The organism is Gluconacetobacter asukensis (assembly GCF_014174375.1).
Lineage (GTDB): Bacteria > Pseudomonadota > Alphaproteobacteria > Acetobacterales > Acetobacteraceae > Gluconacetobacter > Gluconacetobacter asukensis.
Map to the genome: position 1 here is coordinate 115344 of NZ_JABEQE010000008.1, position 57671 is coordinate 173014.

The window sequence follows — 57671 nt, forward strand, 5'->3', positions numbered from 1 at the left end:
GACAGCGTGCCGCGCGCCCGCCCGATCGCAATCGTCAGGCACGCCAGCACCGAAAGCTGCGCGGTGAAGGCCTTGGTGCTGGCCACCGAGATTTCAGGCCCGGCGACAGTGCCCAGCACAACGTCGCTCTCGCGCGCCATCGTGCTCTGTTCCACATTCAGGACCGACACGATGTGCTGCCCGCGCGCCCGCATGCCGCGCAGCGCGGCCAGCGTATCCGCCGTCTCGCCCGACTGCGAGATCAGCAGGCCAAGCCCGCCCGGCGTCAGCGGCGGATCGCGATAGCGCAGCTCACTGGCCACATCGATATCGACGGGCAGCCCTGCCACCGCTTCCAGCCAGTAGCGGCCGATCAGCCCGGCATAGAAGGCCGAGCCGCAGGCCGTCACGACCGCGCGGGGCAGCGACGCCAGGTCGAACGGCAGGTCCGGCAGCACAACCTGCCGTGTCGCCGGGTCGATCAGCCGCTGCAGGGTCTGCCCGATCACCACCGGGTGCTCGTGCAGTTCCTTGTCCATATAGTGGCGATAGCCATCCTTGCCGACCGAACCGGCGATCAGCGCGGTGGTGCGCACCGCGCGTTCCACCCGCTCGCCCGAGGCGTCGAAGAATTCCGCGCCCTCCGGCGTCACCATCACCCAGTCGCCATCGTCCAGATAGGCGATGCGGCGCGTCAGCGGGGCAAGGGCCAGGCTGTCGGAGCCGAGGAACATCTCGTTCTCGCCATAGCCCACCACCAGCGGCGCCCCATGCCGCGCGCCGATCAGCAGGTCGTCATGCCCGGCGAAGATCATCGCCAGCGCATAGGCCCCTTCCAGCCGGCGCAGCGTGGCGAACGCCGCCTCGCGCGGCGAGAGGCCGCGCGACAGATGGAAATCGACCAGTTGCGCTACGGTCTCGCTGTCGGTCTCGGTCACGAAGACGTGGCCCGCCTGCTCCAGCTCCCGCCGCAACGCCTCGAAATTCTCGATGATGCCGTTATGCACCACCGACACGCGCGGCGTGCCGTGCGGATGGGCATTGTTCTCGGTCGGCGCGCCGTGGGTGGCCCAGCGCGTATGGCCAATGCCCGTCACCCCGGCCAGCGGCGCGCGCGCCAGCACGGACGCCAGATTGTCCAGCTTGCCGGCCGCCCGGCGCCGTTCGATCCGCCCATCCACCAGCGTCGCGATGCCGGCGGAATCATATCCGCGATATTCCAGCCGCCGCAAGGCGTCGAAGATGATCGGTGTAGCGTCCCTGCCGCCGACAACGCCGACTATGCCACACATCACCCCTGCTCCTTCTTCTTGCGCAGGGCGTCGCGCAGCGCCGCCCCCCGTCCGTCCTTGTTTTCCTGCCGCACGCGCCCGAATGCCAGCGCGCCGGCCTCCACATTCTCGGTAATAACGCTGCCCGCCGCGATCAGTGCCCCATCGCCGATTGCCACCGGCGCAACCAGGATCGCATCCGAGCCGATAAAGCAATCCGCGCCGATCTCGGTACGATGCTTGAACACGCCGTCATAATTGCAGGTGATCGTTCCGGCCCCGACATTGGTTCCGGCGCCGATCGCCGCATCCCCCAGATAGGTCAGATGGTTAGCCTTCGCCCCGGCACCAAGGGTCGTGCCCTTCAGTTCGACGAAATTGCCCACATGGGCCGCCGCCCCGACATCGCTGCCCGGCCGCAGCCGCGCATAGGGCCCGATCAGCGCCCCCGGCCCGACCACGCAGCCTTCCAGATGGCTGAAGGCACGGATTTCCGCCCCACGATGCACGCGCACCCCCGGCCCGAACACCACATGAGGCTGAACCAGCACATCGGGCTCGAAAACCGTATCGGCCGAGAGAAAGACCGTCTCCGGCGCCACCAGCGTCACGCCGGCATCCATCGCCGCCGCACGCAGCCGCTTCTGGACGCAGGCCTCGGCCTCGGCCAGTTCGGCACGGGAATTGATGCCGCGCAGCTCGTCCTCAGGGGCCTCCACCGCGCGGACCTGCTGCCCTTCGGCTACCGCCAGGGCCACCACATCGCCCAGATAATATTCGCCCTGCGCATTGTCGTTGCGCACCATGGACAGCCAGCGCCGGAAGCTGGCGGCCTCGGCGCACAGCACGCCGGCATTGCATAGGCCGATCGCCCGTTCCTGCTCGCTCGCGTCCGCCCATTCCACGATCCGCCGCACCAGCCCGTCCTCGCTGACGATCCGGCCGTAACGGCCCGGGTCACGAGGTCGCATCGCCATCAGCGCCAGCCCGACGCCGGGGGTTGCCCGGCAGGCCACCAGATTGCGCATGCTCTCGGGCGTGATCAGCGGATTGTCGCCATACAGCACCGCAACATCGCCGTCGCCGAACAGATCGGCCGCCTGGGCGGCGGCATGGGCCGTGCCCAGCCGGTCGGCCTGCACGACAACCTGATGCGGCGCGGCAAGAGCCGCGACCTGCTCCATGCCCGGCCCGACGACGACCACGATCCGGTCGAACACCATGGCCGCGTGATCCAGCAGGTAGCGCAGCATCGGCCGGCCGGCGAGCGGATGCATCACCTTCGGCTGCTCGGATTTCATGCGCGTTCCCATTCCCGCCGCCAGGATGACGGCCGTGGCGGGACGACGGGCGGCAGGGTCCGCTGGCGTCGCGGACAGAGGCTGGGCATTCATGCCATGCGGGTAGCGGGCGGGCATCGGCCCTGTCAAATAAAGGGGTGATCGCAGGCCATCACTTAGGTTTACGAATTACTGCATCCAGGCCGACAGGACCGCTTCCAGGAGAAGCCCATGCCATCAGACACCCTCCCCCGCCTCGCCGTTTTCGACATGGACGGCACGCTGCTGGACAGCCTGCCGGACCTCGCCGCCAGCGCCGACCGGCTGCTGAAGGGCTACGGCCTGCCCGGCATCGCGCCGGAGCAGGTGCGCGCCATGGTGGGCGACGGCGTGGCCGCGCTGGTGCGCCGCCTGCTGGCCCACGCCGGCCCCGAGGCGTCCGCGATCGACACGCAGCAGGCCGTGAAGCGCTACATGGCCGATTACACGCCCCGTTCCACCGAGCAGTCCCGCCTCTTCCCCGGCACGGATTACGCGCTGAACACGCTGCGGGCGCAGGGCTGGCGGCTGGCGATCTGCACCAACAAGCCGGTCTCCGCCGCCACACGCATCATCGACGCGCTGGGGCTGGCGGGCATCTTCGATACGATCGGCGGCGGCGACAGTTTCCCCGCCCGCAAGCCCAACCCCATCCACCTGCTCGGCACCATCCAGCAGGCGCATGGAACGCCCATGCGCGCCGTCATGGTCGGCGATCATCACAATGATATCGCGGCCGCCGAAGGAGCCGGCGTCCGCGCGATCTTCGCCCGCTGGGGCTATGGCCGCCCGGACATGGAAGCCGGCGCGACGGCGGGAGGCGATTCGATCGCCGAAATCCCGCATCTCGCCGACCAGTTAATCCCCGCCTGAGAACCTGTCCGTAAATGCGCGCTGGCGGCGAGCCGACGCGCGTTTCCAGTCAGGTTCCGAAGCGCAGGTAACGCCTTACGCGGCATCCGGCAGCAGCAGCACCGTCAGGTGCCCGAGCTTCGGATGGTCGAAGGCGATGCGTACGATCGTCAGCCCGTCGCCCGGCACGTCCTGAAACCAGACCGAGCCGTTGACCGGCTTGCGTGCCGCCGAATCCGGCCCATCGGTCTTGCGGAACCCGGCAACCTGCACGTCGCTGAAATCACAGCGCAAGGCCGCCCCCTGATAGGGCTGATGGGAATCGCTCGCCATGTCCTGCGTGCCGACCGTGTGGGCGTCCATCCGCAGCAGGCGCGCCCCGTCGAACACGGTGGCCGATCCGTCACATTGATGATGGCTCCGCACCGTCTGCTGCAGCCGCATCAGCGCGCTGAGCGAATCCATCGCCGGCGCCAGATCGGTGGCGGGAATCGGGTCACGACTGGGCTCCGGTGGAGTCTGGAGGGCGATGTGCGTTTGCCCGCCACTGTAATCCAGCACGACATGCCGGTCCGCCCCGCGCGAATAACCCGCGCTGTCATAGGTCAGCGGCCGCACCCCATCGGGCACGAACCGCCCCGTCGCCTGGGACGTGATGTTCATGCGCACCAGCAGCCCCAGCAGGCCCCCGCTGCGGATCGTCGACCGCACGGCATAACCGTCCGGCGTCACCGCGTAGCGCGCGGCAATCGTCAGCGCGCGGAACCCGTGATTATAGACGCCATAGACATGCACGATCTGCGCGGGATCGTTCGCCGCCCGCGCCATGGGCGCCCACATGCCAAGCATGGCCGCCAGCACCAGCGCGGGAAATCCCAATACCGGGAATCGACGTGACAGACGCATCACTGCTCTCCACGAAACGGGGAAAAGGGGAAGCCAGCCGATGGCGCGGAGCCTGACTGGAAATGCGGGCTGGCGAGCGAACGCGCCGCCGCCAGCCCACATTCCGGCCAGGTTCTCAGACGTCCAGATTCGCAACCTTGAGCGCATTGCCGACGATGAAATCACGGCGCGGCTCGACGACATCGCCCATCAGGGTCGAGAACACCTGTTCGGCATTCTCGACATCCCCGACCTTCACCTGCAGCAGCGTGCGCATGGCCGGGTCCAGCGTCGTCTCCCAGAGCTGGGCATCGTTCATCTCGCCCAGCCCCTTGAAGCGGTTGATCGACAGGCCGCGACGGCCCTGGGCCAGAATCCGCTCGTACAACGAGGCCGGCCCGGCGGCGGGACGCATCGTCCCATCCAGGGTCAGCTCGACCGGAGCGGCAAAATCGACCCCCAGCCGTTCCGCACGCTCAGCCAGCCACCGGACCTCAGCGCTGCGCAGCGCCGCCGGATCCAGGCGATAGACCTCGCCCACGCCCCGGACGCTGCGCGCCATCTCCAGCCCGGAATCGGCCGTAGCGGCAACCTTCCAGCCTCGCTCGTTCGGCAGCGACACCGTGTCCAGGCGCGCCTGCAACTCGGCAACACGCCCCTGCACCACCTGCGTATCGGCACTCAGCGCGCCGGTCACCGCCGCCTGTTCCAGAATCCAGATCGGCGCACGAACCGACAGGCGCTGAATCGCCCGCGTCACATCGCGGATGAACATCACCTCGGCCGCCAGTTCCTCGCCCTGGAGCACGCGCCCGTCGGCATAGCGCATCGATGCGTTGGCCAGCGCCTTGTCCAGCAGATACTGCTCCAGCGCCGCATCGTCTTTCAGGTAGCGTTCGTCATTGCCCCGCTTGGCGCGATAGAGCGGCGGCTGGGCGATATACAGGTGCCCGCGCTCGATCAGTTCGGGCATCTGGCGGAAGAAGAAGGTCAGCAGCAGCGTGCGGATATGCGAGCCGTCGACATCGGCGTCGGTCATGATGACGACGCGGTGATAGCGCAGCTTGTTGATCGAGAACCCACCCTGATCGACTTCGCCGCGACCGATGCCGGTGCCCAGCGCGGTGATCAGCGTGCCGACTTCGGCCGAGCCCAGCATGCGGTCGAAGCGCGCACGCTCCACGTTCAGGATCTTGCCCTTCAGCGGCAGGATCGCCTGAAAGCGCCGGTCACGTCCCTGCTTGGCGGTGCCACCCGCCGAGTCACCCTCGACGATGAACAGTTCCGACTTTGCCGGATCGCGCTCCTGGCAATCCGCCAGCTTGCCCGGCAGGGACGACACATCCAGCACGCCCTTGCGCCGCGTCAGTTCGCGCGCCCGCCGCGCCGCCTCGCGCGCCGCCGCCGCGTCCATCACCTTCGCGACGATGCCACGGGCTTCTTTCGGATGGGTCTCGAACCAGTGGGCGATCATGTCGGCCGCCGCCGCATGCACCACCGGCTGCACTTCGGAGGAAACCAGCTTGTCCTTGGTTTGCGACGAGAATTTCGGGTCCGGCACCTTGACCGACAGCACGGCCGTCATGCCTTCGCGCATGTCCTCGCCCACAAGCGACTGGCTGTCCTTCTTGCTGGCGTTGCTCTCGGCATATTTGCCCACCACGCGGGTCAGCGCCTGCCGGAAACCGGCGAGATGCGAGCCACCATCGCGCTGCGGGATATTGTTGGTGAAGCACAGCATGGTCTCGTGGAAACTGTCGTTCCACGACAGGGCGAATTCGACCTTGATACCGTTCTCTTCGTTCTGCAGGCTGCCCGTGATCGGCGGATCGACGATCGAGCTCTTGCCCCGATCCAGCCACGACACGAAGGCGGCCAGACCGCCCTCATAATGGAAATTCTCCTCGCGCGTCGGCGTATGCCGCTCGTCGCGCAGGATGATCTCAAGGCCGGAATTGAGGAAGGCGAGTTCGCGCATCCGCCGTTCCAGGATGGCGAAATCGAACTCGGTGATCTTGAAGGTCCCGACGCTGGGCTTGAACGTGACCTGGGTGCCGCGCGGCTCGGCACTCGGCCCGATGATGGCAAGCGGGGCATCGCGCTCGCCATGCTGGAAGCGGATCATGTGCTCCTGCCCGTTGCGCCAGATCCGCACTTCCATCCACTCGGACAGGGCGTTCACCACCGCGGCGCCCACGCCGTGCAGGCCGCCCGACACCTTGTAGGAATTCTGGTTGAACTTGCCGCCGGCATGCAGCTTGGTCAGCACCACTTCGGCCGCGCTGACCCCCTCCTCGGCATGCATGTCGGTCGGGATGCCGCGTCCGTTGTCGCGCACGGTCACGCTGCCATCGCCATTCAGCGTCACGATGCAGCTGGTGGCGAATCCGGCCTGCGCCTCATCGACCGCATTGTCGATGATCTCGAAGGCCATGTGATGCAGCCCGGACCCGTCATCGGTATCGCCGATATACATGCCAGGCCGCTTGCGGACGGCATCCAGTCCCTTCAGGACGGAAATGGAAGCGGCGTCATAGTCCGAATCGTCGGGCAAGGTCCCGCTCATGTCCGCATCGGGTTTCTGAACGGGATTGGATTGATCGGACATACCGGGCAGATGCTCCAGACAGGGATCGTGGTCGAACGCCGCGATCATACAGGCTTCGGGTCCATCGAACCAGCATCGGCCGGGGGAATTCCCCCACTGGGCCGAAGCACTCCGTCCGACAGCGTGCAGAACGCCGCGCGATCGCGCAGCGGGTGAAACAGGTCGGCATCGGTCCCGGTCATCAGCACCGTGCCGTCAAATCCCTCAAGACTGCGAAACAGCGCCTCCCGCCGCCGCTCGTCCAGATGCACCAGCGGCTCGTCCAGCAGGATCACCGGCGCCTCGCCCCGATGCCGCGTCATCAGCGCCGCATGGGCCAGCACCACCCCCAGCAGCAGCGCCTTCTGCTGGCCGGTGCTGGCCTGCGCCGCCGGCCGGCCGCTGGCCCGGTCCGACAGCGCCATGTCGGCCCGATGCGCCCCCATGCCCGCACCGCCGCGCGCCGCATCCGCCGCCCGCCCTGCCGCCAGCCGGTCGCGCAGCCAATCCTCCACCGCCAGCGCCGGGCGGGTGCGCAACTGCTCCGCGATCGGGCACAAGAGTTCGAGCCGCGCGGAGGGAAATCCTTCCGGTGCCCCCAACGCCTCCTCGTCATTCAGCCGGTCCGTCAGCACCAGCCGCGCCGCCGTGGCCGCGACTGCATGCCGCGCCATCGAATCCTCAAGCGCCGCCAACCACCCCGCATCGGCACGCCCGCCAGCCAGCAGCCGGTTGCGCTGGGTCACCGACTGGTCATGGGCCGCCAGTTCCCGCGCATGTCCAGGCTCCAGCGCCAGCACCAGCCGATCCAGAAACCGCCTGCGGCCGGGCAGCCCATCCTGGAACAGCCGGTCCATCTGCGGCGTCAGCCAGACAGCGGAGAGGGAATCGGCCAACGCCCCCCGGCCGCGCACGGCCTCGCCATCGCGCCGGAAGGCCCGGCGCTCGGGCCGCGTCGGGTCACTGCCGGTGGACAGGTCGGACGGCACGCCATCCGGGGCGATGAAGCGCGCAGCCACACCCCATAATTGCGTCCCGTACCGCGCCATCTCGGCGCCACGCGCACCGCGCAGCCCCCGCCCCGGCACCAGAAGGGACAGCGCTTCCAGCAGGTTGGTCTTGCCGGTACCGTTCTCGCCGGTGATGACGTTGACCGGCGCGTCCGGCCGCCAGACCAGACGCGCATAGTTCCTGAAATCCGTCAGCGCCAGCCGCTCAAGGCGCGCCATGATGCGGCCAGCGCCTCCGCGATCAGACCCGCATCGGCATCAGCACGTAAAGCGCCGACGGACTGGCGACATCACGCACGATGGTCGGGGCGGAACTGTCGGAAAAGGCGAATTCCACGTCGCGCTCGATCTGATCGGTGATGTCGTTCAGATAGCGGGCCTGGAAGCCGATCTCCATCGGTTCGGCGTCATAGGTCACATGGTTTTCGTCCAGTTCCTCCTTCGCCGTTCCCTGGTCGGGGCTGACGGCCGAAAGCGTCAGGAGGTTGCGGCCGATCGACAGCTTGACGGGGCGCGAACGCTCCTGGCTGATCGCGGCGACACGCGCCACGGCATCGGAGAAATCCTTCTTGCCCACACGCAGGATCCGGTCGTTGCCACGCGGGATCACGCGGTCATATTCCGGGAACGTGCCGTCGATCAGCTTCGAGGTCAGCGTAACCGGCCCGACCGAGAACTGGATGCGGGTATCGGACAGGCCGACCACCACGTCTTCCGCCCCCTCGTCGAGCAGCTTGCGCAACTCGGCGATGGTCTTGCGCGGCACGATCACGCCCGGCATCTCCTCGGCCCCCGAGGGAACCTCCGTCTCGACCCGCGCCAGGCGGTGGCCGTCGGTCGCCACCGCGCGCAGCATCGGTCCGGTGTCCCCCGCCGCGACATGCAGGTAGATGCCGTTGAGATAGTACCGCGTCTCCTCGGTCGAGATCGCGAAACGCGTGCGGTCGATCAGCCCGCGCAGCACCGCCGCCGGCACCGTGAAATGGTTGGGCAGCGTGCCCGCCGTCATCGACGGGAAATCGTCCACATCCAGCACATTCAGGCTGGTGGTGTAACGCCCCGCCCGCAGGGCCAGCGGCGCATCGCCACCCGCGTGATCCAGCTCGACCGCCACCCCATCGGGCAGCTTGCGGACGATCTCGTGCAGCACGGCGGCGGGCGCGGTCACCGCACCATTGCGGGCGGTCTCGGCGCCGATTTCCTCGACCACCGCGATTTCCATGTCGGTCGCCGTCAGCGTCAGCCGACCATCCGCGACATTGATCAGGACGTTGGCGAGAATCGGAATGGTATTCCGCTTCTCGGCGACGCTCTGGATATGCGCCAGAGCCTTCAGCAACGTCGCGCGGTCAGCCTTCAGCTTCATAGGTACAGACTCTCCTTGCCCGGCGTTCGCCACCGGGATCATGGCCGCCCCGGCCATACGCCCGGACCGCCAGATATGACCTTCGGTCCTGTGATTCTAGCAGCCCGCGCAGGGGGCGCAAAGGCCCAGTGGGCTGCAACGCCATACAGGCCGGTTGGAACCCGCCCCTCAGCTTTCCAGCATGCGGCGCAGCAGTTCAACGTCTTCGGCAAACGCGCTGTCCCGCTCCATCAGTTCGGTCACCCGCGCCACGGCATGCATGACGGTCGTATGATCGCGGTTTCCGAACTTGCGCCCGATCTCCGGCAGGGACCGGCTGGTCAGCTGCTTGGCCAGATACATGGCAACCTGCCGGGGGCGCGCCACCGCGCGGGCGCGCCGAGCCGAGGACATGTCGGTCAGCCGGATATTCCAGTGCTCGGCCACCTTGCGCTGGATTTCCTCGATCGTCACCCGCCGGTCATGAGCCTTGAGGATATCGTGCAGAACATCCTGCGTCGCTTCCAGCGTCACCGGCCGGCCGAACAGGTTGGCATGGGCAATCAGGCGGTTCAGCGCTCCTTCCAGCTCACGCACGTTCGACGTGATCTTGTGCGCCAGGAATTCCAGCACCTTGGCCGGCACCGGCACACCCGACGCCGCTGCCTTCGATTCCAGGATCGAGATCCGCAATTCGAAGGTCGTGGCGTGGATATCGGCCACCATGCCGCAGCCCAGACGCGTGCGCAGCCGGTCTTCCAGACCCGACAGGTCGGACGGCGACTTGTCGGCCGACACGACGATCTGCCGCCCGGCATCGACCAGTGCGTTGAACGTATGGAAGAATTCTTCCTGCGTGTTGTCCTTGCCGATCAGGAACTGCAGATCGTCGATCATCAGCACGTCGACCGACCGCAACTGCTCCTTGAACTCCATCGTCGATTGCGAGCGGATCGCGGCGATGAAGCGGTACATGAACTTCTCGGCCGACATATAAGCGACCGAGACCTTGCCGCCCCGCGTCAGTTCCGAGCCGATGGCATGCATCAGATGCGTCTTGCCCAACCCCACGCCACCATACAGGAACAGTGGATTGAAGCCGGGGCTGGAGGGCCGCTCCGCCACCCGGCGGGCGCAGGCATAGGCAAATTCGTTCGGCTTGCCGACCACGAACGTATCGAAGGTGAAGCGCGGGTCCAGCGGCGCGGCCAGGTCGTGACGGCTCAGTTCGCTCCGCGCCTCGGCCACCCGCTCGTCCACCGTGCCGGCGACAGGCGCAACGTCGGCCGAACCAGCCTCGTCACCCGATGCACCCTCGGGCTCGACAACCGGATCGGGCCGGCCCACCTGCAATTCCACGCGGCGGATCGACGGCAGCTCGGCATTCCACAGCGCGCTCAGCCGGTCGCCATACTGCGTGCGCACCCAGTCGCGCAGGAAGCGTGTGGGCAGATTGAGCGTGATCTCGTCGCCATCGACCGGGCCGATGCTGATCTGTTTCAGCCAGGTGCGATACTCGACCTCGCCCACCTCGGCCTGAAGGCGTGAACAGATCCGCGACCAGTGGATGTCCAGGACGTTCCGGACCGAGCGGGCTTCCGCGACGGCATCATATCCACTCAGTTCGCCCGTCATGCTCAATCCCGGCCCCCCTGGAGACGGTAACCTCCCCGCGATGCGGAAAGATCCATCCCTACGTTTTCCGTCCCCCTCATGCCGAACGCCCGCGCAATCCACCCGCCACCAGTCGTCACGCAAGGAGAACACGCCTCCCCTTGCCCGACACCGAAAAAGGCGCGGCCACTGTGTCCTGCTCAGTCGTCACGAAATGAAGAAGCCGAAGATAGGTCACCGACCCGACCGAGGCAACGGAAAACTGGGGCGGCGGGGCGGGAAAATCCCGCGCCACGCGCAACACGACCAGTCACCACAACCTGAAGCAGTCAGGTGGAACCTGCACAATAAAAGCAAAGGCCGCCCCTCTCCTTGAACGAGAGAAACGACCTTCTGCCTAGTTCTGTACGTCTATTTGCCGGATTTTAAGCAATACCGGCCGGCGCGGCCGATCAGGCGGCGACGAGGGCCTTGATACGGGCCGACAGACGCGAAATCTTGCGGGAAACGGTGTTGGCGTGGATCACACCCTTGCCCGAGGCGCGCTGCATTTCCGGCTGGGCCGCGCGCAGGGCGCTGGTCGCCTCTTCCTTGTTGCCCGAGGCAATCGCCGCCTCGACCTTCTTCACGAAGGTGCGCATGCGCGAGACGCGCGCCGTGTTGCGCGCGTTGCGGCGCTCGTTCTGACGGATGCGCTTACGCGCGGAAGCAGTGTTCGCCATGGTTCTCAGTTCAAAAAATATGGTTACGAGGTCCGTCGCCAGCAGGCCTCGGACATCCAGATCAGGGTGGCGATCTAGTCCAAGCCTTCCACCCCCGTCAAGACAACTCTTCCGCACGGCTGGAAATACCGCCATGCCGATCATCCGGCCACCGTCGGCGCACCGGCCGGAAGGACCTGGCGCAGAGGGCAGAAGAAGGTCGAGCGCCCCGCCTGCTCGATCCGCACCACGCCGCCGCAGGCCTTGCCACCGGGGCAATCCGGGCACCCCTGCCCCGCACGGCCATAGACACGCCAGGCATGCTGGAAATAGCCCAATTCCCCATCCGGCTGGGCATAGTCGCGCAGGCTTGATCCACCGGCCGCGATCGCTTCCTCCAGCACCGCGCGGATCGCCTCGACCAGGCGCGCCTCCTCGGGCCCATCCAGCCCGCAGGCCATCCGGGCCGGATGGATCGCGGCACGGAACAGGGCCTCGGACGCGTAGATGTTACCAATCCCCGCCACCACCGACTGGTCCATCAGCGCCGCCTTGATCGAGGTCCGCCGCCGCGCCAGGGCATGATGCAGCCAGTCCTGCGAAAATCCGTTCCCCAGCGGCTCGGGCCCGAGTCGGGCCAGCAGACGGTGTTTTTCCTCGTCCACCGTGGGCATCAGGTCCACGGTACCGAAGCGCCTGGGGTCGATCAGGCCGAAATGCGTGCCGTCCGTGGTTTCGAACGACAGATGCTCGTGCCGGTCGGGCTTCGGCGCCTGGCCGGGCCGCGACAGCAGCACCCGCCCGGACATGCCCAGATGCAGCAGCATGGTCTCACCCCGGTTCAGCCGCATCAGGATATATTTCCCACGGCGGGCAAAACCGCTGATCCGCGCGCCTTCCAGCCGGCTGGCCAGGTCGGCCGGAAAGGGCGTGCGCATGCCGTCCCGACGCACCGCCACCCGGGCGATCGTCTTCCCGTCGAGATGCAACCGCATCCCACGCATCACTGTTTCGACTTCAGGGAGTTCCGGCATGAGTGGATCTGAGGTTATATCCCTGAACCATGACCGACAATACCACGCCCTCCGCCATCGACGCCGCCGCCGTCGCCCCCCCCTCCGGCGCGGAGACGACCGATTTCGGCTTCCGCGACGTGCCCCTGGCCGAGAAGAAGCCCATGGTGCGCGCCGTGTTCGACAGTGTCGCCACCCGCTACGACATCATGAACGACGTGATGTCGCTGGGCATCCACCGGGCCTGGAAGAAAATCTTCGTGACCGAGCTGGGCGCCCATCCGGACCTCACGCTGCTGGACCTGGCGGGCGGCACGGGCGACATCTCGTTCGGCTGGCTGCGCGCCGGCGGCGGCCGGGCCATCCTGTCCGACATCAATGCCAGCATGCTGTCCGTCGGGCGCGGGCGGGCGCTGGAGCGCGGGCTGATTTCCAGCCTGAATTTCGCGGTGATGGATGCCGAGGCCATTCCCCTCCCCGACCGCTCGGTCGACCGGGTCACGATCGCCTTCGGCCTGCGCAACTGCACCGACAAGGACGCCGTCCTGCGCGAGGCACGGCGCGTGCTGCGCCCGGGCGGGCGCTTCCTGTGCCTCGAATTCTCCCGCGTGCAGATCGCGGCCCTGTCGCCGATCTATGACGCCTGGTCGTTCCATGTGCTGCCCCGCATGGGCGCGGCCATCGCCGGCGACCGCGAGAGCTACCAGTATCTGGCCGAGAGCATCCGCATGTTCCCCGACCAGGAGACCCTGGCCACCATGATGCGCAACGCGGGGCTGGAGCATGTGACGGTCCGCAACCTCTCGGGCGGCATCGCGGCCATCCATTCCGGCTGGCGGATCTGACGATGCAAGCCGCCCCTGCCCCGGTCGGCGGCCGCACGGTCCTGCTGATCGTCTGCGGGGGAATCGCCGCCTACAAGACGCTCGAACTCATCCGCCTGCTCACGGGCGCAGGCCTGCGTGTCCGCACGGTGCTGACGGCGGCAGGCAAACAGTTCGTCACCCCGCTCAGCCTCCAGGCCCTGACCGGCGAGAAAGTGTATGAGGACCTGTTCTCGCTGACCGACGAGAACGAGATGGGCCATATCGCGCTCTCGCGGTCCGGCGACCTGCTGGTGGTCTGCCCGGCCACGGCCGACATCATGGCCCGCATGGCCGCCGGACTGGCCGACGACCTGGCCAGCACGCTGCTGCTGGCCACCGACAAGCCGGTCCTGATCGCCCCCGCGATGAATGTACGCATGTGGGACCACCCCGCCACCCAGGCCAATCTGGCCACCCTGCGCGCGCGCGGCGTCATGGTGGTCGGCCCCGAAATCGGGCTGATGGCCTGCAACGAGACCGGCCCCGGCCGCCTGGCCGAACCGCCCGTGATCGCCGAGGCGATTTTCCACCACCTCCCCGGCCCGGCCCCCGTCGTCCCCGCCACCGGCCCGCTCGCCGGCCGCCACGCGCTGGTCACCGCCGGCCCGACCCACGAGCCGATCGACCCGGTGCGCTACCTCGCCAACCGGTCCTCCGGCCGCCAGGGCTACGAGGTCGCCCAGGCGCTCGCCGCCCTCGGCGCGCGGGTCACGCTGGTCAGCGGGCCGGTCGACCTGCCCCCGCCCAAGGGTATCACCCTGCGCCGGGTCGAAACAGCCAGGCAGATGCTGGCCGCCTGCCGCGATGCCCTGCCCTGCGACATCGCCGTCTGCGCCGCCGCCGTCGCCGACTGGCACGTGGCGGCGGAAGCGACCAGCAAGATCAAGAAGACGGCCGGCGCCCCGCCCCCGGCACTCACGCTGGTCCCCAACCCCGATATCCTGGCCGAACTGTCCGCCCCCGGCGCCAACCGCCCGGCACTGGTGATCGGCTTTGCCGCCGAAACCGACACGGTCGCGCAGCACGCGGCGGCCAAGCGGCTGGCCAAGGGCTGCGACTGGATCGTCGCCAATGACGTACGGCCGGAAACCGGCATCATGGGCGGCATGGAAAACGAGATCGTCCTGATCACCGGCGAGGGCGCCGAACAGTGGCCCCGCATGGGCAAGCAGGACGTGGCCACCCATCTGGCCGACCGCATCGCCACCTTCTTCACCCCCGATTTCTCTTCTGGCCGGAGTATTTCATGACCGCCCCCATCGTTTCCGTCGCCGTCCGCCGCCTGCCCCACGCGGCCGACCTGCCGCTGCCCGGCTACGCCACCGCGGGCGCCGCCGGCATGGACCTGCTGGCGGCGGTAAAGGAACCGGTCGAACTGGCACCCGGCGCCCGCATGCTGGTGCCCACCGGCCTGTGCGTCGCCCTACCCCCCGGTTATGAATTGCAGATCCGCCCCCGCTCCGGCCTGGCGCTGAAGCACGGCATCACCCTGCCCAACACGCCCGGCACGATCGACGAGGATTATCGCGGGGAAATCGGCATCATCCTGCTCAACACGGGTGACGCGCCGCTGGCGATCACGCGCGGCATGCGTATTGCCCAGGCCGTGCTGGCCCCGGTGGTCCGCGTCGCGTGGCAGGAGGCCGAGAACCTGGACGAAACCGCCCGCGCGTCCGGCGGCTTCGGCAGCACCGGCACCGCCTGACGGGCCGGAGGCATTGGGCAGACAGGAAAGAGGGTCATGACGGCGCGTTGGCTTCCCGCCTTTTTATCCCGCGACAGCCGGCCCAACCTGTTCGATCTGGCCGCCCTGCTGTGCATGCTGGGGCTGGCCGTGCTGCTGGCCACGGCCGGGCGCCACATGCTGGCGCCCATCACGGCGCCGAATGCCGCCGTGATCCATCTCGATCCCGCCTGGCTGCCCGGCTACGCGGTGCGCACGACCATGCGCATGTTCGCGGCCCTTGGCGCGTCGCTGCTGTTCACCTTCACCTATGCGGTCTGGGCCGCCAAGAGCCGCCGCGCCGCGCTGATCCTGGTGCCGGTGCTGGACGTGCTGCAATCGGTGCCGATCCTGGGGTTCCTCACCTTCACGGTCGTCTTCTTCATGGGCCTGTTCCCGGGGCGCATCCTGGGGGCGGAACTGGCGGCGATCTTCACCATCTTCACCAGCCAGGCCTGGAACATGGCCTTCAGCATGTACCAGTCGCTGCGCGCCGTGCCGCCGGACCTGGAAGAGGTCGCGCGCGGCTTCGGCCTGACGGCATGGCAGAAATTCTGGCGGTTGGATGTGCCCTTCGCCGTGCCAGGCCTGGTGTGGAACGCCATGGTCTCGATGTCCGGCGGCTGGTTCATGGTGGTCTATTCCGAGACGATCACGGTCGGGAACACTGACATCCTGCTCCCCGGCATCGGCTCCTATGTCGGCACCGCCATCGCGCAGCGCAATCTGTGGGCGGTTCTCTACGCCATCCTGACGATGCTGGTGGTGATCCTGGCCTATGACCAACTGTTCTTCCGGCCGCTGGTCGCCTGGTCCGCGCGCTTCGGCACAGCGTCGTCCGATGCCGCGCCGGCCTCCGATCCCTGGATGCTGGTGCTGCTGCGCCGCACGGCCCTGCTGCGCCGTATCACCGATACCATCGGCGAGGGCCTGACCGCCATCGGCGGCCTGCCCCTCGGCCGCCGCCCGCACGAGGCACGGCGCGGTATCGCCCTGCCGTCCCGCCTGCTCGATCTGGGATGGAGCGTCCTGCTGGCCGGGCTGAGCCTGCTTGCCCTGTGGCAGGTATGGATCTACGCGCGCGCCACCTTCTCGCTGCCCGAACTGCTGCATGTCGTCGGGCTGGGCGGGCTGACGCTGCTGCGGGTGGTCGCCATGGTGCTGCTGGCCTCGCTGGTCTGGGTACCGGCGGGCATCTGGCTGGGGCTCGATCCGGTGCGCGCCCGACGCACGCAGTTCGTCGCCCAGTTCATGGCCGCATTCCCGGCCAATCTCTTCTTCCCGATCTTCGTCGTGCTGATCGTCCATTTCCGTCTCAGCAGCGATATCTGGCTGACCCCGCTGATGATCCTGGGCACGCAGTGGTATATCCTGTTCAACGTCGTGGCCGCCGCGTCCTCCTTTCCCGCCGACCTGCTGGAGGTCGCGCGCAGCCTGCAGGTGCGCGGCCCGCTCTGGTGGCTGCGGGTCGCCCTGCCGGGCATTCTGCCGCATTACATCACCGGGGCCATCACCGCCTCCGGCGGCGCGTGGAACGCCGCCATCGCCGCCGAAGTCGCAAGCTGGGGCGACGACCATCTGGCCGCCCACGGGCTGGGGGCCTATATCGCCCGCGCCACGGTCGCCGGCGACACCGCCCATGTCGGGCTGGGCATGACGGTCATGGCGGCGTTCGTTCTGCTGTTCAATCGCGCGGTGTGGCGCCCGCTGGCCGATTACGCCCGCCGCCACTTCGCCTTCGTCTGATCACCGTTCGGGACCGCGCCATGACCCTCTCGCCTTCCTCCCAGATCGAAGATCAGGAAGAGCTGATCCGCGTCACCGGCTGCCGCCAGGCCTATCACAAGGGCGGCGCCGCCGACCTGGTGGTGCTGGACGACGTGAACCTGACCCTGCGCTCGGGCGAGATCGTCGGCCTTCTGGGCCGGTCGGGGTCGGGCAAATCGACGCTGCTGCGCATCGTGGCCGGCCTGCTGCCCCCCACCGAGGGCAGCATCCTGTGGAAGGGCAACCCGGTCTCGGGACCGGTGCCCGGCATTGCGATGGTATTCCAGTCCTTCGCCCTGTTCCCCTGGCTGAGCGTGCAGAAGAATGTGGAACTGGGGCTGGAGGCCAAGGGCATCGCCGCCGCCGAGCGCGACCGTCTGGCCGAGGATGCGATCGACCTGATCGGCCTGGGCGGCTACGAAAACGCCTATCCCAAGGAATTGTCGGGCGGCATGCGCCAGCGCGTGGGGCTGGCGCGGGCGCTGGTGGTCCAGCCCGACCTGCTGCTGATGGACGAGCCCTTCTCGGCGCTGGACGTGCTGACGGCGGAAAACCTCCGCACCGACCTGATCGAGCTGTGGGCCGAGCGCAAGCTGCCGGTCAAATCCATGCTGCTGGTCACCCACAATATCGAGGAAGCGGTGCTGATGTGCGACCGCATCCTGGTCTTTTCCTCCAATCCGGGCCGCGTGGCGCACGAACTCGCCGTTCCCTTCGCCCACCCCCGCAACCGCGAGGACCCGGCCTTCCGTCAACTGGTCGACCAGATCTACGCCCTGATGACCCGCCGGGCACCGATCGTATCCGAGGCCGAACTCCCCGTCGGCGAGGCCGCGCCGCAGGCCACGGCACCGATCCAGGTCGCCCTGCCCGAACTGCCGATGAATACGATGGTCGGCATGATGGAAACCCTGGCCGCCGATCCGCTGGACGGGCGCGCCGACCTGCCGCTCCTCGCCTCGCGCCTGCAACTGGCGCTGGACGATCTGTTCCCGCTGGGCGAATCGCTCCAATTGCTGGAATTCGCCGAACTGGAGGATGGCGACATCCTGCTGACGGCCGAAGGCGCCCGCTTCGTCCAGAGCAGCCACGACGAACGGCGGCAGATCCTCTGGCACAGCCTGCTGCACAACGTCCCGCTGGTGCGTGTGATCCGCTCCGTGCTGGACGAACGGCCGAACCACCGCGCCAGCGCCCAGCGGTTCCGCGAGGAACTGGAAGACAGCATGTCCCCCGACTATGCCAAACAGACCCTGCAAACCCTGATCGGCTGGGCCCGCTACGCCGAACTGTTCGATTACGACGAGGAAGCGGACCAGCTCTTTCTGGACGACGAGACTGAATGACCCGCCGTTACTGCCGGGCCAGCGCCAGCCGGTCGTAGAAAACCCGCCGCACCTTCGCCACCTTGGGCGCGATCACCGCCGCGCAATAACCGCGCTCCGGGTGCTTGGCGAAATAATCGTGGTGATAGGCCTCGGCCTCGTAGAACTGCGTCAGCTTCTGGATCTCGGTCACGATCGGATCGGGCCACACTTGCGCCGCCGTGATCTCGTCCCGCACCTCACGCGCCACCCGCTCCTGCTCCGGCGTCGCGTAGAAGATGACCGAGCGATATTGCGTGCCGACATCCTCCCCCTGCCGGTTCAGGGTCGTCGGATCGTGAATCGTGAAGAAGATCCGCAACAGATCGGCATAGGACAGCACGTTCGGGTCAAACGTCACGCGGACAAGTTCGGCATGACCGGTCCGGCCGGTGCATACCTGCTCATAGCTCGGGTTCGGGACATCACCGCCGGCATAGCCGGGCGTCACGTCCTCGATCCCCGCCAGTTCGCGCAAGGCGGCTTCGGTACACCAGAAGCAGCCACCCGCCAGATAGGCGGTCTGCCAGGATGGGTCACGCCCCGTCGTTCCGTTCGTCATCTCATCTCTCCTGCTGCGGATTCGCACCGCACCGTTCGAAGATGTGATGCCCCGATAGGGATTGAAAGAGAAGCGATCGTGATGGAGGGAACGTGACCACCCTCAAAGCCTGACCAAACATGCACGCCGGACGCCAATCCGACGCGTCTTTCGATTAGCCTCAGGCGAGGTATCCCAGCGCCGCCTCCACACGCACGCGCTCGTCCCGGAACTGCGCCAGCCGCTCGCGATTTTCCTCGACAACCTCAGGCTTGGCGCGGGCGACGAAATCCGCGTTGCCCAGCTTGCGCTCGACCTTCACGATCTCCCCATCCAGCCGGCCGCGCTCCTTCTCCAGCCGCTGCCGCTCCTGGTCCAGATCGATGATGCCCGCCAGCGGAATCACCAGCGTCGCCTCGTCCACCACAAGCTGGGCGGCACCACGCGGCATCTCGCCGGTCAGCGGCTCGACCGCCGATACGCGCGCCATGCGGCCGATCGCCTCCACCCAGCGGGTCGCCCGCTCGACGGTCCGGGCATCGGCATCGCGCAGCAGCACCAGCGCCAGGCGCGAGGGCGGCACGTTCATTTCCGCCCGCACGGTCCGGATCGCGGAGATGAAGCGGATCACCCAGTCCAGTTCCGCCACCGCTTCAGCCGCATCCGCCGGGCGCGCGGGCACCGGCCACGGCGCCGTCATCAGGCTGCCACGCGCGCCGAAGCCGAACTGCACCCACAATTCGTCGGTCACAAAGGGCATCACCGGCTGCAACAGCCGCAGGATCAGCCCCAGCACATGCGCCGCCACCGCCCGGATTTCGGCCGCCAGGGCCTCATCCGAACCGGTAAAGATCGGCTTGGCGAATTCCAGGAACCAGTCGCAGAAGCAGTTCCAGACGAACCGATAACAAACAGCGGCATATTCGTCGAAACGATAGGCCTCGAGCGCCGCATCGGCATCGGCCGCCGCACGCGCGGCCTCGTCCAGCAGCCAGCGGCCCAGCGGCGAGGTCACGCTCTCGGGCCGGAAATCCGCAACCGGGGCCACGCCATTCATTTCGCAGAAGCGCGCGGCATTCCAGATCTTGGTCACGAACGACCGGTATTCCTCGATCCGCTTCTGGCCCAGCTTGACGTCACGCCCCAGCCCGGTCAGCGCACACACGGTAAAGCGCATGGCGTCGGCACCGTACTGCTCGATCATGTCGAGCGGATCGATGCCGTTGCCCTTGCTCTTTGACATTTTCTGGCCGCGCTCGTCGCGCACCAGCCCGTGGATGAAGACAGTGCGGAACGGCACATCCTTCATGAAATGCAGGCCCATCATCATCATCCGGGCCACCCAGAAGAAGATGATGTCGAAGCCCGTCACCAGCACGTCGGTCGGGTAGTAGCGTGCCAGGTCCGCCGTCTTCTCCGGCCAGCCAAGCGTCGAGAACGGCCACAGCGCGGACGAGAACCACGTATCCAGCACGTCCTCGTCGCGGGTCAGCACCTCGTCCCGCCCGTAATGCGCCCGGGCCTCGGCCTGGGCCTGGGCCTCGTCATGCGCCACGAAGACATGCCCGTCCGGCCCGTACCAGGCCGGAATGCGATGCCCCCACCAGAGCTGGCGGCTGATGCACCAGGGCTGGATATCGCGCATCCAGGCGAAGAACGTGTTCTCCCACTGCTGCGGCACAAAACGCACCTGCCCCGTCTCCACCGCCGCAATGGCGGGGCCGGCCAGGGTCGCGGCATCGCAATACCACTGCGTGGTCAGGCGCGGCTCGACCACCGCGCCGCTGCGCTCGGCATGCGGCACCTGGTTGCGGTGCGGCTCGATCTTCTCCAGCCAGCCCAGCCGCTCCAGTTCGGCCACCACCGCCTTGCGCGCCTCGTCACGCCCCAGGCCTTCGAGCCCGCGCGTGAAGGCCGGGTCCGCCAGCCCCTCCACCGCGTGCAGATCGTCGGTAATCTCGGCCAGCGTCACCCGCGCGTCTTCATCCAGCACGCTGGGCATCGCCAGGCTGTGCCGGCGCCCGACCTCGAAATCGTTGAAATCATGCGCGGGCGTGATCTTCACCGCGCCGCTGCCCTTCTCGGGGTCGGAATAGCTGTCGGCCACGATGGGAATCCGCCGCCCGGTCAGCGGCAGGACGACCGACCGGCCAATCAGGTCGGTATAGCGTTCATCCTCCGGATGCACGGCCACCGCCATGTCACCCAGCAGCGTCTCGGGGCGCGTGGTCGCAACCGTAATGGTCCGCCCTTCCGCATCGTCGGCAACCGGATAGCGGATATACCAAAGGCTGCCCTGCACCTCGCGGTTATCGACCTCGAGGTCCGAAATCGCCGAGCGGAAGGCCGGGTCCCAGTTCACCAGCCGCCGGTCACGATAGATCAGCCCCTCGCGATACAGGGTGACGAACACCTCCAGCACCGCCTTGGACAGGCCCTCATCCATGGTGAAGCGCTCGCGCGGCCAGTCGAGCGAGGCGCCCAGGCGGCGAAGCTGGGTCGTAATGCCGCCGCCGGATTCACCCTTCCACTGCCACACACGCTGTTCGAAGGCCTCGCGCCCCAGCGCCTGCCGGCTGGTGCCTTCCTTCTGCAAGGTGCGCTCCACCACCATCTGGGTGGCGATGCCGGCATGGTCGGTGCCCGGCTGCCACAGCGTGTCGCGGCCCTGCATCCGCCGCCAGCGGATCAGCGTGTCCTGCAACGTCATGGTCAGCGCATGGCCCACATGCAGCGTGCCGGTGACGTTCGGCGGCGGGATCATGATCGTATAAGGCTGCGCGCTGCTGCCCGGCGCGGCCGAGAACGCACCTTCGCGCTCCCATTCCGCATAGAGGGCGGGTTCGATCTCGCCGGGCGAGAAAGACTTGTTCAGCATCGCAAAACCAGACCTGAGCATGAAGGAAGATGGCCCGGACAGGGCCACCCCCTCCGGTCCGCCGCTTATAGCGAACTTCGTCCCGAAAGAAACGCCGCGCAGGCGGGAATGGCGTCAGCGGGTCATCAGGGGGCTCGATCCCTCATACGCCTCGCCGAACGGCGCCAGATAGGTCCCCGTCACCGGGTCATGATGCGGGTCGGGGTCACCACCCAGACGGAATTTCCCCAGCGGGCCGAGCGGAATGCCGAAATCATCGTCCCCGGCCGGCTTGCGGACCTGATAATCGGGCACCGGAGCCGCTGCGTAAGCCGTCCGTTTGCCCACGACATCCAGCCGCTCTCCCCCACCATCCGGCAGCATCGTGGTCGTGACGGACGATGAAGCCGGCGCGGCAGCCTGCGACGGAATGGCGACATAGATATTGGTATCGAAGGGGCGATGGGCGGGCCGCGCGGCAACCGCATCCGGGGCCGCCGGCATCACGAGTACCAGCAAGACCATGCTTCGGCACACCGTCCTGGTCATTTCGCCCCCTGGTCACCGTTGCCCGGCAGAGGCCGGAATGACGTCAACGCCCCGGCTGGTTCTCCGCCTGATCGCTTATTCCCCATAGCCGGTCCTTGACCGCCTTGTAATAGGCGGTCTCGTCATAGCGCGGCACATCCAGCTTCAGATCCTGCGCCGTCAGCCGGCCGATGGCGGCCGCCACCCCATAGGATGCGGTCACAAGATTGCTCAGGCTCTGCACCAGCGCCACCTGTGCCTGAAGCAGGGTCTGCTGCTGCTGCAACACTTCCAGCGTCGTACTGGTGCCGACGATCGCCTGACGTTCGACACCGTCCAGGGCGACGATGTTCGATTCAATGGCGATCCGGTTGCTCTTGATCGCCGCCGTATAGGCCACCAGCTGCTGCCAGTTCGACGAGGCAAGCTGCATCGCCGCACGGCGCGCGATATCCACCGCGCGATGCGCCTCGGATACCTGCTGACGCGCCTGCCGCACGGCCGCATATTCCGACCCGCCCTGATAGAGCGGGAACTGAACATTCACCGTCGCATATTTGTCATCCATCAGAGAGCGGCCGCTGCTCTGGTTGAGCCCGTGCTCGTAGCTCGCCTCGGCCGAGATCTGGGGCATGATCGCGGCCATGGCCACGCCGACCGCATCCTTCTGCGATGCCTCGGTAAACAGGGCGCCGATGACGTTCGGATTGTTCTGCACCGCCTGGGCGATCGCCTCGTTCTGCGAACGCGCCGGCAGCACCAGCGGCTGCGGCGGCACCAGATTGGGCGGCGGCGACATGCCGATGACCTGGGCATAGGTCGCCTGGGCCGTCTGCAACGTGCCTTCGGCCTCCTGGCGGGAGGCACGGGCGCTGGCCAGCGCGGCCTCGGCCTGGGCCACATCGGTCCTTGTAATCTCGCCGACCCGGAATCGCTCCGAGGTCGCACGCAGCTGTTCCTGCAGCACTTTTTCGTTATTGATGTTGAGCTGCAGCAATTGCTCGTTCTCGATCACGCCGACATAGGCGCTGACCACGTCGCTGAAGACCTGCTGTTCGGTCGCGATCAACTGCGCCCGCTCGGCCATCACGGCATTGACCGCCTTATGGGTGCTGGCCGTGGTCCGCCCGCCGGAATAGAGCGGCTGCGAGATCGTGACCCCGGCCGTATAGCCGGGGACATCATATTTGCGGCTGTAACCGGCATAGCCGTTCTGCGCCGCCATAGTGCTGACGCCGGAAAAATAAGTCATGCCGGCACTGCTGGTCACGGTGGGCCGCCAGCCGGCCAGCGCGGTGGGCACCTGCTCGTCAGTCGCGCGCAGGGTCGCGCGCTCCTTCTGCAAGGTTGGGTTGGTCAGGTAGGCCGCAGCCAACGCCTCCTGCAACGTATGGGGGACGAAGGTCGGCGACCCGCTGCCGTCATAGCGCTGCGCCCACGCGGCCGAACTGCACAACAGGGCAGCCATCCCAGCCCCAATTCCGCACCCGCGCTTCATTCGTCTCTCCCCGGAAATGCTACCCGGGGTTCGGTATCGCATTTCCAGGTAAAGAATATATCAAACGGTGTCAGGCTTCAGAACGCAAAGGCCGGCGCCGGTTCCAGTTCGGGCAGCAGCGGTAGCGCGACATCGAACACAGGCCGCGTCGCCAGCCCGGTCGCGGAGGCTTCCCCGATGCTGGCCGCCGCCACGCCACCTTCGGGCCAGATCACACAGACAATCCTGCCATGCGGTGCAAGCTGATCTACCAGGGCCGGCGGCACCGCGCGCACGGCGCCGTCGATCAGGATCAGGTCGAACGGCGAATCGCCCGCCGCGCCCGCCGCCAGCTTGCCGTCCCGCCACACCACGTCCGGCGCCTCGGCAGCACAGAATGCCTTGCCGATCGCGCTCAGGGCCAAATCCGATTCCAGCGCCACGACCTTCAGGCCCAGACGCGCCAGCAGGGCCGCGATGTATCCGGTCCCCGCCCCCACCACCAGCGCGCGCTGTCCAGCCACAGGCTCCGCGATCTGGACCATGCGACCGGCAATGCGCGGCTCGGTCAGCACCCGGCCGTGGCCCAGCTCCAGGCTCTGGTCGGCATAGGCGATGGCCCGCAGCGAAGCCGGGACACAGGATTCGCGCGGCAGCACGCGCATGGCGGCGACGATTCGCGGATCATTGATCTGCACGGGGCGGATCTGGGCATCCACCATCCGCTGCCGCGCGGCATCGTAATCGAGGATGGCATCTCCAGGCGCGGACTGGTTCATGGCGTTCCCTTCGCAACGTAACCCACGGCACGGGCCCCATCATCGGTGGTTCCCTGGGGCGGTTCCCTAGCCTGAGCCCGTTTTATGTCCCCGCGCGCCATCTGCCTAGCAGGCCCCCTGCACACAACGGCTTGACCAACGCCGCAAGAGCGTGGATATAGCCAACGCACCATGTCGGGTCCGGTGGCAGAATGGTGATGCAGCGGACTGCAAATCCGCGTATGTGGGTTCGATTCCCGCCCGGACCTCCACCCGTTGGGAGTTCAATCCCGACAAATCCTGCAATGCCCGACAGCAGGCCACAACGACAAAAGAGTCGTCCGGCCTCATTTCAAATCAATAAGTATCGTCATTTTTAAAAAAGACAATATAGATCGTTTCCATAATTATTTTTAAATCGAGAAATAAAGACCAATTATTTATATAAAAAATATCATAGCTCAATCTTCTTCTTGCATCTCTTAATGTCCTTACCTCACCACGGCAACCCCTAACCTGCGCAAGTCCGGTAATTCCCGGGTTCAACTTATGTCGAATCAAATAGTTCTTGACCAAATCTTCATATATACCCTCCCCCACTCGCATAGAGGCGACATGCGCGCGCGGACCGACAATCGACATCTGCCCTGCCAGCACATTCCATAACTGGGGGAGTTCATCCAAGGAATAGCGGCGCAGATAGCGGCCAACCCGCGTAACACGTGGATCGTCCCGGACCGTCTGCTGCACGCCTGTGGGATCCGACAGGTTCGTATACATCGTGCGGAATTTGAGAACCGGAATAGGATTCGAATTGAACCCGTAACGCATCTGTTCGAAGAAAATCGGCCCCTTGCTGTCGCATTTGATCAGAATAGCAATAATTGCAAAAATGGGAGACAAAATCAAAAGAAGCAAAATCGATAGAACTCTATCTTCTAGAAATTTTACAACATAATCCAATCCGGATAGAGGCTGCTTTTCTATAAGAAACATGGAAAATTCAGCTTCCGGCGACGCCCTCTCATCATCGGAACCCGCTTTTTTTAATGCGATATCAATATCGACGGGCAGGACCCGTATCTTTTGAAAAATACCCAGGAACCGCTCCCGACTCAGGGAAAATATGGACAGAATAATGATGTCGGGCAGAGTCCGCCGACAGAAAGTCAGCAAATCGTCGAGATTCCCCCGATACTGCGCCGACGGCTTAGCCTCATTCAGTTCCCGGGTCCGATCGTCGAAGATTCCCAGAATCTCATAACGATCCGGAGCCTGACGGAGCCACTCCGCCACTTTCTCGCCATCGGCGCCGGCCCCGACGATGACGACGCGCTTCCGCTGTATCGGCAGTCCGCCACGCAGAAACGATGCGGTCCTTCGGGCACGTGACGCCGAAATGCGCGCCGCGAGGTATGATGCTTCCGCCTGGAGCTCGGATATATCAGCCAAAGCGTAGAAGATCCTTGAACATTGTAATCAAGAACTCGAAGAGTGCCCAGACATATCGTTTTGCCAAACGCCGGGGCTCCAGCACAATCCGCCAGAACCATTCCAGGTTCAGACGCTGGACGATAATCGGAGGCTTGGGCAATAGTCCCAGGGCGACGATCAGAGACTGCCCGATGCACAAGGCCCAGCAGGGCGGCAGGTCATCCTCATACCTGCCGACAAAGAGTTCGCTGCGCGGAGCACCGACCCCCATGAAGAGCAGAGTCGTTCCATGATCCCCGATCCGTTGCGCCAGATGTCGCGATTCGACCACATCGTCTTCAAAGCCGACAGGCGGCACATAATAAGCGAAGGCCTCCCCCAATCCGTGCGCCCCCGCCCACTCGGATACAGTCCGGCCTGTCCGTTCGCCATCTACGACGGCAAAAATACGATGTTTCTTCAATGTCGAAGGCATCGATATCAGGTCTTCGGTTATCTCCCGGCCCGTCACCCTGCCCGGCAATTTCAGACCGCGGCAACGTCCGTAATAGTAAAGCGGGAAACCATCGCAGGTCAAAATCTCGGCCCGCTCGCAGATCTGTCGAAATTCGTTACTCGTCTGCATCAGGGCGATATGCTGGATATTGGGCGTGACCACCAGCCCAACCCGTTCTTCCGGCGTCCTGATATGCTCGGCGATAAGCTGGGCGATTTCTGCGGCCGACAGCAAGCTGAAGGACAGGCCGAACAATAAAACGGGTGATCGAGACATGCGCACCAACATACCGTTCAAGCCTTTAACCAGGATACGGCGTGGAATATGTCGTCATTGATCCGTATCGGAATATAGATCAAATTTACATTTTGTATATTACGCACACAAGCCCCTGGATACGCCTTCTTTGCCTCGGCAAACAGATGCGTCAGAAGTGGATTTCGTATCAGCAATCCATGCCCAATGGTTCGCCATCATTTTCTGGCTTGCGTTTCCATGCATTTACGCGCCCGCGGGGGCAGCCACGTTCGTAGCCAAGCGAGTTTGGTTAGGTGATACGCCTCCATCAAACCCACCAGCACGCCAGACATAAGCGAAGATCGCCAATATCGTCGCCGTTTCACCCGGTGTTAGCGTAGGCGGATAAAAGAAGGAAATCAGTAGGACATAAATGAGATAATCATTCAATGCGCCCAGGAAATCATCTTCGACCCTCTGCCGCAGGCGATAATAGAACAATATTCCACGAAATTCAAACAATGTAAAAATCAGCGCACCGATCAAACCATACTCAAAGACGATTCCCAGCCACGTGATATCCGCCAGGAAAAAGAAATGATGAAAATAGCCGATAAGAGTGTCCTTACTCGTCGGACTGAGCGTACCGACGCCAAAAATCCAGCGTACCGGATGATCTCCGAGAAAGTTCGATGCCTTCTGCGCGGTTATGTACCGTATATCGAAACCGCTACTCGCCGAGGTATTAAAAGTCGAGGCAAGGTAACCGGTCGAAAACATGGCCACCAGCATGAACGGCGCACAAACCAGCAGCAGCACCCGCGCCAGCGGGCGTACCCAAAAGAAGGCATTGATGAGCATGACGCCCGTGCAACCGATAATCATGGCGCGTGTTCTTACAATCATCAGCGTCACAACAAAAATAATGGCAACACCAAGAAGGTAATCAAGTCTTCTCTCAAGAAAGGCACGTCGATAGCAGAAAAATAACGTAATAATCGCAAAATACATCTGCATGCGGATACGATGGCCTCGATTATCGGCACTGAACAACGGCGCGGTACCTATAACGTAATGACCACTATACCAGCTGGAAGGAATGACCGCCCAGAGCACAATCAGAATACCAGCGGTAGCAGCACCGAGAATAATAAACCCACGTGCGATCTCCGCCAGCGTAGGCTGGAGGAACAGAAGCAGCGCCAGAAAAGAAAAAAAATACAGTATCGGTAGCAATTTCACCTGCGCCGTGACACTCGTGAAAAAGCCCTCGTGAAAATAGAACATCGCCGCAATGCTTGGCATCATGACGAGCCAGGCAAAGCTGAGCAGAACCTGCCGCATCATGGGAAAGCGCTCATGATAGGCAAGACGCAGCAACAGAGGCAGCGACAATGCCGGAAACAGCTTGGAGAACGCCCACAGCGGACGTATTACACTCATATAATGAAATATTTCGCCAAACAGGGGCAACGCTGCGATCAGGCAGCACAGGATCTTTATACGGACTGAACCGGGAGCGAAAAACGCCGGCAAAGACGCCTCCCGTGCCAAATCCCCATATTCATGAGAGGGCGAAGCGTTATTCCCATCCATGACTATTTAAAGAATGCTCCGCTACCAATGTTATAATTGATACTCTGGTTGAAGGGTACGATCTTCGTGATATAGCGCTCAACCCATTGATCAACCTCAACAATCGAGGATTGCGGCACAAAGATCGTATCAAACGGCTGTAGCAGCACGACCTGCTGCGGATCGGCATTTTTGGTCAGCGCATCCAGATCGATGACACGCCGCATGGGTCGCCCGTCCGGCGCCCGGCGGATCAACACGATAGCCCTGGTGCGTGCAGTATTCAGCAGACCGCCAGCCGCCGAAACGGCCTGCAGCACATCCATCTCGCTCTGCATCGCGACCGGACCAGGCGTCTTAACCTGACCACCGACAAAGACACGCCCGGCGAAACTGCGCACACTCGCCGAGGCATACGCATGGGCGGCAATACCGTTGACCAACAGCGCCTTGTCGATGTTTTGATTCACTTGCTCCACCGTAAGACCTCCCGCCCGAACGGTACCGGCGAGAGGCATCGTCCAGCCGCCGTCAGGGGCCACCGGAGCTTCGTAGTTCAGCTCCGGATTGAACGGCAGGATAACAGAAAGATCGTCGCCCGGCACGATTCTGTAGGCCGTGCTGGGCGTATCGACCCAGGCGGTGAAGACCACATGTTTCCCGTAATGTGAATCGGCGCACGCGGCAAGAAACAGAAATACCAAAAAGCCGGTGGCACGAAACACGTTTATGAGCATCCGTCGCAAAGTGGAGAAACTCCTGACCCTTCACCAAGGCATGATCACAGCAGCCAGATGAAGCGTCCAATCAGGCCGCGCATGACATATCTATGGGGTTGAGCCCAAGAACTCAAGCCTCCTAAAGATATCAAAAAAAGTATCAAAATAAATCTGTCATGTCGCTACATACCAAATGGCTGCATGATACTATGTCAGATTCTGCCCTGTATCATGAACAAGAAGCTGTTGAAAAAATCAGCCTGCTGAGAGCAATGTGCCACGCAGCGGCGCATCCGACGGTATTTTCAGGCATCGAAGCGGTGCGCCGGGAATGCGCATGGGATCGTCGGCAGGTTGACTTTACAGACAATCTCCCAGACCGATCGCCCCCCCCTGCCCCACAAGGCACAAGGCACAAGGCCCTCATTCACCTTCTCTCCCTCTCGCTGCCGTCCAGAATCCGGGCTTGTAGGCGGCTGCCGGAAGTCAGAGGAAGTATCTATTTTTATATGTTTTTTATTGAGTGCGGCCGATCACGTTGTTAAAGGGGAATGTAATCCTCTCGCGATAGTTTTTTCACGCCCGAGATTTCCCCTGGGAGCCAGCATACCGAAGATGGCTATTTCCACTAGAGCGCGGCCGGATCGGCTAAAGGGCGCGGCTACTTACAGTCACATGACGACAAGGGATTACCTCAACACCCTCTTTTTTTACCGCAGAATCGCGGTCACGGTGTTCTTGTGGGTCGTTGCGATCGGTTTCATCGTTACGATGCTCTTACCGCCGACATATCGTGCCGATGCACGGCTGCTCACATTGTTCGCCGGATATTACAGCCAGTCCAACGCCACCAACGGGGGCACTGAACCAGCACCGATCGAAGGGCAGCTCGTCAGCATCGAGGCGCAGATCCTCAACAGTCCGGAACTGCACCGTGCCGTCGTTACGGAGTTGCTGGGCCCCGAAGCCAACGCCAGTCGGATCAACGACCAACTGGATCATTTCGAACGGCATTTCCACCTTGAGCAGGACGATCTTGCCAGCGTCGTTACCATTTCCTATATTGATTCCAATCCGAAGCGCGCGTCGGATATGTTGAATCGGCTTCTTGCGGAATATTTTCATCAGCGCGCATCAATCTTTACCTCCGGGCGCGCTTCTTCCCTGATCGCGCAACGGGATGCGGTGCGCGCGAAGCTGGACAAGCTCAATGTCGATATCGTCGCCTTCCAGAAACGGAACGACCTTCTCAACATCGATGACCAGATCAACCATGCGATCGCGCTTCACAATCTACTGAAACAACGCAAGCTGGAGAACGACAACGCACTGGCCCAGGATCGCAGCACCTTCGCCTCGCTCGTGGAGTCGGCCGAAAGCGTGTCATCCACGATCCTGCTGTTCCGCGACAATACGGAAGCGGCCCATACACTGGACACGATGCAGCTTTCATTGCTTCAGCTGGAGGCCAGACGGGCCGATCTCGCCGCACGCTATCTCCCACTCTCGCCCTTCGTACGGCAGATCGACCAGCAGCTCAAGGATGTCAGCGCATCCATTGCAAAACAGAAACAGCATCTGACGGGCGCCGTGCGCTATGGCCATAATACATTCTACGACACGGTTCAGGACAGGCTCGCGGTCGTAAGTTCCAACATCAAGGGTGAAGCCGCGCGGCAGCGTGAACTACAGACACAGCTTGTCGCCTCCGAGGCCGGGTTGCAGACATTGATCGGCGCGACAAACAAGCTGAGCCAAATGTTCGTGGATCGGACGATCCTGACGGAAAGCCTGCGTAACCTGTCCCATCAGGTGGATCTGGCAAGCATCGACCAGATCCAGGCAGACACAGCCAGCAGTACCAACGTCCGCGTCATCCAGGCCCCCGTTCCGCCTGCGCATCGCAACAACCCTATCGGAATGTTCATCGCCGCGAGTATCATCTCGGGCCTAATGGCGTCGGCTCTGACCGTGTTGGTATTAGCCAGCCTCAGAGAGACCTTCCTCAGTCCCGAACAAGTCGAACGCGCCCTGCTGCTGCCAGTCCTGAGCGCACCGATCACACCGTGGAAAGAGAAGAAGACTCCTCGCAGAAATACCATCCTGTGGAGCACGATAAATACCATCGTACATAATACAGTATTGCGAACAAAAGATGCCGCCGATCTTCCGCCCTACCGGCCGAGCATGCTACTGTATGGTCGGGCAATTACCGCCATCGACACCATTTCCGACGCCGAAACGAAACTGGTCATGATGATCTCTTTTGATCAGAATGATGGGCTGGCCAGCGTTATTCAAGGACTGGCGACAGAGTTGGTGCGACGGTCCAGCCGACCGATTCTGATCATTGATCTGGCATCGACTCAGGATGTGCCGCTTTACGGACAGCCGAATGAAGCTGGAATGCTGGTCTGGGGGGTCACTAACGACGCTCCGGAGCAGGATCGGGCGACGATACCGGACGATGACCCTCATCTGCATATCTTCGTGTTCGAGCCGGTTGAAGGATACGAAGTCGTCATAGGCCGCCTGCGCGACCCTGCATTCCACCTCACCTCACAGCAGGCGGCTAATCTGTTCGCATTGTTTCGGAAGAAATACGATTACGTAATAATCCATGCACCGCCGGCGAGAAGTTCCTTCATGGGAGTTGAAAACGCGCGGCTGGCCGACGCGACACTTCTGATCATCCGGGCGGAGAAAACACGCAAACCAATCGCACTGGGGATAAAAACCCAGATTCAGGAAACGGGCGGCCAGATTACCGGGATCATACTGACGGATCGCAAGAGCTATATCCCGGATCGAATCTACCGCTTCCTATAATCAAACGGTTTGGAAACGACAGCATGTCGAATATCAGCGCGATTCTGCCGCTCAAGATCCGGGGGCGGCATTATGCCGACAATATCGGACGATGCGACATCTTATTCTCGTCACTGCGCCACTTCTCATCCCCCAAGATGTTCGCGCGTTTCGTTCTGGTCGTGCCGCATGACGAGTTGGATGACGTAAAGAAATACGCAAAGGCATGGTCGGATTTTCCGATTGAAATTGTAGACGAGTCGCTGCATTTCAGTATTTTCTCGGAATTCTCAAGACGTCATCAAATCAGAAACTGGCATCGCCAGCAGATCATCAAGCTCTATGCGCCCGCGTTGATCGAAACCGAATACTTTATTGTGTTTGATCCCGATTGCTTTGCCACGCACAAGTTCAATATCGATACGATCATTATAGACGGCAAGGCGCTGACCCATTACCAACCGCGTACAGCCGAACCTTCCTTCTGGCGCGCATCGGCGGAGCTTCTCCAACTCGACCCACACCTGGAGCGGAATGGTCTATGGTGGACACCGGCCATTCTGTCACGTACGCTCTGTCTTAACCTGCATGGACGGTTGGAAGAGCTCTACCAGACGGACTGGCGGCGGGTCCTTCTGAGCCATTATACGATCGACTGGACCGAATATACGCTTTACTGGCTGAATGCCGAACGTGAAGGTCTTCTGGACCAGTACCACACCAGCGCCCGTTCGGGAGAGAAGACTCTTCATGCAACGGAAAGTGTCTGGTTCAAGGATTCAATGAAGGACTGGAACGCAGCGCATCATTTTGCGATGGAGAGCGACGGGTTGTTTGCGGTCGTGCAAAGCAACACCTATATTTCGCCGCAGACGGTAGCAGAGAAATTGTCCCCGTACTTTCCCATTTCATTGCAGCCCTATCAGCGTCATGCGGCACTTGGCCTGCGCACGGCCGAACTTTATTCCGCGATCGTACGGCGCGGCCTCAAGGGCCTGCGCCGCATGTGCGGCAGGTAAAAGGGACGCAGATGAGGCGCGTGTGGAAAACAATATTCTTTATATTGTCATGTTGTACGCTGCGACCCGATAACGCACAGACTCAGGACGTCGTCACGCAACCGCGCCTGATGATCTATGCCGGCCCACTTTATCGCGAATTTCTTGGGTGCCTGAATTGCGACCAGTATGATGGCAACTCGATATGGAATGGATACTCACCCTACGGCTGGGACAATGATTATTCGGACCACAGCCATTTCCATACCTATTTCCAGCAGCACGGTCCCTTTTCGGCGTGCGATCCGTTCGCCCGACAATCGCCACGCATTCTCGACAATCATAATAAATTCTACGGATATCTTAACGTTTCGACGATCCGGACTGACAGCATCTGTGGTCCCAAAGGGGCGAAGACGATCTGCGAGAAATTAACAGCAGCCTGCAACCGCCGGAGCAGCATCAATTGACGGAGTGCAGACGCCAATGAGAAAGTAAGCACCCACCCGGCAATTTCCCCGGCCAGACTGTAGCGTACGCTTACGCTCTAAACGCGATCCTGCCGCACCCGTCCGGCATTTCCAGAGGGCAACGCCGGAATCCGCGATGTTCATGGGCTCATATCCCCAGCGCATCACCAGACGCATTCACGATATTCTCGAGGCACCGTGATGTCCGACACTCTGCTTCCCAAAGCTGCTGTCGCCTTGTTCGCAGCATGCCTCCTGCACGTTGCTGAGGGCCGCGCCGCCACGCCGCTTGCCGTCATGGTCGCCGTGGACGCCAGTATGGGCCAACATCCGATCAGTCCACTGATCTACGGGGTCAATTTCGGCACCACGGAGACCTTACGTGACCTTCGCGCGCCCATAAACCGTTCGGGAGGCAACAGCGCCTCGACATATAACTGGCGCCTCGACGCCCGCAATACGGGCAAGGACTGGTATTACGAAAGCGTGCCATGCGACCCTGCTTCGATCAATGACCAGTTTGGAGCACGGTTTGTCGCCATCTCGCTGAAGGCTGGCGCCATACCGATGCTGACGATTCCGATGATCGGCTGGAATGCGAAACTCGGGCCGAACCGTTCAAGGCTCGCCAGCTTTTCGATCGTCAAATATGGACCTCAGCAGGAAAGTGACAGCAAGAACTTTTTCCAGGCTGGGAACGGTATGGCACCTGACGGCACCCCCCTCGCCAATACCGACCCGCACGACGCTCAGACCCCGGATGATCCCGAGAACCAGCAGGTCAGGATAAGACAGCTCAACTCCAAATTCGACACGAAGGACGTCCGTTATTATATTTTAGATAACGAACCCAGCGTCTGGCAGCTCGTCCACCGGGATGTCCGCCCTGTCGGCGCCCATGCGGACGAAATCGCCACCAAGGTCGCCACCTATTCCAACGCCGTGAAAAATGCAGATCCACACGCACTGATCGTGGCGCCGGAAGAATGGGGCTGGGCCGGCTATCATTACAGTGGTTTTGACCAGCAATACGCCGCGACGCATGGCTTCGATCATACGCCCGATCGGGAAACGCAGACACAAGGCATGGATTATGTTCCGTGGTTGCTGACGCAGTGGAAAGCCGCGGGTCACCCGATCGACGTATTCAGTCTGCATTTCTATCCGCAGGGCGGCGAATATTCGGATTCGGATTCTACCGCCGTCGAACTCGCCCGCAACCGTTCTACCCGCGACCTGTGGGATACAAACTACAAGGATCCGACTTGGATCAACAACGTGGTGGCCCTCATCCCGCAGATGCGGGACTGGGTAAACCGCTACTATTATCCGGGCACTCCCCTGGCCATTACGGAATATAACTGGGGCGGCGAGAAACTAATGAACGGCGCCACCGCCCAGGCCGACATCCTGGGCATTTTTGGTCGGGAAGGGCTCGACATCGCCACACGCTGGACTGCTCCCGGACCGGCGACGCCCGTGTATAAGGCCATGAAGCTCTATCGCAATTATGATGACCGAGGCGGCGCCTTCGGCGAAACCAGCATCTCAGCCATCGTACCAGACCCCGATCTCGTTTCCGCTTTTGCCGCCTTGCGCGGCAAGGACGACGCCGCGACGGTGATGCTCATCAACAAGCAACTCGACAACTCCGCCGATACCACGGTCTCGCTTGCTCATCTCCCGGATAACGGCACAGTGGAAACATGGCGACTTGCGGATAACAAGCTCACCCACTTGCCGCTCTCCCGCTACATGAACCGGCAGTTGCGTGCCTCGCTCCCGAAGCAGAGCATAACGTTGTTCGTCCTGCATCCGGCCGGACAGAGCGCGGCACGAAAACACGCATGAACAAGACCGCATCGTCATCCGCCACGAGCGGCCACTCGATCATTCGCGGGGCTATCGCCAGCCTGGGCTCCCGCCTGCTCGACCTGCCGAGCCGCTACGGCTTCCATCTGCTCGTCGCCGCTGAACTGGGCGTGGTGGAGAGCGGCCTCTTTTATATCGTCTTCAGCGTCATGGTGATGCTTTCAGGCTTCGGACGCCTCGGTATCGATCGCGCGCTGACACGACAGGTAGCCAGAGACGTCGCCTCGCACCGCCACGATACGGTACGGCCGGCGATCGCAAGCGCGCTACGACTCGTCCTGATGGCCTCGGCGATCGTCGCGATGCTGCTGGCCGCCCTGGCATTTCCCCTCGCCCGGCATATCCTGCACAAACCGACCCTGGCCTGGCCGCTAGCCCTTGGCGCCTTGTCGATCATTCCACAGAATATCAGCACTGTGCTGGGCGGAGCGCTTGCTGGCCTGCACCGTGTTGCGTTTAGCCAGATGATCTATTCATGGCTCTGGCCCACGATTTTCTGTCTGGTCGCGGTTCCTCTCGGACTCACGGGCTATCTCACCGTCACCAATGCCGTGTCTTTGATTGCCGCGAGCTTCGCGCTCACTGCGATCGTCGGTGCGGTCTTGCTGCGTCACTTTCTTGTTTCGACACCGCAGAACAGTGGCATATCAGGTGAAAAGCCGGATTTCCTGACGCCCGGCCTGTCGCTTTTCACATTGGAACTGATCCAACTTCTCCTCGCGTCCGCTCCAGCGATCTCGCTGGGCATCGGCGCTTCCGCATTCGAAACAGGTCTGTTCGCCCTGGCATGGCGGATTGCCCTTATCGATAATCTTCTGATCAGCGGCGTCGCCGGCATGGTCGCACCGAAATTCGCGGCCCTCCATGCCCGCCACGATCGATCGGGGTTGAACAGAAGCGCCGCTCACGCCGTCGGCCTCGTACTATGCCTGGCACTGCCTGTAACGGCCTGCATGATGCTCTTCCCTGGGCATCTTCTTGCCCTCTTCGGCCATGGCTACGCCCAGGGTTCCTCCACGTTGCGTATTCTGGCGATCGGACAGTTTGTGGCAGTCTGCTTCACAGCGATGCCCGAACTTCTGGGCATGACGGACCACGCTGCCACATTGCGCAAGATCAACATCATCTCCTTTTCCGTGCTGTTCCTCGGACTTGCCGTGCTGGTTCCACTCGCCGGCAGCGTTGGGGCCGCAATCGCTACGTCGCTCACCATTGCCGTCAATGGCATATCGGCCAGTTGGGCAGCCTACCGACTGCTCGGGATCTTCCCACTCGCGTCTCTTTGGCAGAGTGTCCTCAGCTATTTGCCCGGCACCCCGGAGAGCCGAAAGCCATGAAAATTTTTTTTGCTGCGGCGACCCTTTGCTGTGTCTCTTTCTCCGGCTTCCTCGCCACGTCTCCGGCCTGGGCCGACGCAGACCCGCCGCGTTATGATAGCGATGGGCTCTGTTTTCGTCAGGCCAATATGCCCGATGGGCTGTCCCCTGAAACATTAGCGCATTGTCTCGCCAACCAGAGTATGGCTCTGGATGTCATCCGGCACGAATGGAACCAGGTCCCTTCGTTCGCACAGGAAGATTGTGATCAGCGCATTCGTGCCAGCGGCAATCCCGATTACCATACACTGCAAAATTGCCTGCAAATGCAAATGCGCGAGAACGAGCCCCCGCCTCTCGTCCCAACGAACAGAGATTAATCCGGACTCGGCTGGTTACCACTAACGCGGAAACCAAAGACTGGCCATTACAGGATCAATGGCCATGTCTTCGATAACATTTTATGTATTTTCTCTATTATCCATGTATCGGTTCCCGTTTTACAGGTACCCAAAATCTTCCCATAAACACGGCACTGAGTCATACCGTGAAATGGCGTCCCGTACGGGATTCGAACCCGTGTTACCGCCGTGAAAGGGCGGTGTCCTAGGCCTCTAGACGAACGGGACGTTGGACGAGGCAGCTTCTATGACATCGCGAGAGGGGACGCAACCCACCCGATGCAGGAAAATCGGCTTGCGGTGCATTTTTTCCAAGATCGAAGCTTTTCAGGCGATTACGGAGCAGGCGCACCCTGCCCGGCGGCCGCATTCATGACCAGGTGCGCGATGATTCGCCGATGCTGGACGTCCCACAGCAGCACCCGGTCCGGGCCGCCCCCGGCCAGAGCGACCGCCAGCAGCCCCTCATCCTGCCGAACCATACCGGTAACATGCGTGCCGGCAGGCTCGCCCAGTACCAGTTCGCCATAATCGCCTGCCGGCAGCGCCACCGGCTCGGCGGCAGGCCGTGCAATCGCCGCCGGCCGCGGATGCGCGATTCGATGGACCAGCACACCGACCAGCACCAGCGAGCCCGCCGCCAGCAGCACGCCCATGCCGATCACGGCTGCCAACAGCCCCCTGGAGACCGTCGGAGCCGATCCCGTCTCCCTCACGCCCTGTCCATTCATGATTGTCCTGATCCATCCTGGCCCGGCATGATGTTCCGACCGGGCGATTTCCGTTAAGAGCCGTGCATGACCGACGACACGCCCCCCATCCGCCTCACTGCGACCGAAGAGCATGCCGGCCAGCGGACCGACCGCTTCCTTGCCGACGCGCTCGATACGCTGTCACGTTCGCGCGTCAAGGCCCTGATGGAGGCCGGCCACGTTCTGCGCGACGGCCAGGTCCTGCGCGAGCCCGCCGATCCGGTGCGACCCGGCCTGTGTTATGAAATCAGGGTGCCCCCGGCAATCCCCGCCACACCCCAGGCCCAGAGCATTCCCTTCACCATCCTGTACGAGGATGCCCACCTGATCGTGCTCGACAAACCGGCCGGGCTGGTGGTCCACCCGGCACCGGGTAACGAGGACGGCACGCTGGTCAACGCCCTGCTGGCCCATTGCGGCGACAGCCTGACGGGGATCGGCGGCGAACGGCGGCCGGGCATCGTGCATCGGCTGGACAAGGATACGTCGGGGGTCATGGTCGTCGCCAAGACCGAACAGGCCCACAAAGCCCTGTCCGACGCCTTCGCGACCCGAGATATCGACCGCACCTACCTGGCCCTGGCATGGGGAATGATGACCCCGGCTACCGGCGGCTTCGAAGGCGCGATCGGCCGTGACAAGCGCGACCGCAAGCGCATGGCCGTGGTGACGCATGGCGGCAAGGCGGCGCTGACACATTACCGCACCCTCGCCACCCATCATGGCGGTCTCAGCCTGGTGGAATGCCGGCTGTCGACCGGCCGCACACATCAGATCCGCGTGCATTTCTCCCATGGCGGCCACCCTCTGGTCGGCGATCCGGTCTATCTGCGCCGCATCCCCGCCGCCGCCCGCACCCTGCCGGACGACGCACGGCGCGCGGCGCTGGATTTCCCGCGCCAGGCCCTGCATGCCGCGCGGCTGGGCTTCACCCACCCGGGCACGGGCGAAGCGATGCTTTTCGAAACCGCCCCGCCTGACGATTTCAAGGCGCTGCTGGCAAAGATTGCTTAGTTTTAAGGCAATCATCGAGGAGCTTCCTTGACGCTCCCAGACCTGGCCGATAGGCTCGAACAATACTCCAGCGGGTGACGCTACCGCCGGAATGGACGTCCCGTGGTGGCGCAGCCCTCTGAGGGGGTGCCCCGCGGGGACGTGAAGTCCATCCACGCGTCATACGGGCAGCCCATGCAACCCTGTCGCCAGATGTGCCTTTAGGACATCAGCGGGGCATGGCCTCCCTCAGGGAAAAGGAGTCCGACCAATGGCCTCTTCCGTTCTCAATGTTGGTCCTGAGACCAACCTGTCAAGGTACCTCCAGGATATCCGCAAGTTTCCGATGCTCTCGCCGGAAGACGAGCAGCGTCTGTCGAGGAGCTGGCGGGACAAGGGCGACACCAAGGCCGCGCATGCGCTGGTCACGTCGCACCTGCGGCTGGTCGCCAAGATCGCGATGGGATATCGCGGCTATGGCCTGCCACTGGGCGAATTGATCAGCGAAGGCAATATCGGGATGATGCAGGCGGTCCGCCGCTTCGACCCCGATCGCGGCTTCCGGCTGGCGACCTATGCGATGTGGTGGATTCGCGCCGCAATCCAGGAATATATCCTGCATAGCTGGTCGCTGGTGAAGATGGGCACCACCGCCGCCCAGAAGAAGCTGTTCTTCAACCTGCGCCGCCTGAAAGGCCAGATGCAGGCCATCGACGATGGCGACCTGCAGCCCGAACAGGTGAACCAGATCGCCAAGTCGCTGGGCGTGCCGGAACAGGACGTCATCAACATGAACCGCCGCCTGTCGGCGCCCGATCACAGCCTGAACGCCCCGCTCCGCGCCGACAGCGAAGGCGAATGGCAGGACTGGCTGGTCGACGAGCACGACAACCAGGAAGAAACGCTGGCGGAAAGCGAGGAATTCAGCGGCCGCAAGGCCCTGCTGGACAATGCGCTTAAGACCCTGAACGAGCGCGAGCGCCACATCCTGACCGAACGCCGGCTGAAGGACGAACCCTCGACGCTGGAAGATCTGTCGCACACCTACAACATCTCGCGCGAGCGGGTGCGGCAGATCGAGGTCCGGGCCTTCGAGAAGGTCCAGGCCGCGATGAAGGCCGAAGTCGAGGCGCATCGTGGTGCCAGCATGGCCGACTGATCGGCCATACGACCCAACGAAAAAGGGCCGGACCATCAGGTCCGGCCCTTTTCATATCGGGTTCAGCCCTCGAACGGGTCGCGCATCAGGATGGTGTCGTCGCGCTCAGGGCTGGTGGAGAGCAGCGTCACCGGCGCCTCGACCAGTTCCTCGATCCGACGGACATATTTGATCGCCTGCGCCGGCAGGTCGGCCCAGGAGCGCGCGCCCCGGGTGCTGTCGGTCCAGCCTTCCATCGTCTCGTAGACCGGCGTGACACGGGCCTGTGCCGCCGGGGCCGACGGAAAGCTGCGGATTTCCTTGCCGTCCAGTTCATAGCCGACGCAGACCTTGATCTCGGGCAGCCCGTCCAGCACATCCAGCTTGGTCAGCGCCAGGCCGTTGATGCCGCCAACGCGCACCGCACGGCGCACCAGCATGGCGTCGAACCAGCCGCAACGACGCGGACGCCCCGTCACGGTGCCGAATTCATGCCCGCGCGTGCCCAGCGTCCGCCCCATCTCGTCATGCAGCTCGCTGGGGAACGGCCCTTCGCCCACCCGGGTCGAATAGGCCTTGGCAATGCCCAGCACGAAACCGACGGTGCCCGGCCCGACGCCGCTACCGGTCGCCGCATTGGCCGCGATGGTGTTGGAGCTGGTCACGAACGGATAGGTCCCGTGATCGACATCCAGCATGACGGCCTGCGCCCCTTCGAACAGGATGCGGCGCCCGGCCCGGCGCGCGTCGTCCAGCAGGTCCCACACCGTGTCCATATAGGGCAGCACGCGCGGCGCCAGAGCGTTCATATGCTCCAGCAGCTCCGCCTTGGTGAAGGTCGGCGCGCCCAGGCCGGCCAGCAGCGTGTTGTGGTGCAGCAGCAGCTCGTCCAGCTTCCAGTCCAGCGTTTCGGGCTCGGCCAGATCGCACAGGCGGATAGCCCGGCGGGCCACCTTGTCCTCATAGGCCGGGCCAATGCCACGGCCGGTGGTGCCGATCTTGCGGTCACCGCGGGCTTCTTCGCGGGCGCGGTCGATCGCACCATGCACCGGCAGGATCAGCGGCACGTTCTCGGCAATGCGCAGGGTCTTCGGCGTCACCTCCAGCCCCTGCGCCGTCACGCGGTCGATTTCCTTCAGCAGGGCTTCGGGGTCGACGACGACGCCATTGCCGATCACACCCATCTTGCCACGGACTAGGCCGGAGGGCAGCAGCGACAGCTTGTAGGTCTCGTTACCGACCACCAGCGTGTGGCCAGCATTGTGCCCACCCTGGAAACGGACGACGATATCCGCGCGGCTGGCAAGCCAGTCGACGATCTTGCCCTTTCCCTCGTCACCCCACTGGGCGCCGATCACGGTGACGTTGGACATCAGAAGCTCCTCAGAAAAACGGTCCGGCCGGAACGCAACACAAAAAGGGGCGACACTGGCCGCCCAGCCGCCCGGCTTAACAGGCGCGTCAGTTCAGCGCCACCACTCCATCGCCGGCTACGATCATATCGCATTCCAGGCGCCTTGCCTCAGCCACGCTGTCCGCGACGGGCGCCAGCCCATCGACGGTCGCATATCCCTCGGTCCGCAGCCGCCTGCCCAGTGCCGGATCACTGCCCACGGGCAGGAACACGCGCACCCGCCCTGCCCTGGCAGGCGCCGCACGCAGCAGGGCCTCGGGGCGCAGGGTCAGGCCGCAGGCCGGCTCGTCATTATTGGACACATAGCGCCCGCCGCGGCCCAGCTCTTCATGCTGGCCACGGGCATACACCGTCACGCAGACGCCGGTATGATAATGCAGCCCCCGGAATTCGACCGGGTCAATGGTCACGCGAATGTCCGGCACCCGCGCCTTGATCGCGGCAAAGGTGGCGGCCAGACGTTCGCTCAGCACCCGCACCGGTTCGGGCAGGACCAGCCCGCCCAGGACCGAGAGCGCACGCTCTGCCGGCCCGGCCGCATGCAGCAATTCGGTCAGCACCGGCGCCAGCCCACCGGCCAGCTTCGCCACCGCCGCCGCGTCCTTGCGGTCCAGCGCGCGCATCAGCGCCTGCCGCTCGGCCGGGGTAAAGCCGACCTCCGCAATCAGCGCCGGCGCCAGCGGCGGCATCGTCAGGTCGAACGACACACCGGGCACCCCCAGCACCGCCAGCGCCTCGGCACCCAGCGCCACCACTTCGGCATCGGCTTCGGGCGTGTCGGGACCGATCAGCTCGATGCCGGCCTGGGAAATCTGCCGGTCGCTCTCCCGCGCCCCGCCACTCGCCTGCACGCACAGCCCGGTATAGGACAGGCGCAGCGGTCGCGGCGCGTCGGCCAGCCGGGTCGCGGCAATGCGGGCAATCTGCGGCGTGATATCGGGGCGCAGCGCCATCATGCGCCGCGTGTCCGGGTCCATCAGACGGAACGCCTGCTCGGCCACCGCCGCCCCGGACCCGCTCAGCAGCGTGTCCTCGAATTCCAGCAAAGGCGGCTTCACCCGGCTGTAGCCGTGCGAGGCGAAGACCTGCATCAGGCTTTCCATGCCGGCGGCCTCGGCCTCGGCATCGGAAGGCAGCAGATCGACAAAGCCTGCGGGCAGCAGGGCGGGATTGGGAGGCGGATCGTCCGTCATGCGCGCGCCTATACCATCCTTGCGGTCATTCGTCAGCCCACGCGCGGGCAGGAACGTGTCAGGCGAACTCCGCGCGCACTTCGGCTTCGGCCCAGTCCAGCCACGGCATCAGCGCGCGCAGATCATCCGCCTCCACGGTCGCACCACCCCACAGCCGCAGGCCCGGCGGCGCATCGCGATAGCTGCCGATATCCAGCGCCACGCCCTCCGCCTCCAGCAGGCTGACAATCCGCTTGGCCGCCTTGGCCTGCGTCGCCGCATCCAACGCCACGAACCAGGGCGCCACGATGGTCAGGCAGATCGCAGTGCTGGACCGTTCGGCCGGGTTAGCGGCCAGGAACGCAGCCCAGCCGGAGCGCGCCACCCAGTCGGCCACCACCGCCAGATTTGCCTGGCTGCGGGCAACCAGGGCCGGCAGGCCACCGATCGCCTCGGCCCAGCGCAGCCCGTCCAGCGCGTCCTCGACACAGAGCATGGAAGGCGTGTTGATCGTATCGCCCTTGAAAATACCTTCGATCAGCCGACCCTTGGCCGTCAGGCGAAAGATCTTCGGCAGCGCGCGCGGCGCCGATGCCTCTTCCAACCGGCGCACCGCACGCGGCGACAGGGCCAGCATGCCGTGCGCGGCCTCGCCGCCCAGCACCTTCTGCCAGGACCAGGTCACGACATCCAGCCGATCCCAAGGCAGGTCCATCGCAAACGCGGCCGAGGTCGCGTCGCAGATCACCAGCCCGTCGCGCTCCGTGGGGATCGCCGCCCCGTCGGGAATGCGCACGCCCGACGTCGTGCCATTCCACGCCAGCACCACGTCATGCGCCCAATCGACCTGCCCCAGGTCCGGCAGACAGCCATAATCGGCCTTCAGCACCCGCGCGGCCGGCGCGTGCAACTGGTTGATGATATCGTCGGCCCAGGTCGCCGAAAAACTCTCGAACGCCAGCACGTCGACCGAGCGTTCGCCGACCAGCGACCACAGCACCATCTCCACCGCGCCGGTATCCGACGCCGGCACGATCCCCAGCTTCCAGTCGTCGGGCAGGCCCAGGATGGCACGCGAGCGGGTAATGACCTCATTCAGCCGGGCCCGCCCTTCGGGCGCGCGATGCGAGCGGCCCAGCAGCGCGCCGGACAGCGCGTCCAGCGACCATCCCGGACGCTTGGCACAAGGGCCGGAGGAAAAACAGGGATTGGCGGGGCGCACGCCCGGCTTCGCGATCGCGTCGGGAGAGAGAGCAGACATCATCCTGTCCGGAGAAATGGTACGAGAGAGGGGACTCGAACCCCTATGCCTTGCGGCGGTCGATTTTGAGCCGACTACGTCTACCGTTCCGTCACTCTCGCCTGCGGGCCTGCTTATCAGCAAAACGGGCCGAGAGGCAATCGCACAACCGGAACCCGACGATCATCCGGCCCGCGGTGCCGGCGGTGCCAGACCCAGCATCAGGGCGATATTCTGGATTGCGGCGCCCGAGGCCCCCTTGCCCAGATTGTCCAGCCGCGCGGTCAGCACCGCCTGTCGCCGCGATTCGTTGGCATGGACCCGCAATTCCATCAGGTCGGTCCCCGCCAGCGTTTCAGCGGACAGGCCCGGCACGGAATCGGCCACGCTGATCCGGTCCGAACCGGCATAGAAATCGGCCAGCACCGCCCGCAGATCGCCCCCCGTCGCCGGTTGGGCCAGCAGGTCCAGATGCAACGGCACCGAGACGATCATGCCCTGGGGGAAATGCCCCACCGACGGCACGAAGACAGGCGGACGCGTCAGCCCCGCATAGCGGGTGATCTCGGGCAGATGCTTGTGTTCCAGCCCCAGCCCGTACAGTTCGAAGGCCGGCCCGCCTTCCCGCTCGTGCGCCTCGATCATCGCGCGGCCACCGCCGCTATAGCCGCTGACCGCGTTGATCGTCAGCGGCGCATCGGGCGCGAGCAGCCCGGCCTGAACCAGCGGCCGCAGCAGCGCAATCGCTCCGGTCGGATAGCAGCCGGGGTTCGAAACCCGCGCCGCCGCCGCGACCTGCGCCGCGAATCCGTCCCCCATTTCCGGAAAACCGTAAACCCAATCCGGATCGACGCGAAAAGCCGTGCTGGCGTCCAGCAACCGGGGCGCCCGGCCACCGGCAGCCGCAATCTCGGCCGCCATCCCCGCCGCCTCGCGCGACGCCGCATCGGGCAGGCACAGCACCACCAGATCGACCGATTCCATCATCGCACGACGGGCAGCGGCATCCTTGCGGTGTTCCGACGCGATCGAACGCACCGTCACCGGCAGCGCATCCAGGCGCTGACGAATGCCCAGCCCCGTCGTGCCAGCCTCGCCGTCAATGAAAACCGTCGCCTGTTCGCTCATGGTACCCCCTGGTCCTGGGCGCGGGACTATAATCCCTGTCCGACCCGCCATCCAGAGAGCCTGCTTGGAAATGCGCGCTGGCGGCGATCCGACGCGCGTTTCCAAACAGGCTCACAGCATCCGCACAGCGCGCCACGCTGGACGCGCCCGCGACGCCGGTGCAGACATGGGGCGATCCCGCCGACCCATGCACGGAGCCCCCGGATGTCCGACGCCGCCCAGGCCCTCTCGCGCCTTCTCGACATCATGGCCCGCCTGCGCGACCCCGTCAGCGGCTGCCCGTGGGACCGCGAGCAGGATTTCGCCTCCATCGCCCCCTATGCGATCGAGGAAGCCTACGAGGTCGAGGACACGATCGCCCGGCAGGACTGGGCCGCCCTGCCCGACGAGCTGGGCGATCTGCTGCTCCAGGTCGTCTATCACGCCCGCATGGGCGAAGAGGCCGGCTGGTTCGATTTCGCGACCGTCGCCGGCATGATCGGCGACAAGATGGTCCGCCGCCATCCCCATGTCTTCGGCGACGCCGCACTGGCCCCCGGCCAGTGGGAGGACGGCAAGGAGCAGGAACGCCTTGCCCGGCGCGAGAGCGGCACGCTGGCCGGCATCCCCACCGCATTGCCCGCCCTGCTGCGCGCACGCAAATTGTCGGCCCGCGCCGCCCGCATCGGCTTCGACTGGCCCGATGCCAGGGACGTCGCCGAAAAAGTGGATGAGGAAATCGCGGAACTGAAGGTCGAACTGGAATCGGGCGACCGCGAACGAATCGCCGACGAACTGGGCGACGTGTTGTTCACGCTCGCCACCCTGGCCCGCAAGCTGGATCTGGACCCCGAAGCCTGCCTGCGCCAGGCCAACGCCAAGTTCACCCGCCGCTTCACCGGGGTCGAACACCATCTGGCCGAACGCGGCCTGACACCGGCCGACAGCACGCTGGCGGACATGGAAGCCGCCTGGCAGGCGGTCAAACGGCAGGAACGCGGCGACGACGCATAAGCGAGACGCAGAGGCTGTTTCAGAAGCTCCGATGGTGCGTGGAAGCGTGGCGTCAGCCATGCGTCTGGCGGTGGTTTTTGAGCATCGGAGCGGAGCGGCCTTGATGGCCGAGAGCACCGAAGCGCAGGAAACCGCCGTCAGGCCGCCACCAGCAGAGCTTCTGAAGCAGCCTCTCAGCCCGGGTCCAGCAGCAGGTCACGCAGATCCTGCCAACTCGCCCGATCGGGGGCATAGAGCAGCCCCCCGACACGATCGGTCAACCGATAGGGCTCTCCGTCGAAATGGGCGCAATAACCGCCGGTCTCGTGATGGATCAGCCAGCCGGCCAGATGGTCCCACGGCATGGTGCGGTTGAAGAGCAGGAAATGGCATTTCCCGTCCACCAGCATCAGATATTCATGCGCGGCACAGCGGAAATCCCACGATCCCATCACGCGCGGCAAGTTGCGGGCCACCAGGTCGCGAATCGGCGGGGGCAGGTAGCGCCACGAGGCATTACCGGTCATTTCGGCCGCCGGCACGGGCCGCGCGCAGCATAGCGGGCGCTCGGCATCGTCCGGCCCGACCTGCCATGCCCCCTCGCCCCGCACCGCCAGCGCCGCGACATTGCAGATCGGGTCGAGAATCGCCGCTCCGACAACCTCGCCCCGACGCAGGATCGCGACCATGACGCCGAACAGCGGCACGCCCGCCGCGTAATTCGCCGTGCCGTCGATCGGATCGATAACATAGGCGAGGTCCGCATCCTCGATCGCGTCCAGCAGGCCGGGCCGGGCACAGACGGCTTCCTCGCCGATCACCACCGCGCCGGGCGAGAGGCGCAGGAACGCCTCGGTCATGTCATGCTCGGCCGCTTCGTCGGCCACGGTCACCACGTCCAGCTTGCTGGTCTTGCACCGGATGGCGTCCGCATCCAGCCGGCGGAAGGACGGCATGATCCGATCCGCCGCCGCCTGCCGCATGATGTCCAGAACCGTACGCATATGCGCGCGCGAAACCGCGACCGTCATGACATCATTCTCCCTTCCCGCCCATCCGGCGCGGGCGGGCGCCTACCGCTCGCGACTGGCCAGTTGCTGTTCGAACCGCGCGCGATCGGCCGGCAGCAGCCGCACCGTCACCACGATAGCCTGCTCGCCATCATCGCGCGACGTCACTTCGCCATGAGCATACAGCCACGCCAGCAGCGCGCCGTCCTTCACCGGAATGGTGTACTGGACAATCTCCATCGCCTCGGTCAGGCGCTGGTCGATCGCCGCCAGCAATTCGGGCAGCCCATCGCCGGTAATCGCCGAAATCGCGACACTGCCGGCCCGGGGCGGCACCGCGTCGCGGCCGCCCAGCAGGTCGGCCTTGTTCTGCACCTCGATCACCCGCCGGCGCCAGTCGCCCTCCAGCGTTCCGCTGGTCGCCATGCCCTCCAGCACCTCCTCCACATCGGCACGCTGCGCCGTGGTGTCGGGATGCGAGATATCGCGCACATGCAGGATGATGTCAGCCTCGGCAACTTCCTCCAGCGTCGCGCGGAAGGCAGCGATCAGCTCCGTCGGCAGGTCGCTGATGAAGCCCACCGTGTCGGACAGGATGATCCGCCGGCCCGATGGCAGGCGAATGCCGCGCATCGTCGGGTCCAGCGTCGCGAACAACTGGTCCTGCGCATAAACGGTCGCCCCGGTCAGCGCATTGAAAAGAGTCGATTTTCCAGCATTGGTATAGCCGACCAGCGCCACGACGGGAAACGGCACCCGCCGCCGCGCGGCACGATGCAGGCCGCGCGTGCGCCGCACCTGCTCCAGCTCGCGCTTCAACCGCACGATACGGTCGCCGATCATGCGGCGATCGGCCTCGATCTGGGTCTCACCCGGCCCGCCGAGGAAGCCGAAACCGCCGCGCTGCCGCTCCAGATGGGTCCAGGTCCGGACCAGACGGCTGCGCTGATATTCCAGATGCGCGAGTTCGACCTGGAGCGAACCCTCCTTGGTGGCGGCACGCTCGCCGAAAATATCCAGGATCAGGGCCGTACGGTCGATGACCTTGCAGCCCAGGGCCTTTTCCAGGTTCCGCTGCTGCACGGGCGTCAGGCGCGTATCCACCACCACAACGGCAACACGATCCTCCTGCACCGCCTGGCGCAGCGACTCCACCTGCCCGCTTCCCAGCAGCGTGGCCGGCCGGCGGGCGCGCAGCAGAAGCACGGCCTGCCGCACGATCACCAGCCCGATCGAGGCCGCCAGGCCCACGGCTTCTTCCAGCCGGGCTTCGGCGGCGCGAACCTCGTCCTGACGGTCCGGCCGCTCCCATGGCAGGATGACGGCCGCCCGCGTGGGCGACTGCGCCACGGGAACCTCAGACGAGATCGGAATCCCCCGCCAGATCCTTGTCCGACAGGTCGGCCGAAGCACCCTCGGGGCGCGAGGGGTCGAACAGCACGACCGGCGTCGCCGGCATCACGGTGCTGATGGCGTGCTTGTAGACAAGCTGCGTGTGCCCATCACGGCGCAGGAGCACGGAAAAATTGTCGAACCAGGTGATGATGCCCTGCAACTTGACACCATTGACCAGAAACACCGTGACCGGCGTCTTGGAGCGCCTGACATGGTTGAGAAAAACATCCTGAACGTTCTGCGTAGGTTCTTTTGCCACGGTTGGGCCTTACTTGCTCTGTCGGCGAGGACGAACGCCGCGCAAGCTGCTCCGTTCCCCGCCAATAATTCGGTTGGCTCTCTCTAGCAGGCCCTTCCCCGAGGGGCAAAACCTCATCCTGCTCCCCGCTCGTCGGACGTCACGCCCAACTGCTTCAGCTTGCGGTGCAGCGCGCTGCGCTCCATGCCGACAAAGCCGGCGGTGCGGCTGATATTGCCGCCGAATCGCAGCAATTGCGCCTGCAGATACTGGGTCTCGAACAGGTCGCGCGCCTCGCGCAGCGGCAGGCCCATCACATCGGCGGCGGGGTCGAATTTCAGCAGGGTCGGCGCCCCCTGCCCCACCGACGGCGGCAGCATCTCGGCGCGGATCGGGTCGGTGCCGTTCCCCGGCATCATGATCAGCAGCCGCTCCATCAGGTTGCGCAGCTCGCGCGAATTGCCGGGCCAGTCATAGCTCTGCAAGGCCGCGATCGCGTCGCCCGACAGGTCGCGCAACGGCAGGCCGGCATTCTCCGCCGCCCGGTGCAGGAACATCCGTGCCAGGCCGGGAATGTCCTCGCGCCGTTCCCGCAGGCTGGGCACACGCAGCGGCACCACCGCCAGCCGGTAATACAGATCCTCGCGGAACCGCCCGGCCGCAATCGCCTCCTGCAGGTCGCGGTTGGTCGCGGCCAGCACGCGGACATCGACCTTCACCCGCGTCGCGCCCCCCACACGCTCGAAACTCTGGTCCTGCAACGCACGGACGATCTTGCCCTGGGTCTCGATCGGCATGTCCGCCACTTCGTCCAGCAGCAGCGTGCCCCCATGGGCGCGTTCCAGCACGCCGGTGCGCCGCCCGCTGCCATCCGCGGTGCCCTCGATGCCGAACAGTTCCTCCTCGAACCGGCCCGGCGCCAGCGTGGCGCAGTTCAGGGCGACGAACGGCCCTTCGGCACGGCGCGACCGGGCATGGATCATCCGCGCCGCAACCTCCTTGCCCGCGCCGGCAGCGCCGGAAATCAGCACCCGCGACCCGCTGGGGGCCACGCGCTCGATCTGGTTGCGCACGGCGGCAATGGCCGGGCTGTCGCCGAACAGCATGGCCTCCGGTCCCGCGCGCAGGCGCAGTTCCGCATTCTCCCGCGCCAGGCGCGAGGCCTCCAGCGCACGCCGGACGACCAGCAGCAGCCGATCGGACTGGAAAGGCTTTTCGATAAAATCGTAGGCGCCATGCTGCAGCGCGGCGACGGCGGTCTCGATGGTGCCGTGGCCGGAAATCATGATGGTCGGGACGGCCGGCTCCTCGCCCTGGATCGCCTGCAGGATACCCAGCCCGTCCAGGCGCGACCCCTGGAGCCAGACATCCAGAATCACCAGCGACGGCCTGCGCGCCCTGAACGCACTGATCGCGGAATCCGAATCCCCCGCCAGCCGGGTCTCATAGCCTTCGTCCCGAAGAATACCCTCGATGAGCAGCCGGATATCCGGTTCGTCATCAACGATCAGGATTTCATGCGCCATGCTCGTCCTTTACTGGCAGAATCAAGACCGAAACAGCTCCCCGTCCATCCTGCCTGTCTTCCAGACGGATGCTTCCCCCGTGATCTTCCAGAATTTTCTTGACGATCGCCAGCCCCAGCCCGGTTCCCTTCGGCTTGTGGGTCACATAGGGCTCGGTCAGCCGCTGCCTGTCTTCTTCAGGCAGACCGATCCCATCGTCGACGACCGCGATGTGCGCGGCCGTTCCTTCGATACGCAAGACAATTCGGACAATGCCGACCGGTCCGGTCGGGCGATCGGCAGCATCACCATCTTTCGGAAGCATTGCAATGGCATCGGCGGCATTTTGCAACAAATTGGTCAACGCCTGCCCGACCAGCCGCCGGTCGCACGACACGATCGGCCCATGGTCGGGCAGATCGGTGTCGTAACGGATCTCGGGATGCGCGTTGCGTTGCAGGATCAGCGCCTCGCGCACGATTCGCGACAAATCCTCGGGGCGGATGATCGGCTGCGGCATCCGCGCAAAGGCCGAAAACTCATCCACCATGCGCCCGATATCGCCGACATGCCGCACGATCGTATCCGCGCACTGGCTGAACGTCTCGGGGTCGGAGGTGATTTCGCGCAGGAAGCGGCGCTTCAGCCGCTCGGCCGCAAGCTGGATCGGCGTGAGCGGATTCTTGATCTCATGCGCGATCCGCCGGGCAATGTCGGCCCACGCCGCCTTGCGCTGGGCCGCCTGCAAGGCCGTGATGTCATCGAACGTCACGACATACCGATCAGGCGCTCCCCCGCTGATCTCGCCGCCGATACGGACCAGCAGCGTACAGGCCTTCGTGCCCGACCCGACGTGAATCTCCCCCGTCCACACCCGGTCGGGCGCACTGGCCGCCTCCTTCAGCATCGGGCCGAACTCGGGCACGACATCGACCAGTTGCCGCCCGACGGCGGCCGGCAGATCCTTTTGCAGCAGAACACCGGCAGCGCGATTCGGCAGCTCGATCACCTGCTGGGCATCCAGGCCGATCACCCCGGCGGACACGCCGGACAGCACGGCTTCGGTAAACCGACGGCGCTCGTTGATCTGGCTGTAGGCGATCATCAGCTCGGAGCGCTGGCTGGAAAGCTGGTCGGTCATGCGGTTGAAGGCGCGCGACAGGCTCGACACCTCGTCATCCCGCTCGCCCTCCGGCACCCGCACCTTCAGGTCGCCATCGCTGATGCGCTCCGACGCCAGGATCAGCAGCCCCAGCGGCCGCACGATCTGGTTGGCCAGCACCAGCCCCACCAGCACGGCAGCGAAGAGAACCAGCAGCCCCACCAGCGCGAAGATCAGCACGAACGTGAACTGGATCTTGGATCGGTTCCGGTTCAGCCGCTGATAATCCGCCACCACCATTTCGGTCTTGTGCATATGGTCGAGGATCGATGGATCGACGGGGCGGGTAATCACCAGCATCAGCGCCGGCGTATCGCCCAGCGAAATCACCGCCCGCACCGTCTTCTCGTCCGGCGAATCGAGAATCGCGATCTCGTTGGTGCGCGCCATCATGGTGGCCGAGGGCGGCGGCAGGGCCTGCATGTCGCCCGGCCGGCTCATCAGCCCCCCTTTGGCGACAACGGTGTTGGTCAGCGGGTCATAGATCACCGCTTCGTTCAGCCCGCGCAGGGTCGCCTGCGAATCCAGCACCTGGTCCAGCGCCTCGGGGTCATGCATCAGGTCCGACCCGGACCCTTCCAGGCTGTTCGCAGCCCCGGCCAGGTAATTGGCCAGCGAGAACGCCTCGGTCCGGATATTGGCGTTATGTTCCTGCAGATAGCCGCGCGAGGCCTGCAACGCCTCGTTCAACGCTGTGTTGACCCGATCGCTGAACCAGATCTGGATGCCGTAATGAAAGAAGACGGCAGCGAACGTGCCGACAACCACCGTCGGCGCCACCGCGACAATGCCGAACAGCGTCACCAGGCGCACATGCAGCCGCGCCCCGGCCAGGCCAAGGCGCCGATCGGCCATCACCCGCCCCAGCCGTTCCGCCAGCGCCAGCGCCAGCAGCAGCAGGACCAGGAAGTTCAGGATAAAGATCAGGGCCTGGATGCGCGGATAATGCGTCACCGACATGCCGCCCGACAGCACGACGAAGGTGGCGACACCGAAGCACAGCGCCAGCGCCACCAGGGCAATGGCGACATTCCGCCGCGCCAGCAGCCCGAACAGCCCGCGCATCAACCCCACCCCCGACACCAACCGCCGGATATTGAAACCGTGCCCTGGGGTCAGCACCCGATTATCGCCCGACGCATCAAAAGACTCATGGAAATCAGTTTACGCCGCGTACGACCGGAATTTCCAGATCCCGGATCTTCTTGCGCAGGGTATTGCGGTTCAGGCCCAGCATCGCCGCCGCCTTGATCTGGTTGCCCCTCGTGGCAGCCAGCGTCATCTGGATCAGCGGCCGCTCGACCTCGGCAATCACCCGATCATAGATATCGTGCAGCGGCATGCCGTCCTGCCCCGCCGCCAGGAAATGCCGGATATGCCGGGCCACCGCATCGGCCAGCGGCTCCTTGGCCAGGATCTCCGACGTCTCGGCCTCCTGATCGTGCGATGCCTCCGCCAGTTCCTGATCGACGAGGTCGCCGGTAATCGTCTCCTGCGGATACAGGGCCGCCAGACGGCGCATCAGGTTTTCCAGCTCACGGACATTGCCCGGCCAGCGGCTGGCCTGCAGGCGCTCGAGCGCGCCATCGGCCAGCATCTTGGCCGGCAGCCCATCCTCGCGGCACCGGTCCAGGAAATGCCGCGCCAGCAGCGGAATATCCTCGACCCGTTCGCGCAGCGGCGGCAGGCGGATCGGCACCACATTCAGGCGATAGAACAGATCCTCGCGGAACGTCCCGTTGCGAATCGACTGGCGCAGGTCGCGATGCGTGGCCGCCACGATCCGGACATTGGCCCGAATCGGCTGCCGGCCGCCGACCGTCGTGAACTCGCCTTCCTGCAGCACGCGCAGCAGGCGCGTCTGCGCCTCGGGGGGCATGTCGCCGATCTCGTCGAGAAACAGCGTGCCACCCGTCGCCTGCTCGAACCGCCCCGGATTGCGGCTGGTCGCCCCCGTAAAGGCGCCACGCTCATGCCCGAACAGCTCGCTCTCGATCAGCTCACGCGGGATCGCCGCCATGTTGACGGCCACGAACGGGCCACCCCGCCTGCGGCCATAATCATGCAGCGCCCGCGCCACCAGTTCCTTGCCGGTGCCGCTTTCGCCATTGATCATCACCGTCAGGTCCGACGTCGTAAGCCGCGCGATGATGCGATAGATATCCTGCATCGCCATCGACCGGCCGATCAGCGGCATGCGCTCCTCGGTCTCGGGCGGCGCCGGCTCGGCCAGCGTACGGGCCGGCGAAGCCAGCGCCCGCTCGACCACCGACAGCAGCTCCTTCAGGTCGAACGGCTTGGGCAGATATTCGAACGCCCCACGCTGGGTCGCCTTGACGGCGGTCATCAACGTGGATTGGGCGCTCATCACCAGCACCCGCATGTCCGGCCGCGCCCGCTTGATGCGCGGAATCAGGTCCAGACCGTTCTCGTCGGGCATCACCACGTCGGTAATGACCAGATCGCCCTCACCTTCTTCGATCCACTGCCACAGGGTCGCGGCGCTGGCGGTGGTACGAACCTGATAGCCGGCGCGCCCCAGCGCCTGGCTGAGAACGGTGCGGATGGAGCGGTCGTCATCGGCAACAAGAATAGTCGGAAGGGGCATACGAAATCCGGTCTCTCAATCGAAACGGGGCGATAAAATAACGAAAAAACGGCAACCTGGCGGGTCAGGGCTGCCCCCGTCCCTCCGCCACCACAGGCAGATGCAGCAGCACCTCGGTGCGGCCGGGACGGCTGTTGACCTCGATCACGCCACCATGATCGCCGATGATCTTGCCCGCCAACGCCAGCCCCAAGCCGCTCCCCCCCGCCTTGGTGGTCAGGAAAGGCTCGAACAGATGGGGGCGGATGCTCTCAGGAATGCCCGGGCCGCTATCGCGCACCGAGACCACCAGCGGCAGCTCGACCCGCTGTTCCATGCCCGGCACGGCCAGACGCACGCCATGGCGATAGGCGGTGCCGAGCGTGATTTCTCCCGCCTTGCCTTCCCCGGCCATCGCCTCGGCGGCGTTCTTGACCAGGTTCAGCAGCACCTGCACCAATTGGTCGCGATTGCCCCATACCGGCGGCAGCGACGGGTCATATTCCTCGACAAAGCGGATATTGGCCGCAAACCCCTGCTGCGCCAGCAGGCGGACATGCTCCAGCACGCGATGAATATTCACCGGCCGCCGCTCCAGCGGCTTGTCGCTGAAGATTTCCATCCGGTCGACCAGGTCACGGATTCGGTCGGCCTCGTCCCGAATCAGGATCGCCAGCTCCCGGTCGCTCTCGCAGACCGAGCCCTCCAGAAGCTGCGCCGCCCCCCTGATGCCCGAGAGCGGATTCTTGACCTCATGCGCCAGGATCGCGGCCATGCCCGAGACGCTGCGCGCGGCGGAACGGAAAGTCAGCTGCCGGTCCAGCGCACGCGCCGCCGAAGAATCATGAAAGGTCAGCAGCACCCCGTCCGGATGCTCGGCCACCAGCGTCCCCTGCACGGTGATGCCGCTGCGATGCAGGCGGGGCCCATCCAGCGTCAGCTCATGCTCCGCGATCGTCACACCGTCGCGCCGCACCTGCTCCACCAGCAGGAAGATCGGATGATCGGCCGCCAGCACGTCGGAGAGATGCATCTGCACCAGATGCTGGCTCGACATGCCAAAGAACGGCTCGGCCGCGCTGTTGACGTGGCGGATGCGATTGTTCCTGCCCACCAGCATCACCGGCATGGGCATGGCGTCCAGCAGCGCCGCCCCGTCCGGCCGGGGCAGTTCGTCGGACGGCAGGTCCGCCAGCATGGGCATCAGGCCGCCTGGGCGGCGTCCTGGCCGCCCGACGAACTACCCCTGCGCTCACGGCGCGAACCGGCTTCGATATGCCGGTCATAGAATTCGCTGATCATCGCAATCGCCACGGCGGCGTCGTCCACCCGGTTGATCGCGGCCCGGAAACCCGCCGAATCCGGCAGGCCTGCCGAGTACCAGGACACATGCTTGCGGGCCAGACGCAGGCCGGGATGCGCCCCGAAATGCGACAGCATCATGTCGTAATGTTCCAGAACGATCGCCTTTTCCGCGGCCAGCGCCGGGTCGGGCACCTCCTCGCCGGTCGTCAGGGCATGGCCCACCTGCGCCAGGAACCACGGGCGGCCATAGCAGCCGCGCCCGATCATCACCCCGTCGGCGCCCGACTGCGCCAGCGCCCGCCGCGCATCGTCGACCGTCAGGATATCACCATTGACGATCACCGGCAGCGACACTGCCTCCTTCACCCTGCGGACGAAGGCCCAGTCGGCCGTGCCGTTATAGAATTGCTGCCGCGTGCGGCCATGCACCGTAACCATGCGGATACCGGCCTGTTCGGCCATCCGCGCCAGCACCGGCGCGTTCAGGCTGGCATGGTCCCAGCCCATGCGCATCTTCAGCGTCACCGGCACGTCCACGGCCCGCACCACGGCTTCCAGCAGCCGCCCCGCCAGCGCCTCGTCGCGCATCAGCGCCGATCCCGCCTGCTGGCCGACCGCCACTTTCTTGACCGGACAGCCAAAATTGATGTCGACCATGTCCGCACCGCGATCGACCGCAATGCGCGCCGCCTGGGCCATCGCCTCCGGCTCGCACCCGGCAAGCTGCACCGCGTTCGGTCCGTCCTCGTCCGCGACCTCGGCCATGCGCAGCGTCGCCTGATTCTCGCGCACCATGGCCCAGGACGCGATCATCTCGGACACCACCAGCCCGGCCCCCAGCCGGCGCGCCAGCCGACGGAACGGCAGGTCCGTCACGCCCGACATCGGGGCGAGAATGACCGGGGTGCGCAGCACCACGCCCCTCCCCAGATCGACTGGACGCAACAACTCGGACGACATGAACGGCACTACCCCCATCTGGGCTGACAGATCCTGCCTTCGTCCCAACGACAATGCGCCGGGTTGGACGAATTTCCAGCATGGATGCTCAGGATTTGAGCAGAATATCGAATTCGAAAGCATCACGCAATCGCGATAGCAGCCCCACGGAACCCGGAATGGCCGGCAGGCACCTGAAACAAATGCGTACCGGCGCTTGACGACGGCGGACGTCCGCCGCATTGCTCCGCCATGCGTGTTGCAGCCATTCTTCTTGCCGCGGGCGTGGGCCGACGTTTCAGCGCCACGACGGCATCGCCTGTCGCCAAGCAGTATCTGACGCTCGGCGGCCGGCCCATCATCCGCCATGCGGCGGATGCCCTGAGTCCCCATGTGGACCTGCTCCAGCCGGTCGGTGACACCGACGCGCTGGCCGAGGCCCTGCATGGGCTGGATACCCTCCCGCCCGTTGCAGGCGGCGCGACCCGGCAGGAAAGCGTCCGTGCGGGGCTGGAGGCGCTGGATCGCCTGCCCGCGGCCGAACGGCCCGACCTGGTCCTGGTCCATGACGGCGCCCGCCCCTATGTGCCGGCCGAGGTGACCCAGGCCGTGATCGCCGCCCTGGCGACCCATCCCGGCGCCATCCCGGCCGTCCGGGTGGCAGACACGCTCAAGCGCGGCCATGACGGCGTCATCACGGCAACCGTCCCGCGCGACGATCTGTTTCGCGCCCAGACACCCCAGGGCTTCCGCTTCGCGCTGCTGCGCGACCTGCATCGCGGCGCGGCCGCCACCGATGCGACCGACGACGCCGCCCTGCTGGAAACGGCGGGCCACACGGTCGCGCTGGTTGCCGGCTCGGAAGACAATATCAAGCTGACCTACGAGGAAGATCTGATGCGCCTGGAACGGCTGATCGGTCCGACATTGCTGCCGCGCACCGGCATCGGGTACGACGTGCACGCCTTCGCCGAGAACCGGCCGCTGATCCTCTGCGGCATCACCGTGCCCCACGATCGCGGCCTGGCCGGCCATTCGGACGCCGATGTCGGCATCCACGCCCTGTGCGACGCCATCTACGGCGCGCTGGCCGAAGGCGATATCGGCCGCCATTTCCCGCCCAGCCAGAACGAATGGAAAGACGCCGACAGCGCGCGCTTCCTGATCCATGCCGGCGAGCGCATCCGCGCCCGCGGCGGCATGCTGGTGAACGCCGACGTCACGCTGATCTGCGAGCGCCCGAAGATCGGCCCGCATTCCGAAGCGATGCGCCAGCGCCTGGCCGACCTGCTGAATGTGGACATCGACCGGATCTCGGTAAAGGCCACCACCTCCGAACGGCTGGGCTTCACCGGCCGCGAGGAAGGGATTGCCTGTACCGCCAGCGCCACCGTCCTCGTCCCCTGAAAGCCTGAATGGAAATGCGCGCTGGCGGCGATCCAGCGCGCGTTTCCTGCGCTTCGGTGCTCACGGCCATCCAGGCCGCTCCGCTCCGATACTCGGAAACACACGCCGGCCGCGGCCCGATGGGCCGCTCTCGCTCACCAGCCCCCATTTCCATTCAGGCTATCAATGCAATCCGACAGGGCGCCCGGCCACGGTGATGCCCACGATTTTCGGAACATCTGAGCATCAGACTAAAACTCTCGTCAGATCGCCATCAGCGCATGGCTGCACGCGCTCTCCGGCAGATCAGCCGTCGATTGCCATGATGACGACGATGACGGGCACGATCGCCAGCAGGGCCCATGCGCCCATCGCGCAGGTCGCAACCCAGTGGGCAACGCGCTGCCTTACGCGGCGCGACGATACAGGGCGATCGGCCTGGCCCTTCGATGCCCGGTCGATCTCATGTCCGGCAATGCCGGGCATTTCCGAAAGCGGCCGCCAGTCGATCAAGGCCATGCGATATCTCCTGACTCGTCGTGGTGTCCGTTC

47 protein-coding genes and 3 tRNA genes (1 of these 50 only partly in view) are annotated in these 57671 nt (G+C 64.6%); 16 read left to right on the plus strand and 34 right to left on the minus strand.

Features of this window, described 5'->3' with window-relative positions:
- Together glmS and glmU are read right to left on the minus strand one after the other, a co-directional pair.
- A protein-coding gene (glmS, locus tag HLH35_RS10840; RefSeq protein ID WP_182979149.1) for a glutamine--fructose-6-phosphate transaminase (isomerizing) crosses the window boundary here: on the minus strand, positions 1 to 1271 show its 5' portion. Its footprint begins 553 nt before the window's first position; only the first 1271 of its 1824 coding nucleotides appear in the window; the start codon lies at positions 1269 to 1271; the stop codon falls past the left edge of the window.
- Positions 1271 to 2644: a bifunctional UDP-N-acetylglucosamine diphosphorylase/glucosamine-1-phosphate N-acetyltransferase GlmU gene (gene glmU, locus HLH35_RS10845; RefSeq protein ID WP_182979221.1), complete on the minus strand. Its 1374-nt coding sequence runs from the start codon at positions 2642 to 2644 to the stop codon at positions 1271 to 1273. Before glmU ends, glmS begins: the two co-directional genes overlap by 1 nt.
- Before the next feature lie 117 nt (positions 2645 to 2761).
- Here glmU and gph point away from each other — a divergent pair, with 117 nt between their 5' ends.
- Positions 2762 to 3442, plus strand: a complete 681-nt coding sequence (gph, locus tag HLH35_RS10850; RefSeq protein WP_182979150.1) for a phosphoglycolate phosphatase — start codon at positions 2762 to 2764, stop codon at positions 3440 to 3442.
- A 75-nt stretch (positions 3443 to 3517) separates the two neighbouring features.
- Here the strand turns inward: gph and HLH35_RS10855 are convergent, their stop codons facing one another.
- The 7 genes from HLH35_RS10855 to mutM form a co-directional block, all read right to left on the minus strand.
- Entirely contained in the window at positions 3518 to 4327 is an 810-nt protein-coding gene (locus HLH35_RS10855) for a DUF3108 domain-containing protein (protein WP_246385023.1), read from the minus strand.
- Positions 4328 to 4442: 115 nt separating this feature from the next.
- Positions 4443 to 6872, minus strand: coding sequence for a DNA topoisomerase (ATP-hydrolyzing) subunit B (gyrB, locus tag HLH35_RS10860; RefSeq protein ID WP_182979222.1), 2430 nt, complete (start codon positions 6870 to 6872; stop codon positions 4443 to 4445).
- A gap of 86 nt (positions 6873 to 6958) precedes the next feature.
- Positions 6959 to 8122 carry a DNA replication/repair protein RecF gene (gene recF, locus HLH35_RS10865; RefSeq protein WP_182979152.1) on the minus strand — a complete coding sequence of 388 codons (1164 nt, stop codon included), beginning with the start codon at positions 8120 to 8122 and terminating at the stop codon, positions 6959 to 6961.
- Between the two features lie 22 nt (positions 8123 to 8144).
- Positions 8145 to 9269, minus strand: a complete 1125-nt coding sequence (gene dnaN / locus HLH35_RS10870) for a DNA polymerase III subunit beta (protein ID WP_182965803.1) — start codon at positions 9267 to 9269, stop codon at positions 8145 to 8147.
- Between the two features lie 168 nt (positions 9270 to 9437).
- Positions 9438 to 10883 (minus strand): chromosomal replication initiator protein DnaA, encoded by a 1446-nt coding sequence (gene dnaA / locus HLH35_RS10875; RefSeq protein WP_182979153.1) that lies wholly within the window; start codon positions 10881 to 10883, stop codon positions 9438 to 9440.
- Between the two features lie 431 nt (positions 10884 to 11314).
- Positions 11315 to 11584, minus strand: a complete 270-nt coding sequence (gene rpsT, locus HLH35_RS10880; RefSeq protein ID WP_114728253.1) for a 30S ribosomal protein S20 — start codon at positions 11582 to 11584, stop codon at positions 11315 to 11317.
- A gap of 140 nt (positions 11585 to 11724) precedes the next feature.
- A complete protein-coding gene (mutM, locus tag HLH35_RS10885; protein WP_182979154.1) occupies positions 11725 to 12597 on the minus strand; it encodes a bifunctional DNA-formamidopyrimidine glycosylase/DNA-(apurinic or apyrimidinic site) lyase in 873 nt (290 codons plus the stop codon).
- A 29-nt stretch (positions 12598 to 12626) separates the two neighbouring features.
- Between mutM and HLH35_RS10890 the strand changes: the two genes are divergently transcribed.
- Genes HLH35_RS10890 through HLH35_RS10910 form a run of 5 tightly spaced genes read left to right on the plus strand, consistent with a single transcriptional unit; the run spans position 12627 to position 18278 of the window.
- Positions 12627 to 13421 (plus strand): class I SAM-dependent methyltransferase, encoded by a 795-nt coding sequence (locus HLH35_RS10890; RefSeq protein WP_182979155.1) that lies wholly within the window; start codon positions 12627 to 12629, stop codon positions 13419 to 13421.
- A gap of 2 nt (positions 13422 to 13423) precedes the next feature.
- Positions 13424 to 14692: a bifunctional phosphopantothenoylcysteine decarboxylase/phosphopantothenate--cysteine ligase CoaBC gene (gene coaBC, locus HLH35_RS10895; RefSeq protein WP_182979156.1), complete on the plus strand. Its 1269-nt coding sequence runs from the start codon at positions 13424 to 13426 to the stop codon at positions 14690 to 14692.
- Positions 14689 to 15147 carry a dUTP diphosphatase gene (gene dut, locus HLH35_RS10900; protein ID WP_182979157.1) on the plus strand — a complete coding sequence of 153 codons (459 nt, stop codon included), beginning with the start codon at positions 14689 to 14691 and terminating at the stop codon, positions 15145 to 15147. The genes coaBC and dut overlap by 4 nt, the downstream gene beginning before the upstream one ends.
- 36 nt (positions 15148 to 15183) lie before the next feature.
- On the plus strand, positions 15184 to 16911 hold the full coding sequence (locus HLH35_RS10905) for an ABC transporter permease (RefSeq protein WP_182979158.1): 1728 nt from the start codon (positions 15184 to 15186) through the stop codon (positions 16909 to 16911).
- Between the two features lie 20 nt (positions 16912 to 16931).
- The gene (locus HLH35_RS10910) at positions 16932 to 18278 is read left to right on the plus strand and encodes an ABC transporter ATP-binding protein (RefSeq protein ID WP_182979159.1); all 1347 of its coding nucleotides are present in this window, start codon (positions 16932 to 16934) and stop codon (positions 18276 to 18278) included.
- A 7-nt stretch (positions 18279 to 18285) separates the two neighbouring features.
- Here the strand turns inward: HLH35_RS10910 and msrA are convergent, their stop codons facing one another.
- The 5 genes from msrA to HLH35_RS10935 all read right to left on the minus strand — a co-directional run bounded on the left by msrA (position 18286) and on the right by HLH35_RS10935 (position 24478).
- Positions 18286 to 18858: a peptide-methionine (S)-S-oxide reductase MsrA gene (gene msrA, locus HLH35_RS10915; RefSeq protein ID WP_182979160.1), complete on the minus strand. Its 573-nt coding sequence runs from the start codon at positions 18856 to 18858 to the stop codon at positions 18286 to 18288.
- Positions 18859 to 19018: 160 nt separating this feature from the next.
- Positions 19019 to 21715, minus strand: a complete 2697-nt coding sequence (locus HLH35_RS10920; protein ID WP_182979161.1) for a valine--tRNA ligase — start codon at positions 21713 to 21715, stop codon at positions 19019 to 19021.
- A 114-nt stretch (positions 21716 to 21829) separates the two neighbouring features.
- The gene (locus HLH35_RS10925; protein ID WP_182979162.1) at positions 21830 to 22213 is read right to left on the minus strand and encodes a hypothetical protein; all 384 of its coding nucleotides are present in this window, start codon (positions 22211 to 22213) and stop codon (positions 21830 to 21832) included.
- Between the two features lie 73 nt (positions 22214 to 22286).
- The gene (locus tag HLH35_RS10930; RefSeq protein ID WP_182979163.1) at positions 22287 to 23720 is read right to left on the minus strand and encodes a TolC family outer membrane protein; all 1434 of its coding nucleotides are present in this window, start codon (positions 23718 to 23720) and stop codon (positions 22287 to 22289) included.
- A gap of 77 nt (positions 23721 to 23797) precedes the next feature.
- A complete protein-coding gene (locus tag HLH35_RS10935) occupies positions 23798 to 24478 on the minus strand; it encodes a protein-L-isoaspartate O-methyltransferase family protein (RefSeq protein WP_182979164.1) in 681 nt (226 codons plus the stop codon).
- A gap of 177 nt (positions 24479 to 24655) precedes the next feature.
- Here HLH35_RS10935 and HLH35_RS10940 point away from each other — a divergent pair.
- Positions 24656 to 24729: transfer RNA gene (locus HLH35_RS10940), tRNA-Cys, on the plus strand.
- An 85-nt stretch (positions 24730 to 24814) separates the two neighbouring features.
- Here HLH35_RS10940 and HLH35_RS10945 read toward each other — a convergent pair.
- The 4 genes from HLH35_RS10945 to HLH35_RS10960 all read right to left on the minus strand — a co-directional run bounded on the left by HLH35_RS10945 (position 24815) and on the right by HLH35_RS10960 (position 28924).
- Positions 24815 to 25909 (minus strand): exopolysaccharide biosynthesis polyprenyl glycosylphosphotransferase, encoded by a 1095-nt coding sequence (locus HLH35_RS10945; RefSeq protein ID WP_182979165.1) that lies wholly within the window; start codon positions 25907 to 25909, stop codon positions 24815 to 24817.
- Positions 25902 to 26675 (minus strand): WecB/TagA/CpsF family glycosyltransferase, encoded by a 774-nt coding sequence (locus HLH35_RS10950; RefSeq protein WP_182979166.1) that lies wholly within the window; start codon positions 26673 to 26675, stop codon positions 25902 to 25904. The genes HLH35_RS10945 and HLH35_RS10950 overlap by 8 nt, the downstream gene beginning before the upstream one ends.
- 213 nt (positions 26676 to 26888) lie before the next feature.
- Positions 26889 to 28220, minus strand: coding sequence for a hypothetical protein (locus HLH35_RS10955; RefSeq protein ID WP_182979167.1), 1332 nt, complete (start codon positions 28218 to 28220; stop codon positions 26889 to 26891).
- A 2-nt stretch (positions 28221 to 28222) separates the two neighbouring features.
- Positions 28223 to 28924: a polysaccharide biosynthesis/export family protein gene (locus HLH35_RS10960; RefSeq protein ID WP_182979168.1), complete on the minus strand. Its 702-nt coding sequence runs from the start codon at positions 28922 to 28924 to the stop codon at positions 28223 to 28225.
- A gap of 669 nt (positions 28925 to 29593) precedes the next feature.
- On the opposite strand from HLH35_RS10960, the gene HLH35_RS10965 reads away from it, so the two are divergent.
- The 5 genes from HLH35_RS10965 to HLH35_RS10985 all read left to right on the plus strand — a co-directional run bounded on the left by HLH35_RS10965 (position 29594) and on the right by HLH35_RS10985 (position 36762).
- Positions 29594 to 31747: a GumC family protein gene (locus tag HLH35_RS10965; RefSeq protein WP_182979169.1), complete on the plus strand. Its 2154-nt coding sequence runs from the start codon at positions 29594 to 29596 to the stop codon at positions 31745 to 31747.
- A gap of 23 nt (positions 31748 to 31770) precedes the next feature.
- Positions 31771 to 32745, plus strand: a complete 975-nt coding sequence (locus HLH35_RS10970; protein WP_182979170.1) for a DUF6492 family protein — start codon at positions 31771 to 31773, stop codon at positions 32743 to 32745.
- Positions 32746 to 33395: 650 nt separating this feature from the next.
- A complete protein-coding gene (locus tag HLH35_RS10975; RefSeq protein WP_182979171.1) occupies positions 33396 to 35045 on the plus strand; it encodes a glycoside hydrolase family 44 protein in 1650 nt (549 codons plus the stop codon).
- A complete protein-coding gene (locus HLH35_RS10980) occupies positions 35042 to 36403 on the plus strand; it encodes an oligosaccharide flippase family protein (RefSeq protein WP_220790633.1) in 1362 nt (453 codons plus the stop codon). Before HLH35_RS10975 ends, HLH35_RS10980 begins: the two co-directional genes overlap by 4 nt.
- Positions 36400 to 36762 (plus strand): hypothetical protein, encoded by a 363-nt coding sequence (locus HLH35_RS10985; protein ID WP_182979172.1) that lies wholly within the window; start codon positions 36400 to 36402, stop codon positions 36760 to 36762. Before HLH35_RS10980 ends, HLH35_RS10985 begins: the two co-directional genes overlap by 4 nt.
- A 173-nt stretch (positions 36763 to 36935) precedes the next feature.
- On the opposite strand, the gene HLH35_RS10990 is transcribed toward HLH35_RS10985, so the two are convergent.
- Together HLH35_RS10990 and HLH35_RS10995 are read right to left on the minus strand one after the other, a co-directional pair.
- Positions 36936 to 37011 (minus strand) — tRNA-Glu (locus HLH35_RS10990).
- A gap of 107 nt (positions 37012 to 37118) precedes the next feature.
- Positions 37119 to 37514, minus strand: a complete 396-nt coding sequence (locus HLH35_RS10995; RefSeq protein ID WP_182979173.1) for a hypothetical protein — start codon at positions 37512 to 37514, stop codon at positions 37119 to 37121.
- A 66-nt stretch (positions 37515 to 37580) separates the two neighbouring features.
- Between HLH35_RS10995 and HLH35_RS11000 the strand changes: the two genes are divergently transcribed.
- Both HLH35_RS11000 and rpoH read left to right on the plus strand, forming a co-directional pair.
- Positions 37581 to 38549 (plus strand): RluA family pseudouridine synthase, encoded by a 969-nt coding sequence (locus HLH35_RS11000; protein WP_182979174.1) that lies wholly within the window; start codon positions 37581 to 37583, stop codon positions 38547 to 38549.
- A 250-nt stretch (positions 38550 to 38799) separates the two neighbouring features.
- Positions 38800 to 39687, plus strand: a complete 888-nt coding sequence (gene rpoH, locus HLH35_RS11005; RefSeq protein ID WP_182979175.1) for an RNA polymerase sigma factor RpoH — start codon at positions 38800 to 38802, stop codon at positions 39685 to 39687.
- A gap of 62 nt (positions 39688 to 39749) precedes the next feature.
- Here rpoH and HLH35_RS11010 read toward each other — a convergent pair whose 3' ends face one another.
- From HLH35_RS11010 to argC, 5 genes are all read right to left on the minus strand, one after another.
- Positions 39750 to 41039 (minus strand): adenylosuccinate synthase, encoded by a 1290-nt coding sequence (locus HLH35_RS11010; RefSeq protein WP_182979176.1) that lies wholly within the window; start codon positions 41037 to 41039, stop codon positions 39750 to 39752.
- Between the two features lie 88 nt (positions 41040 to 41127).
- The gene (locus HLH35_RS11015; RefSeq protein ID WP_182979177.1) at positions 41128 to 42273 is read right to left on the minus strand and encodes an ATP phosphoribosyltransferase regulatory subunit; all 1146 of its coding nucleotides are present in this window, start codon (positions 42271 to 42273) and stop codon (positions 41128 to 41130) included.
- Between the two features lie 58 nt (positions 42274 to 42331).
- Positions 42332 to 43513 (minus strand): phosphoserine transaminase, encoded by a 1182-nt coding sequence (locus tag HLH35_RS11020; RefSeq protein WP_182979224.1) that lies wholly within the window; start codon positions 43511 to 43513, stop codon positions 42332 to 42334.
- 17 nt (positions 43514 to 43530) lie between these two features.
- Positions 43531 to 43614 (minus strand) — tRNA-Leu (locus tag HLH35_RS11025).
- A 61-nt stretch (positions 43615 to 43675) separates the two neighbouring features.
- A complete protein-coding gene (gene argC / locus HLH35_RS11030) occupies positions 43676 to 44620 on the minus strand; it encodes an N-acetyl-gamma-glutamyl-phosphate reductase (protein WP_182979178.1) in 945 nt (314 codons plus the stop codon).
- Between the two features lie 204 nt (positions 44621 to 44824).
- Between argC and mazG the strand changes: the two genes are divergently transcribed.
- On the plus strand, positions 44825 to 45613 hold the full coding sequence (gene mazG, locus HLH35_RS11035; protein WP_182979179.1) for a nucleoside triphosphate pyrophosphohydrolase: 789 nt from the start codon (positions 44825 to 44827) through the stop codon (positions 45611 to 45613).
- A 173-nt stretch (positions 45614 to 45786) separates the two neighbouring features.
- Here the strand turns inward: mazG and HLH35_RS11040 are convergent, their stop codons facing one another.
- The 8 genes from HLH35_RS11040 to dusB form a co-directional block, all read right to left on the minus strand.
- Positions 45787 to 46623, minus strand: coding sequence for an inositol monophosphatase family protein (locus HLH35_RS11040; protein ID WP_182979180.1), 837 nt, complete (start codon positions 46621 to 46623; stop codon positions 45787 to 45789).
- Between the two features lie 42 nt (positions 46624 to 46665).
- A complete protein-coding gene (gene hflX / locus HLH35_RS11045) occupies positions 46666 to 47952 on the minus strand; it encodes a GTPase HflX (protein ID WP_338029336.1) in 1287 nt (428 codons plus the stop codon).
- 7 nt (positions 47953 to 47959) lie between these two features.
- Positions 47960 to 48256 carry an RNA chaperone Hfq gene (gene hfq, locus HLH35_RS11050; protein ID WP_182949016.1) on the minus strand — a complete coding sequence of 99 codons (297 nt, stop codon included), beginning with the start codon at positions 48254 to 48256 and terminating at the stop codon, positions 47960 to 47962.
- 113 nt (positions 48257 to 48369) lie between these two features.
- Positions 48370 to 49761: a nitrogen assimilation response regulator NtrX gene (ntrX, locus tag HLH35_RS11055; protein ID WP_182979181.1), complete on the minus strand. Its 1392-nt coding sequence runs from the start codon at positions 49759 to 49761 to the stop codon at positions 48370 to 48372.
- Positions 49751 to 51967 (minus strand): sensor histidine kinase NtrY-like, encoded by a 2217-nt coding sequence (locus HLH35_RS11060; RefSeq protein ID WP_182979226.1) that lies wholly within the window; start codon positions 51965 to 51967, stop codon positions 49751 to 49753. Before HLH35_RS11060 ends, ntrX begins: the two co-directional genes overlap by 11 nt.
- Positions 51968 to 52061: 94 nt before the next feature.
- Positions 52062 to 53510: a nitrogen regulation protein NR(I) gene (gene ntrC, locus HLH35_RS11065; RefSeq protein WP_182979182.1), complete on the minus strand. Its 1449-nt coding sequence runs from the start codon at positions 53508 to 53510 to the stop codon at positions 52062 to 52064.
- A 64-nt stretch (positions 53511 to 53574) separates the two neighbouring features.
- A complete protein-coding gene (locus HLH35_RS11070) occupies positions 53575 to 54693 on the minus strand; it encodes a two-component system sensor histidine kinase NtrB (RefSeq protein ID WP_408870116.1) in 1119 nt (372 codons plus the stop codon).
- Positions 54693 to 55772: a tRNA dihydrouridine synthase DusB gene (dusB, locus tag HLH35_RS11075; RefSeq protein ID WP_408870117.1), complete on the minus strand. Its 1080-nt coding sequence runs from the start codon at positions 55770 to 55772 to the stop codon at positions 54693 to 54695. Before dusB ends, HLH35_RS11070 begins: the two co-directional genes overlap by 1 nt.
- 213 nt (positions 55773 to 55985) lie before the next feature.
- Here dusB and HLH35_RS11080 point away from each other — a divergent pair, with 213 nt between their 5' ends.
- On the plus strand, positions 55986 to 57140 hold the full coding sequence (locus HLH35_RS11080) for a bifunctional 2-C-methyl-D-erythritol 4-phosphate cytidylyltransferase/2-C-methyl-D-erythritol 2,4-cyclodiphosphate synthase (protein WP_182979183.1): 1155 nt from the start codon (positions 55986 to 55988) through the stop codon (positions 57138 to 57140).
- A gap of 285 nt (positions 57141 to 57425) precedes the next feature.
- On the opposite strand, the gene HLH35_RS11085 is transcribed toward HLH35_RS11080, so the two are convergent.
- The gene (locus HLH35_RS11085) at positions 57426 to 57638 is read right to left on the minus strand and encodes a hypothetical protein (RefSeq protein WP_182979184.1); all 213 of its coding nucleotides are present in this window, start codon (positions 57636 to 57638) and stop codon (positions 57426 to 57428) included.
- Positions 57639 to 57671 lie beyond the last annotated feature (33 nt).

What these genes read in the sequence shown, in the direction of transcription:
- glmU (WP_182979221.1), bottom strand. Translation starts at nt 2,644, where the DNA reads ATGAATGCCCAGCCTCTGTCCGCGACGCCAGCGGACCCTGCCGCCCGT.
- gph (WP_182979150.1), top strand. Translation starts at nt 2,762, where the DNA reads ATGCCATCAGACACCCTCCCCCGCCTCGCCGTTTTCGACATGGACGGC.
- HLH35_RS10855 (WP_246385023.1), bottom strand. Translation starts at nt 4,327, where the DNA reads ATGCGTCTGTCACGTCGATTCCCGGTATTGGGATTTCCCGCGCTGGTG.
- gyrB (WP_182979222.1), bottom strand. Translation starts at nt 6,872, where the DNA reads ATGAGCGGGACCTTGCCCGACGATTCGGACTATGACGCCGCTTCCATT.
- recF (WP_182979152.1), bottom strand. Translation starts at nt 8,122, where the DNA reads ATGGCGCGCCTTGAGCGGCTGGCGCTGACGGATTTCAGGAACTATGCG.
- dnaN (WP_182965803.1), bottom strand. Translation starts at nt 9,269, where the DNA reads ATGAAGCTGAAGGCTGACCGCGCGACGTTGCTGAAGGCTCTGGCGCAT.
- dnaA (WP_182979153.1), bottom strand. Translation starts at nt 10,883, where the DNA reads ATGACGGGCGAACTGAGTGGATATGATGCCGTCGCGGAAGCCCGCTCG.
- rpsT (WP_114728253.1), bottom strand. Translation starts at nt 11,584, where the DNA reads ATGGCGAACACTGCTTCCGCGCGTAAGCGCATCCGTCAGAACGAGCGC.
- mutM (WP_182979154.1), bottom strand. Translation starts at nt 12,597, where the DNA reads ATGCCGGAACTCCCTGAAGTCGAAACAGTGATGCGTGGGATGCGGTTG.
- HLH35_RS10890 (WP_182979155.1), top strand. Translation starts at nt 12,627, where the DNA reads ATGACCGACAATACCACGCCCTCCGCCATCGACGCCGCCGCCGTCGCC.
- coaBC (WP_182979156.1), top strand. Translation starts at nt 13,424, where the DNA reads ATGCAAGCCGCCCCTGCCCCGGTCGGCGGCCGCACGGTCCTGCTGATC.
- dut (WP_182979157.1), top strand. Translation starts at nt 14,689, where the DNA reads ATGACCGCCCCCATCGTTTCCGTCGCCGTCCGCCGCCTGCCCCACGCG.
- HLH35_RS10905 (WP_182979158.1), top strand. Translation starts at nt 15,184, where the DNA reads ATGACGGCGCGTTGGCTTCCCGCCTTTTTATCCCGCGACAGCCGGCCC.
- HLH35_RS10910 (WP_182979159.1), top strand. Translation starts at nt 16,932, where the DNA reads ATGACCCTCTCGCCTTCCTCCCAGATCGAAGATCAGGAAGAGCTGATC.
- msrA (WP_182979160.1), bottom strand. Translation starts at nt 18,858, where the DNA reads ATGACGAACGGAACGACGGGGCGTGACCCATCCTGGCAGACCGCCTAT.
- HLH35_RS10920 (WP_182979161.1), bottom strand. Translation starts at nt 21,715, where the DNA reads ATGCTGAACAAGTCTTTCTCGCCCGGCGAGATCGAACCCGCCCTCTAT.
- HLH35_RS10930 (WP_182979163.1), bottom strand. Translation starts at nt 23,720, where the DNA reads ATGAAGCGCGGGTGCGGAATTGGGGCTGGGATGGCTGCCCTGTTGTGC.
- HLH35_RS10935 (WP_182979164.1), bottom strand. Translation starts at nt 24,478, where the DNA reads ATGAACCAGTCCGCGCCTGGAGATGCCATCCTCGATTACGATGCCGCG.
- HLH35_RS10950 (WP_182979166.1), bottom strand. Translation starts at nt 26,675, where the DNA reads ATGTTGGTGCGCATGTCTCGATCACCCGTTTTATTGTTCGGCCTGTCC.
- HLH35_RS10955 (WP_182979167.1), bottom strand. Translation starts at nt 28,220, where the DNA reads ATGGATGGGAATAACGCTTCGCCCTCTCATGAATATGGGGATTTGGCA.
- HLH35_RS10965 (WP_182979169.1), top strand. Translation starts at nt 29,594, where the DNA reads ATGACGACAAGGGATTACCTCAACACCCTCTTTTTTTACCGCAGAATC.
- HLH35_RS10970 (WP_182979170.1), top strand. Translation starts at nt 31,771, where the DNA reads ATGTCGAATATCAGCGCGATTCTGCCGCTCAAGATCCGGGGGCGGCAT.
- HLH35_RS10975 (WP_182979171.1), top strand. Translation starts at nt 33,396, where the DNA reads ATGTCCGACACTCTGCTTCCCAAAGCTGCTGTCGCCTTGTTCGCAGCA.
- HLH35_RS10980 (WP_220790633.1), top strand. Translation starts at nt 35,042, where the DNA reads ATGAACAAGACCGCATCGTCATCCGCCACGAGCGGCCACTCGATCATT.
- HLH35_RS10985 (WP_182979172.1), top strand. Translation starts at nt 36,400, where the DNA reads ATGAAAATTTTTTTTGCTGCGGCGACCCTTTGCTGTGTCTCTTTCTCC.
- HLH35_RS10995 (WP_182979173.1), bottom strand. Translation starts at nt 37,514, where the DNA reads ATGAATGGACAGGGCGTGAGGGAGACGGGATCGGCTCCGACGGTCTCC.
- HLH35_RS11000 (WP_182979174.1), top strand. Translation starts at nt 37,581, where the DNA reads ATGACCGACGACACGCCCCCCATCCGCCTCACTGCGACCGAAGAGCAT.
- rpoH (WP_182979175.1), top strand. Translation starts at nt 38,800, where the DNA reads ATGGCCTCTTCCGTTCTCAATGTTGGTCCTGAGACCAACCTGTCAAGG.
- HLH35_RS11010 (WP_182979176.1), bottom strand. Translation starts at nt 41,039, where the DNA reads ATGTCCAACGTCACCGTGATCGGCGCCCAGTGGGGTGACGAGGGAAAG.
- HLH35_RS11015 (WP_182979177.1), bottom strand. Translation starts at nt 42,273, where the DNA reads ATGACGGACGATCCGCCTCCCAATCCCGCCCTGCTGCCCGCAGGCTTT.
- HLH35_RS11020 (WP_182979224.1), bottom strand. Translation starts at nt 43,513, where the DNA reads ATGTCTGCTCTCTCTCCCGACGCGATCGCGAAGCCGGGCGTGCGCCCC.
- argC (WP_182979178.1), bottom strand. Translation starts at nt 44,620, where the DNA reads ATGAGCGAACAGGCGACGGTTTTCATTGACGGCGAGGCTGGCACGACG.
- mazG (WP_182979179.1), top strand. Translation starts at nt 44,825, where the DNA reads ATGTCCGACGCCGCCCAGGCCCTCTCGCGCCTTCTCGACATCATGGCC.
- HLH35_RS11040 (WP_182979180.1), bottom strand. Translation starts at nt 46,623, where the DNA reads ATGACGGTCGCGGTTTCGCGCGCGCATATGCGTACGGTTCTGGACATC.
- ntrX (WP_182979181.1), bottom strand. Translation starts at nt 49,761, where the DNA reads ATGGCGCATGAAATCCTGATCGTTGATGACGAACCGGATATCCGGCTG.
- HLH35_RS11060 (WP_182979226.1), bottom strand. Translation starts at nt 51,967, where the DNA reads ATGCGCGGGCTGTTCGGGCTGCTGGCGCGGCGGAATGTCGCCATTGCC.
- ntrC (WP_182979182.1), bottom strand. Translation starts at nt 53,510, where the DNA reads ATGCCCCTTCCGACTATTCTTGTTGCCGATGACGACCGCTCCATCCGC.
- HLH35_RS11070 (WP_408870116.1), bottom strand. Translation starts at nt 54,693, where the DNA reads ATGCCCATGCTGGCGGACCTGCCGTCCGACGAACTGCCCCGGCCGGAC.
- dusB (WP_408870117.1), bottom strand. Translation starts at nt 55,772, where the DNA reads ATGGGGGTAGTGCCGTTCATGTCGTCCGAGTTGTTGCGTCCAGTCGAT.
- HLH35_RS11080 (WP_182979183.1), top strand. Translation starts at nt 55,986, where the DNA reads ATGCGTGTTGCAGCCATTCTTCTTGCCGCGGGCGTGGGCCGACGTTTC.
- HLH35_RS11085 (WP_182979184.1), bottom strand. Translation starts at nt 57,638, where the DNA reads ATGGCCTTGATCGACTGGCGGCCGCTTTCGGAAATGCCCGGCATTGCC.